Raw genomic sequence first — 57,671 nt, 5'->3', positions numbered from 1 at the left:
CACCGCCAACCACCAGAACGCGGGGACGATCAGAGAATTGTGTATGCGATGCCATGGGCAACATCCTACCCGACTTGTGAAAGTCTTCACTAAGTCGCACACATAGATTTCTTTACCTTGCGGCGCACCTGTGGGCGGGCTTCACGCCCGTGGCCGGAACCGGCCCGTCCGCATGCGGTCAGCGCTGCGGAGCGGTGGCCGCCGGGTGTTCAAGATCATCCTCGCCGGCTCCGTTTCCACTTCCCGGGTCGGGGTCGGAGGACTCCGGCGTTCCGGACTGGGCTGAACGTTTTACCCGCAGCACGGCAATGGCGCCGCCGGCGCCGACGAGGAGGATCAGCCCGCCGAACCCGAGGACCAGTCCGGCCGGGAGCGGATCGCTCTCCGCCCGCGGGTCCGCAGCTTCGGGGACCCGGGGCTCCGGAATATCCGGAAGGCTTACACCGGGCGGCGGGGCGGTGGGTTCCCCTGCGGGCGCCTCGCCGCGGCGGTGGATCCGGATCCATTCTTCAATGGTTCCCAGCGGGTTGCCGGCGACTGCTGGAACATCCGAGTTCAGCGCCGCGGCTGCGTCAATGATGCCGTAGCCGTAAAGCGTGTCCCGGCCGGGGGCTCCGCTGTCCTTGGCCGTGGTGATGATGCGGTTGATCACCTGAGCGGCAGTGAGTTCGGGGTAGGCAGAACGGATCAGGGCCGCGACGCCGGATACCAGCGGCGCGGCTGCGGAGGTGCCGGACCACTCGGCGTAGCGCGAGGGTCCGCCGGGCAGTCCGCCCACGAGGTCCTCCGCCGGGGCTGCCACGCCAATGCTGATGCCCTCCGAAGACGAATCCCAGCTGGCACGTCCTTCGCGGTCCAGTCCGGCAACGGTCAGCACGCCGGGGATCGTTGCCGGCGCGCCCACCTGGGTCATGCCGATGCCGCGGTTTCCGGCGGCCGCCACAATGACGACGTCGTTCTGTTCGGCATAGAGGAAAGCGTCGTCCCAGCTCTCGGGCCACGCCGTGGAGGACGAGCCCAGGGACATGTTGATGACCTTGGCGCCGTTGTCCACGGCCCAGCGGACGGCGTTGGGCAGCTGGTCGTCGATCGAAATGCCGCCCGGGTTGGCACCGCCGATCCAGGCGGACACGGAGAGGATTTCGGCCTTGGGCGCCACGCCCATGATGCCGTCCGGTCCGTTGCCGGGGCCGGTGTATTCCTCGGCGTCCTTGGCGTCCTTGTCCTCTTTGCCGGCGTTGTCTTCTTTGTCCTCGGGGGCGTGCCCCCGTCCGCCCAGGAGCGTTGCCACCAGGGTTCCGTGCTCAGGGTTGACGCCCAGCCCGCGGGCTCCGGCTGGGTCGCCGGCGCCTGAGACGTCCGTGCCCCCGGTGACTGCGCCGGAAAGGTCCGGGTGGCTGGTGTCGATGCCGGTGTCGATGACCGCGACCTTCACGCCCTCGCCCTGCGTCTTTTTCCAGGCCTCGGTAATGCCGTAGTCGGAGAGCCAGTACTGCTTGTCCCGCCATTCATCCGCATGAGCGGCCCCGGGAACGGCCAGCTGGACCAGGATCACGGCGGCGAGGGACCACGCCCCGGCACCAGCCGCACGCTTGAATCCGGCGCCGGCCCCCCGGCGCCGCTCTGCTCCCCCGCTCACCGCAGCGCGCTCAGGGCTATGCCGTCAAGGATGTCGTGCTCGGACGTGATGGCTGAAGCTACGCGTCCGTCCGTCAGCTCTTCCATGCGGTCCACGATGGTCTGCCAGATCAGTGCGCCTGCACCGATCACGTCCACCCGGCCGGGGTGCATGTACGGAAGGGCCGCGCGTTCTGAACGGCTCATGTGGATCAGGGAAGAAGCTGCATGGTCTACTTCTTCGCTGCTCAGCTCGGTGCCGTGGATAGCCTCGGAAGAATATTCCGGCAGCTTCAGTGCGTGTGCCGTGACTGTGGTGATGGTTCCGGCAACACCGATGAGCCGGTCCGCTGTGGAAAGCGGCACGGTGGCCAGGACCTGTGCGATCATGTCGAGGATGTCGCCGCGTGCGAGGGCGATCTCTGCATCGGTGGGCGGATCGGAGACCAGGTGGCGTTCGGTGAACCGGACGCAGCCCATGTCAGTGCTCTTGGCCGCGAGAACCTCGCCGCCGATTCCCAGGACAAACTCGGTGGAGCCGCCGCCAAGATCGACGACGACGGTCCGGGCTCCTGCTTCGCCGGCGAGCACGCTTGAGGCACCGGCGAAGGACAGGGCGGCTTCCTCGTCTCCGGAGATGACCTCCGGTTCCACACCCAGCCGCGCACGGATGCCGTCGGTGAATTCCTTCCGGTTCTCGGCGTCGCGGGTCGCGGAAGTTGCGACGAAGCGGACCTTCTGCACCCCGTGTTCACGGATCAGCCCGGCGTATTCGTCCGTGGCAGCGAAGGTGCGCTCCAGCGCGGCATCGGAAAGCCGTCCGGTCGCGTCTACCCCTTCGCCCAGGCGGACAATGCGCATCAGGCGCACGACGTCGGTGAGCCGGGTGGCGCCGTCCTCAGTGCGGGCATCGGCGATCAGGAGGCGGATCGAGTTGGTGCCGCAGTCCACGGCGGCAACGCGGACAGTGCCCTCCGGTGCGCCTGCTTCGTCTGGCTGTTCCATGCTGCCCTCCTGCTCGCCCGAGTGCCGTTCAGCCTGCCGTTCCGCACGCCGGGCTGCCCGTTTGCGGTCCAGTTCCTGTGCAGAGAGGCCCTGGGTCTTGGTGTGGCGGCTCAGGTCACGCGAGGGTGCAGGGCTGCTGGTGTCCCATGCGCCCACACAATAGCAGCGGTCACGGGTCCACCACTCGGAGATCGCTTCCAGTGCTTCGTCGCCCAGCGGGTTGACGCCGGGGCCGGCGGCCAGCGAGTGGCCTACCAGGACGTGCAGGCACTTCACGCGGGTAGGCATGCCGCCGGCGGAGACACCGTCGATTTCCGGAACCGGGCCGGTCCCGGTGCGTTCGCCGATCTCGTTGCGGACCGTGAGGTAGGCCTCGTGCGCCTGCCGGTAGCGCTCAGCGAGCTCCGGGTCCTGTTCCAGCCGGGCGGTCATTTCGGTCATGAGGCCGGCGGCCTCGAGCCGGGATACCGCTGCGGTGATGACCGGATGCGTCAGGTAATACGTGGTGGGGAAGGGGATGCCGTTGCTGAGCCGCGGGGCGGTGGTAGCCACCAGCGGGTTGCCGCAGACACAGCGGGCCCCGATTTCGACGACGTCGCGCACCGGCCTTCCGAGCTGCCGGCTCAGGGTCTCCAGGTCTTCCTGGGTCGGGGTGAGCTGCTCTGGGGTCATGCCGGAAGGTCCTTCCTGGGGGTCCGCACCGGACCCGAAATGATGATGTTCCAATGCACCAGCCTACTGTGCCCGGCGCGCAGGTTAGGGCGCAGTAGCGGAGCGGACCACTGAATCCCAGAGGGCATCCACCCATTCCAGGTCCTCCGGCGCCTGTGCCGCGGCCTGCTCTTCGACGTCCTCCACGCCGTTTTCGCCCTTCACCAGGTAGCGGGTCTCCCCCGGCATTACCAGGAATATGCGTTCCCGGGCCTGGGCCTTGATGAAAGCCGGGTCCTCCCAGCGGGAAAGCGTCTCTTCGAGTTCCCGCCCTGTCTCCTGCTCGCGGGCAATCTCGGCTTCAAGGGCCGCGATCTCGGAGCGCTGCTGCAGGTAGGTGCGTACCGAGGGTGCGAGCAGCACGGTGATGACAACCATCACGATGCCCAGGGCCAGCAGCCGGCCGGAGAAGGACTTCGCCGGCACGGGCTTAAGCGAGGGCTCGTTTCGGGTTGGAGCAGCCGTATTGTCCGCTGCGGGGACGTCCCGGTGAATTTCCCCGGCGAGTTCCTGGCGGGCTGCGGCGCGTGCCTCTGAGGGGTCAGCCGGCTTGGCTTTGGCCTGCCTGGGCTGTTTCGTCTGTTTGGCCTGCTTCACAGGTTTTGCGGACTTGGGCTGGGCCGGTTGGCGCGCAGCTGCCGAGGCACGGGTATCCGGGGAAGCCGCTGCGCCGGAGCTGGTACCGGGGGCCCGGGTTTCCGCCGCGGGGCCGGGGCGCCGCGGGGCTGCGCCGGGCTGGCCGGCGGGCCTGGGTACCTTCGGGCGTCGGGTGGACATGCTGCTCCTGTCTCTGGCGGGCTCTACCGGTTTCCTGCCGGGCGGCGGCGCCCTCAGTGCCGGGACGGATCAGTGCAGGGAAGGACCATGCAGGACCGAAAACAGCGCCGGTGGGCACCCCCATATTCGAGGGTACCCACCGGAGGCGGAGTTATTAGGCCGTGAAACGCGGGAAAGCGCTGCGTCCTGCGTAGCGTGCGGCGTCGTCGAGCTCTTCTTCGATGCGCAGCAGCTGGTTGTACTTCGCGACGCGCTCGGAGCGGGCCGGGGCACCGGTCTTGATCTGCCCTGCGTTGGTGGCAACGCAGATGTCAGCAATCGTGGTGTCTTCGGTTTCACCGGAGCGGTGCGAGGTAATGGTGGTGTAGCCGGCGCGCTGGGCCATGGTGATGGCATCCAGGGTTTCGGAGAGCGTGCCGATCTGGTTGACCTTTACCAGCAGGGAGTTTGCGGCGTTCTGCTTGATGCCGGTCTCCAGGCGTGCAGGGTTGGTGACGAACAGGTCGTCGCCGACCAGCTGCACCTTGTCCCCCAGGCGGGCGGTCAGCGAGCTCCAGCCTTCCCAGTCGTTCTCGTCCAGCGGATCCTCGATGGAGACCAGCGGGTAGTCGCGCACCAGTTCCTCGTAGTACGCGGACATTTCCTCGGCGCTGCGGTTCTGGCCTTCGAAGACGTACGCGCCGTCCTTGAAGAACTCGGAGGACGCGACGTCCAGTGCCAGTGCAATGTCGCGGCCGGGCTCGTAGCCGGCGCGCTTGATGGCCTCGAGGATCAGGTCCAGGGCTGCACGGTTGGAGGGCAGGTTCGGGGCGAAGCCGCCTTCGTCACCCAGGCCGGTGGACAGGCCCTGTTCCTTCAGCACGGACTTGAGGTTGTGGTAGACCTCAACGCCCCAGCGCAGGCCCTCGGAGTAGGTTTCGGCGCCCAGGGGAACGATCATGAACTCCTGGATGTCCACGTCGGAGTCGGCGTGGGAGCCGCCGTTGAGGATGTTCATCAGCGGCACGGGCAGGATGTGCGCGTTCGGGCCGCCGAGGTAGCGGTAGAGCGGCAGGGCAGCGGATTCAGCGGCAGCGCGGGCGACGGCGAGGGAGACACCCAGGATGGCGTTGGCGCCCAGCCCGGACTTGTTCTCGGTTCCGTCCAGGTCGATCATGGCCTGGTCGATCGCGCGCTGGTCAGCAGCGTCGAAACCCAGCAGTGCGGGCTGGATCTGGTCAATCACGGCTTCGACGGCCTGCAGCACGCCCTTGCCCTGGTAGCGGTCCTTTTCCCCGTCACGGCGCTCGTTGGCCTCAAATGCGCCGGTGGAAGCGCCGGAGGGCACGGCGGCCCGGCCGAACGTGTCGTCGTCGAGCAGTACCTCGACCTCGACGGTCGGATTTCCTCGGGAATCGAGGATCTCGCGGGCGTGGATGGCATCAATGATGGCCATGGGAATGCTCCTGTTCATTGGAACTTGGGTTGGTAACTACAGCCAGGCCTATGACGGGGACCACGCTGTCTGCTCCAAGCCTAGTGGAATCCGGCTTAGGAGTAAGGACTCGGGGCGTCAATCGGCAGCGCCGGGGCCTTGTGCCGTGAAACGGCGGACTGCGCGGCGCAGTGCGGCTTCGGGATCGAGTCCCTGTTCACCGGCCTGGCGGACTGCTTCGAAGAGCAGTGCGCCGAGCTCTTCCTCCCCCTCGAAGTCCGGCAGTCCGGATTCGGCCGGGGGAATAACGAGTCCGGCGCGGCGGGCACGTTCCTGCGTCTTGGCTGCCAGTGCCAGGGCAGGGAGCGCGGCCGGGACGCCTTCGAACGGCGTGCTGCGCTGCGGTTTTTCGGTTTTCTTGGCGGCGTCCCAGGCCCGTTCAATTTCCGCGGTGTCCCCGGTGGTGGAGTCCTGCAGCGAACCGTCCGGGCGGAAGACGTGCGGATTGCGGCGGATCAATTTCTCCGTCAGCCCGGTAACGACGTCGTCGATCGAGAAACTGCCGGATTCCTCCTGGAGGCGGGCGTGCAGCAGCACCTGGAAAAGAAGGTCGCCCAGCTCTCCGCTGAGTTCCCGGGCGTCTTCCGGCCGGGTGTGCCCGGTTTCAACGGCTTCGATGACCTCATAGCTTTCCTCGAGCAGGTACTCGAGGAGGGATTCATGGGTCAGCGCCCGGGTCCAGGGGCAGCGTTCGCGCAGCTGCGCGACGACCTGGGCCAGGCGCGCGAACGCCGGGCCCGGGCCGCCGCTGCCGTTCAGGGAATCAGTCACGGGCGTTGTTGAAGCCTTCGGTGATGTACTCCGCGAGCACTGCCCGTTCTTCCAGGGGAAGGAAGGCTGCGTTGGCAGCGTTCAGGGTCAGTTCCAGCAGGTCGTCCAGGTCGTAGCCGAAGGTGGCCGCGAGCAGTTCGAACTCGTCCGTGAGGCTGACGCCGCTCATGAGCCGGTTGTCGGTGTTGACGGTGACCACGAACCCGGTCTGGAACAGCAGGTCGATCGGGTGGGACTCAATGTCCGGCCCGAAGGATTCAACGGCGCCGGTCTGCAGGTTCGAGGACGGGCAGATTTCCAGTGCGATTCCGCGGTCCCGGACCCAGGCGGCCACGTCACCCAGGGTGACCATGCCCACCGAGGTGTCCTCGCCGGCGTCGGGCGCTTCCTCGTCTTCGAAGTCAACTTCAATGTCCTCGGCGATGCGGACACCGTGGCCCAGCCGGAGGGCGCGCCCGTGCACGAGCGCGTCGCTGATGCTCTCGACGCCGGCGGCTTCGCCTGCGTGGACGGTCACGGGGAACATCTGCTCGGCGAGGTAGGTGAAAGCGTCCTTGAAGCGCGACGGCGGGAACCCGTCCTCGGCACCGGCGATATCGAAGCCGACGGCGCCGCGGTCGCGGTGGCGGACGGCGAGTTCAGCAATTTCCATGCCGCGGTCGCCGTGGCGCATGGCGGTGATCAGCTGGCCCACCTGGATCAGGCGGCCGCTGGCCTCAGCTGCTGCCACGCCGGCTTCCAGGCCTTCCTGCACGGCTTCAACGGCCTCGTCCAGGCTCAGGCCGGCGGCGAGGTGCTGCTCCGGTGCCCAGCGGACTTCGGCGTAGACCACGCCGTCCTCCACCAGGTCCTCAACGAACTCGCGGGCAACGCGGGAGAGGCCCTCGCGGGTCTGCATGACGGCAATGGTGTGGTCGAAGGTTTCAAGGTAGCGGACCAGTGAACCGGAGTTGGCGGATTCGCGGAACCACTCCCCCAGGGCGACGGGATCGGTGGACGGCAGCGTGTGGCCAACGGCTTCGGCAAGCTCCACGATGGTGGCCGGGCGCAGCCCGCCGTCAAGGTGGTCGTGCAGCGAAACCTTGGGCAGGACGCGGATGTCGAAGCTGGAAAGGGCGGCGGGATGTGTAATGGGCTCAGTCACATGCCAACTCTACGTGAGGGCCGAGGGGTGCGCTTAGGGCTCGGAGTTGACGCGCTCTTCGAGCGGTTCGCGGGTGCGGATCGGCGTCGGACCGCGCAGCTTGGCAATGATGCGGTCGATGATCAGCCCAAGGACCAGCGCGGCGGCGATGGCCACCACGACGGCGAGCAGGTGGTTCTCCTTGAACCAGGCTCCGGCGAGGGCGCCGATTGCCACGGAGTACGCGGCCCAGAGGATCGCCGACATGCCGGTCAGGGCCACGAACATGCGGCGGGGGAAGCGGGTGGCGCCCGCGGTCAGGTTGACCACTACGCGGCCCACCGGGATGAACCGGGCAATCAGGATCAGGGACACTGCACGCTTTTCCAGCTCGCGGCCGGCCCAGACGAAGCCGCGCTGCATCCGCGGTCCCCGCATCCAGCGGTACCTGTCAGTGCGCAGTGTCCGGCCCAGGGCGTAGGCGATGTTGTCCCCGACGAAGGCACCCGCTGCAGCGGAGAGGACGATCAGCCAGACGTTCGGTCCGCCGTCCAGGAACACCAGTGCGGAGAGTCCCACTACCAGCGATTCGCTGGGGATGGGCGGGAAGAAACCGTCCAGCAGGCAGCACGCGAAGAGCACCAGGTAAACCCAGGGGGCGCCTGAGTACGTCAGGACGAAGTTGTTGATGTTGTCCATCACGGCGTTGAGAACGTCCAATGGGCGGCACTCCTCGGGTCGGTTTCTGTCATCTACAACGATGCCACTTCCGGATCAGTGCCCGTCACCGGGCATTTCCCTCAGAAGACCCTGAGAGCCCCCTGCCTGAACCCTGAGTCCCCTCGCTCCCCCGCCGCCTTCCCCCTCATCGAGAGAACAGAAAACTGCCCGTATGAGAGCTCATACGGGCAGTTTCTGTCATCTCGTTGATGGGGGCTAGCTGATCCGGTCGATGATCAGCGGCTGCAGCTCGGAGGCCTGAGGTGCAATAACGGCCGCGCCTTCCAGTGCTTCCTTCGCCCGCTCGAACTTCTCCGGGGTGTCCGTCAGCAGCGTCATCAGCGGCTGCCCGGCCTTAACCGTGTCACCGGGCTTGGCATGCAGCCGCACGCCCGCCCCGGCCTGCACGGCGTCTTCCTTCCGCGCCCGTCCGGCGCCGAGGCGCCAGGCGGCAACACCTACGGACAGGGCGTCCAGCTCGGTGAGCACACCGTCAGCGGAGGCCGTGATGGTCTCCGATTCCCGTGCGACGGGCAGCTCGGCGTCCGGGTCTCCGCCCTGGGCGGAGATCATCCGGCGCCACACGTCCATCGCCCGGCCGTCCTTCAGCGCAGCGGCAGGATCGGCGTCGGGCTGTCCCGCCGCGGTGAGCATCTCCTTGGCCAGGGCCACGGTGAGCTCGACGACGTCGGACGGGCCGCCGCCGGCGAGCACGTCCACGGACTCCTGGACCTCGATCGCGTTGCCCGCGGTCAGGCCCAGCGGGGTGGCCATGTTCGTGAGGAACGCCACAGTGTTTACGCCGGCGTCTTTACCGAGTGTGACCATCGTCTGCGCCAGCTCGCGGGCGTCGTCCACGTTCTTCATGAACGCCCCCGAACCAACTTTCACGTCCAGGACCAGCGAGCCGGTTCCCTCTGCGATCTTCTTGCTCATGATGGAAGACGCGATCAGCGGAATGGCTTCCACCGTGGCCGTCACGTCGCGCAGGGCATAGAGCTTCTTGTCCGCCGGGGCCAGGCCCGCGCCGGCAGCGCAGATCACGGCGCCGACGTCGGCAAGCTGGGCCATCATCTCGTCGTTGCTCAGTGCCGCACGCCAGCCGGGAATCGCCTCGAGCTTGTCCAGCGTGCCTCCGGTGTGGCCGAGGCCGCGGCCGGAGAGCTGCGGTACGGCCACCCCGAAGACTGCCACGAGCGGTGCCAGCGGCAGGGTGATCTTGTCCCCCACACCGCCGGTGGAGTGCTTGTCCGAGGTCGGCTTGCCCAGCGAGGAGAAGTCCATGCGCTCACCGGAGGCGATCATGGCAGCGGTCCACCGGGAGATTTCCTCCCGGTCCATGCCGTTGAGCAGGATCGCCATGTTCAGGGCGGCCATCTGCTCGTCGGCGATCACTCCGCGGGTGTACGCATCGATTGTCCAGTCGATCTGCTCGGGGCTGAGGGTCCCGCGGTCCCGCTTCACCCTGATGATGTCTACGGCGTCAAAACGTTCGCTCACTTCTCTGCCTGCCCTTCCAGGTGCTGCGGCCCGAAGGCATCGGGCAGCACTTCATCCATTGTCCGAATTCCGCTCACGGTCAGCAGCTGCATGCCCGGTGCCCGGAATTCGTAGAGCAGCTGGCGGCAGCGCCCGCACGGCATCAGGGTTTCGCCTTCGCCGTCCACGCAGGTGAATGCCACGAGGCGCCCGCCGCCGGTCATGTTCAGCTGGCTGATCATGGAGCACTCGGCGCACAGGGTCAGGCCGTAGCTGGCGTTTTCGATGTTGCAGCCGGAGACAATCCGGCCGTCATCGGTCAGTGCGGCTGCTCCCACGGGGTATCGGGAGTAGGGAACGTAGGCATGGGCCATTGCTTCCCGGGCCGCGTCCTGCAGGGCGTTCCAGTCAATTTCAGGCGCAGGGGTAACTGCGTTCATCTGTATGTCCTTCTGTTCCTGGTTGGAGCGGGGATCAGCTCTTGATGTATGGGATACCGCTGGCCGCAGGCGCCCTGGACTTACCGACTACACCGGCGACGGCGAAGATGGTCACCACGTAGGGCAGCATGGCCAGGAACTGGTTTGGCACCGGAGTGCCGAGGAGGCTGAGCACGGACTGCAGGTTGGAGGCGAAGCCGAACAGCAGCGCTGCGAAGAGCGCACCGATCGGGTTCCAGCGGCCGAGGATCAGCGCGGCAAGGGCAATGTAGCCCTGGCCGGAGGTCATGTCCCGGTTGAAGGAGGACACCGACACGAGGGTGAAGAACGCACCGCCGACGCCGGCAACGGCACCTGCGAGCAGCACGTTCCAGAACCGCATGCGGTTCACGTTGATGCCCACGGTGTCCGCGGCCTTGGGGTGCTCGCCAACGGCACGGGTCCGCAGGCCCCACTTGGTGTGGAACAGTCCGAAGTAGATCGCCGCGACGGCAACGTACATCAGGTAGCCGATCACGGACTGGTCGAACAGGATCGGGCCAAGGATCGGAATATCCGAAAGCAGCGGAATCGGGATCTTGTCCAGGCGAGGTGGCGAGTTCCACTTGGCCGAGTCCGCACTGAGCACGGTGGAGAAGAGGAACCCGGTTAGGCCGGAGACCAGCACGTTCAGCACGACGCCGACGATCACCTGGTTCACGATGTACTTGATGCTGAACACGGCGAGCACCAGAGAAACCAGCACACCGGCGATGGCCGCAGCGAAGAGTCCAACAAAGGCATTTCCGGACAGGGAGCCAGCTACCGCGGCAGCAAAGGCGCCGAACAGCAGCTGACCCTCAATGGCAATGTTGACGACGCCGGAGCGCTCGCACAGCACGCCGGAAAGCGAGCCGAAGATCAGCGGAAACGCCAGCGTGAAGGAGCCGGCCAGCAGGCCGTAGAGGGCCACGCTGGGGCTGCGGGCGCTGCCCACCGCCCAGGTAAGGAACGCGGCAATGAAGAACACCGCGAAGACGGCGATCAGCCATCCCGGGATGTGCTGGTAGCGGTTGACCAGGATAAACGCGTAGGCAGCCGAGGCGAGCAGGACAACCGAGGCAATCCAGCCCAGGACCGGCGCTGAAACCACAATGTTGGGCAGCTGGATGGCTGCGTTGGCGTCTGTCAGGCGGAAGGTGACTTCACTGGCCGGAGATCCCAGGCCAAAGGTGATGAACGCCAGGACCGCCAGGACGCCGAGGATGATCGGAGTCTTCCAGCTGCGGAGAGCCTGCAGGTCTGCCGGCCGCCCCTTGGAGGCGAGAGTTGTTGCGGTGCTCATGCTGCTCCTTGCGCTGCATCGGCTTTTTTGGTCATGCGCTTGCCGGAGGTCTTGAAGGCTCCGGGCGGCGGGATCCTGAACAGGGACCGGACCAGCGGTGGTGCGGCGATGAACAGGACGATCAGCGACTGGACCACCAGGACAATGTCAATGTTGGTTCCGGTGCTGGTCTGCATGGTGACGCCGCCGGCGCGGAAGGCACCAAAGAGCAGGCCTGCCGCGAAGGTTCCCCAGGGTGAAGAGCGGCCCAGCAGGGCAACGGTAATGGCGTCAAAGCCGAAGCTGGCGGCAACACCGGAGGTGAGCACCTTTTCGGTACCCGATACCTGGGCCACACCGGCCAGGCCTGCCAGGGCGCCGGCAATCAGCATGACGATCACGTAGCCCTTGGTGGTGTTGATGCCGGCGTTGCGCGCAGCCGCGGGGTTGGCGCCGACTGCGCGGAGCTCAAAGCCCACGGTGGAGCGGTTCAGCAGCCACCAGATAAAGACCGTGGCAGCAATGGCCATGATGAAGCCCCAGTGCAGGCGGAAGCCGGCACCGAACAGCGGCGGGAACATGGCGCTCTCGTCCAGCTGCGGGCTGATGGGGTTGGTGGACCCGGGGCGCTGGAATCCGGGCGTCGTGAGCAGGAAGAGCACCAGCTGGATCGCGATGTAGTTCAGCATGATGGTCACAATGACCTCGTGTGCTCCGGTCCGGGCCTTCAGCAGGCCGGCAATGCCGCCCCAGAGCGCACCGCCGACGGCTCCGGCAATGATCACGATGAGCAGGTGCAGGCCGACCGGCAGGTGCCAGCTGAAGCCGACCCAGGCGGCAAGGGTGGCGCCGATCAGGATCTGGCCCTGGGCACCAATGTTGAACAGGCCCGCGCGGAAAGCGAGGGCAACACCAAGGCCGGCGCAGATCAGCGGGGTGGCTACCGTCAGGGTCTGGGTCAACGGGTAGATCATCCGGGAGAAGGTATCGGCTTCGAAGTTGAAGACCGATCCCTGGAAAAGCGCCACATACGCTCCCGAAGCTGCCGACCACGCAGCGCCCAGCATGTCGCCGGGGCGGCTGAAGAAGTAACCTGCGGATTCCGCGACCTCTTCGTCAGTAAGAGCGATCAGCAGGCCGCCGACAACCAGTGCCATCAGCACAGACAGAACCGAGACCAGCGCGTTGCCGGTGACGATGCGCCGCAGCACGGACTCACTGCCCGTTTCCGGATGGAGCTCGGTTTCGGCCACGCGTACGGCAGGCGGCGGCAGTGCCCCGCCCGCGGTTTCGGCAGCGGTCAGCAGGCGCGTCTCGTCGGCGGCTGCTTCCTCTTTCCGGGGGGCTGGATCGCCCGGCTGCCTGTTTGCTTCCTCCGGGCTCACTGCGCCCCTCCCTCGATCTCGCTCTGGTGCGAAAGTGCATCTTCGGCGCTCATGCCGGCCATCATCAGGCCCAGCACGTCACGCGACGTGTTGCCCGGAACAATGCCCATGAGCCGGCCGCTGTAAAGCACTGCGATCCGGTCTGCCAGTTCCAGGACCTCATCCAGTTCGGTTGAAACGATCATCACCGGTGTGCCGCCGTCGCGCTCGGCGACGATGCGCTTGTGCAGGAACTCAATGGATCCGACGTCGACGCCGCGGGTGGGCTGGGAGGCAATGAACAGGGACAGGGGCCGGGACAGTTCCCGGGCCATGACAACCTTCTGCTGGTTGCCGCCGGACAGGGTGCCCGCTGCGGCCTCTGCCGACTGCGTGCGGATGTCGAACTCTTCAATCTTCTCTGCCGCGTTCCTGGCCACGACGGCCGGACGCATGGACAGTCCCTTGGCGAACGGCGTTTTGTTGTAGCGGTTCAGGACCAGGTTTTCGGCGACTGTGAACGTTCCCACGAGTCCGTCCACGCTGCGGTCTTCGGGCACAAAACCGACGCCGGCGTCGATGATCTGGGCTACGCGCTTGCCGACGAGTTCTTCGCCGTCGAGTTTGATCGATCCCGTGACGTGGTCCTGCAGGCCCATGATGGCTTCGGTCAGTTCAGTCTGCCCATTGCCCTGGACACCCGCGACGGCGAGGATCTCGCCCTTGGCGATTTCGAAGCTGAGGTGGTCCACTACGGCCTGGCCGGTGTCGGAAAGCACCACCAGGTCGCGGACCTGGAACGTCGCTTCGCCCAGCTTTGCCGGCTCCTTCTGCAGGTTGAGGCTTACCGAACGGCCCACCATCATGGAAGCGAGTTCTGTGGTGGAGGCACTCGGCGGAGCGTCGCCGACCACCTTGCCGCGGCGGATCACGGTAATGACGTCGGAGACGGCCTTTACCTCGCGCAGCTTATGGGAAATGAAGACAACGGACTTGCCGTCCTCGCACAGCTGGCGCATGATCGCCAGCAGCTCGTCAGTCTCCCGCGGAGTCAGCACGGCGGTGGGCTCATCAAGGATCAGGACTTCAGCGTCCCGAATCAGGGCCTTGATGATTTCAACCCGCTGCTGGACGCCAACCGGCAGATCCTCAACGACGGCGTCGGGATCAACGTCGAACCCGTACTGTTCGGAGATCTGGCGGATGCGCGTCCGCGTGGTTTCCAGGTTCAGGGAGCCGCCGGCGCGGGTGGTCTCGTTGCCCAGCGCGACGTTCTCGGCGACGGTGAACACGGGCACCAGCATGAAGTGCTGGTGCACCATTCCGATTCCTGCCGCCATGGCATCTCCGGGACCTGAGAAGACAACGGGTTTGCCGTTGACCAGGATTTCGCCCTCTGTGGGTTCGTAGAGGCCGTACAGGACGTTCATCAGTGTTGACTTGCCTGCCCCGTTCTCACCGAGCAGGCTGTGGACCTGCCCCGGCTCGATCACCAGGTCTATGTGGTCGTTGGCAACCAAGGTGCCGAAGCGCTTGGTAATGCCTTTGAGTTCGAGTTTCACAACCCCAACCAATCTGTTTGTGTCTGAGTGTTTGGGCACCCCCAAATGGAAGATTACCCGGAACAGAACGGACCGCCGCCGTCCGGCTGCAGCGCAGCCGGACGCACAGCGGTCCGTTAGATGCGGCCTGTGCCCTGTTTACTTGGGGCTGGCAGCGGATTCTACGGTGATTTCGCCGGAGATGATCTTTGCCTTGATCTCATCTACAGCAGTCTTGACCTCGGCAGGAACAGCATCTTCCTGGTCGTGGAACGGAGCCAGCGTGACGCCGCCGTTCTCCAGCGTGCCGACGTACGGCTCGGCGTCGAAGTTGCCCTCGACGTCAGTGGTGATGACGTCCTCGACAGCCTGGCCCATCAGCTTCATGACGGAGGTAAGGATGTATTCCTTGCCGTTGCCGGCGGTCTCGAAGCCGTCGGAGTCGACCCAGATCACCTTGTTGGTGCCGCCGCCTGCGTTGGCTTCGACAACAGCGTCCAGTGTTCCGGTACCCACCGGTCCGGCCACCGGCATGATGATGTCGGCGCCTTCGTTGATGAAGTTCTCGGTGGTGGTCTTGCCTGCACCGGTGTCGGTGAAGTTGCCGATGAAGGAGCCGGTCTGGTCAGCCTTGTTCCAGCCCAGGACCTCGACGTCGGCGCCGTTCTGCTCGTTGTAGTACGCAACGCCGTCAGCGAAGCCGTCCATGAAGATGGTCACGGTCGGGATGTTGATGCCGCCGTAGGTGGCGACCTTGCCGGTCTCGGACGTGCCGGCAGCTACGTAGCCGGCCAGGAATGCAGCCTGGGCCGTGTCGTAGATGATCGGCTTGACGTTATCCAGCTCGATGGAGTTGTCATCGATGATGGCGAAGTGGCTCTCCGGGTTGGCGGCAGCAACTTCCTGCGTGGCGTCGGCCAGTAGGAAGCCGACGGTGACCGTGATGTCGCAGCCGTTCTGGACAACCATGGAGTCCAGGTTCGGTCCGAAGTCGGTCTCGGACTGGGACTCAGCCGTCTTGACTTCGATTCCGAGGTCCTTCTCCGCAGCCTTCAGGCCTTCGAAGCCGGACTGGTTGAATGAACGGTCATCGAATCCACCGGAGTCCGAAACCATGCATGCGAGGAAGTCGCCGTTGGCGCTTGCCTCACCGCTGGATGCGGAGTCTTCCTCCGGGGCGGCACCGCAGCCGGCCAGCAGAAGCGCCGATGCGCCCAGCATGGCGGCGGATACACCGGCATTGCGCTTGAAGCCGCGCGGGAAATTCTTCAATGTTCCTCCAGAAAAGAAAAGTTTTCCACCGCCTTGACTGCGGCTCGGCCCGCCGGACGGGAAGGCCTTCGCAGGTGCGTGTGGTGCGCGCTCCTTCCCTCATGGAGCGCAGCAAGACCTAACCATAGTGCATGTGTTGCGAACCACTATGCGCAGAAGTGTCCTGGGGAACATTTGTTTACATGTTGTTATCAATCGGGGCTTTGTGAAGGCTCCGCCGAGGCCGCCGCCGAGGGCCTCGTCCTAGTGCCGGAGACCGCGTGCAGCGCGCACCGCTGCGGCTGCCATGACCGAGACTCCGCAGCTGATCGCGAGTTCGTCCGGGTTGTAGTCACCGCGGTGCAGGTCGAAGGTTTCCCCGCCCGGGGTGCGGGTACCCAGGCGCATCATGGCGCCGGGGATGGCCTGGGTCATCCACGCAAAGTCCTCCCCGCCCATCGACTGCGGGGTCAGGACCACTGAGTCCTCCCCCAGCTCGGCGCGGGCGGAGGCCTCGATCAGCCCGGTCTCGGCTTCGGAGTTAATGACCGGAGGCACGCCGCGGGTATGTTCCAGCGCCACCTCCACGCCGTAAGGCGCGGCAACTTCGCGGACCACGTCGTCGAGCAGTTCGCCCGCGGCATGCCAGGCCTCGGCATCAAGGCAGCGCATGGTGCCCGCCATAAAACCGTGGCCGGGGATGGCATTCGGCGCGGACCCCGCATGGATCTGGCCCCAGACAACGGATACGCCGCTGCGGACGTCGATCCGCCGGGACAGGATGGCGGGAACGCTGACAGCGATCTGGCTCAGCGCGAAAACCAGATCCTGGGTCAGGTGCGGCCGCGAGGTGTGTCCGCCCTGGCCTGAGAGTTCAATCCGGATGGTGTCCGAGGCCGAGGTAATGGCACCGATGCGGGTGCCGACCTGCCCGACGTCGACGCGCGGGTCGCAGTGCAGGGCAAGGATGCGCGGAACGCCGGAAAGCACGCCCTGTTCAATCACGGACAGGGCACCGCCGGGCATGACTTCTTCGGCCGGCTGGAAAACCACCCGGATCCGTCCGCCGAGGGCCCCCTCGACATCAAGCCTGGCAAGTACCCGGGCCGCGCCCAGCATGACGGTCGTGTGGATGTCATGCCCGCAGGCGTGCGCAATTCCGGTGTTAACGGAGGCGTACGGAAGTCCGGTCTCCTCAAGGACAGGCAGTGCGTCGATGTCCGCCCGCAGTGCCAGGCCAATGGGTCCGTCCCCGATGTCCACGTAGGCGCCGGTGTTCTCGAGCCGCTTGGGCTGCAGTCCGGCAGCTTCCAGGGCTTCGACGATCCGGTCCGTGGTCCGGAACTCCTTGTGCGAAAGTTCAGGATGCGAATGCAGGTCCCGCCGGAAATCGATCAGCTCACCCAGGATCGGGGCAACACTTCCCCTGATGGACGGTACCGGTGAGCTGCTAAGTGGGGTTGTCTGCACGTATTCAAGGTTAGCCAACCTGTGCTGGTCTGCGGGAACTGGATGACTTTAAGACTTCCCACAGCCCAATTACGTGAGCTGCAGAACTCCGGATACTGCTTTAACTACAGGACGTCGGTATCGCCGCTGGCCTTGAGGTGTTCCACGGCCTTCTTTACTTCCTGGGCGTGGTCCTTCGTGGTGACCAGAAGGGCGTCCGGGGTGTCGACAATCACTACATCCTCGATGCCGATCAGGGCGATGACCCGCTTGGTATCCGAAACGACAATTCCCGAGGCGTCTTCCGAGTACACCCGGGCGCCCTCGCCCATAACGGTCAGCTCGCTGTTCTCGGCCGCCGGGTTCAGCCGGCCGATCGCGGCGAAGTCGCCTACGTCGTCCCAGCTGAAGATTCCGGGGATCATCGCGACGTCCCCGGCCGCGGCGGCCGGTTCTGCCACCGCGTAGTCAATGGCGGTCTTGGGCAGCGTGGGCCAGACCCGAAGCACCACTTCGCGGCGGTTCTCCGTGTCCCAGGCTTCGGCTATTTCCATCAGGCCCGCATGCAGCTCCGGCTCGTTGGCCAGCAGGTGCTTGAGCATCAGGGCCACCGGTGCCACGAACATGCCGGCGTTCCAGCTGTAGTTGCCGCTGCGAAGGTAGCCGCGGGCGGTGTCCTCCGAGGGTTTTTCGACGAATTCAACCACTGAGTGGGCGCTCGGGGCGCCGTCGATCTCCAGCGCTTCACCGGCCTTGATGTAGCCGAAGCCGGTGGACGGGTGGGTGGGATGAATGCCGATGGTGACGATGTAACCCTGTGCGGCGGTGTGGATGGCCTCGCGGACCGTCTCCTGGAACACCTCCACGGGGGTGATCACCTGGTCTGCGGCGAACGAACCCATGATGATCGACGGGTCCCGCTGGTACAGGATCGCCGCTGCCAGTCCGATCGCTGCCGCGGAGTCCTTGGGCTCGCTCTCGAGCACCAGGTTCTCCTGCTGGATCTCCGGCAGCTGGGCGAGGACGGCGGAACGGTGGAGCTGCCCGGTGACAACCATCACGCGGTCTTCGCTGAGCGGAGCCAGGCGGTCATAAGTGGCCCGGATCAGGGTGGAGCCGGAGCCGGTGAGGTCGTGAAGGAACTTCGGTGCGGCAGCACGGGAGAGCGGCCAGAGGCGTGTCCCCACTCCCCCTGCCGGAATCACGCCGTAAAAGCGGTCGAAGACGTCGGCGCCGGCCGATTCCGGGTTCACATTTGTCATTTCAGTACTCATCAGTGCCAAGGTTAGCTGAGAGTCCCCTCGGCCACGGCGCGGACACGGGTCCGTGCTGCCCCGGGCGCACTGCGGAGTGTAAGCCAGGTCACACTGTAGGGGAACCTAAATTGATCCCGCTCCGAGCGGGACCTAGATTATGCTTGAGCTTATAAGTGCTCTCGTGCCGGCGTCATCACTGCGTGGAAGACGCGCTAGCGCCGCTGCGATGCAGGGAGGAATATTCAGTGTCGAAGTTACCAGCAGGCACGCTTTACCGCGGCCGCGAAGGCCAGTGGTCATGGGTGGCCCATCGAATTACTGGCGTGGTGATCTTCTTCTTCCTTTTGGTCCATGTTCTGGATACCTCGCTGGTGCGCGTGTCGCCCGAGGCCTACAACGTGGTCATCGGAGCGTACAAGAACCCCATCATGGGTCTCGGTGAGCTCGGCCTCGTCGCCGCCATCGTGTTCCACGCCTTCAACGGCCTTCGGGTGATTCTTATCGACTTCTGGAAGAAGGGCCCCAAGTACCAGCGCCAGATGCTGTGGGGCGTTGTCGGCCTTTGGGTCGTGACCATGATCGGCTTCTCCATCCGCCACCTTCCCATCGTTTTCGGGGGTCACTAAGCCATGAGCACTCCTTCAATTGAGGCCCCCCGGGCCGGACGAATTTCGCCGAAGTACACCCGCAACGGGTCCGGCAAGGGCAACTTCGAGATGATCGCATGGCTGTTCATGCGTATCTCCGGTGCGCTGCTGGTCATCCTGATCTTCACCCACCTCTTTATGAACCTGATGCTGGGCGACGGCATCAAGGCGATTGACTTCGGTTTCGTTGCCGGCAAGTGGGCTTCCCCGCTCTGGCAGATCTGGGACCTGGTCATGCTCTGGCTGGCCATGCTCCACGGAACCAACGGCGTCCGCACGATCATCAACGACTACGCCGAGAAGAACTCCACCCGCATGTGGCTCAAGACGGTGCTGTACTCCGCAACCGTCGTCATCATCGTGCTTGGCACCCTCGTGATCTTCACCTTTGATCCGTGCCCTGCCAACGCGACCCTGGACCAGCTGCCGTCCTTCTGCCCCGCACCCTAGCCCGGCAGGCACCGCAGCAACTCCCTTAGAGCTACACACAGTTTCAACAGAAAGAGCATCTGGTATGCAGGTCCATAAGTACGACGTCGTCATTGTCGGCGCCGGCGGCGCCGGTATGCGTGCCGCCATCGAATCCGGACAGCGCGCTCGGACGGCGGTACTGACCAAGCTGTACCCCACGCGTTCCCACACGGGAGCAGCGCAGGGCGGCATGTGCGCAGCATTGGCCAACGTAGAAGAAGACAACTGGGAATGGCACACCTTCGACACCGTCAAGGGCGGCGACTACCTGGTGGACCAGGATGCCGCCGAGGTCATGGCCAAGGAAGCCATCGACGCCGTGCTGGACCTGGAAAAGATGGGCCTGCCCTTCAACCGCACGCCTGAAGGCCGGATCGACCAGCGCCGCTTCGGCGGCCACACCCGCGACCACGGCAAGGCTCCCGTACGCCGCGCCTGCTACGCCGCGGACCGCACGGGCCACATGATCCTGCAGACGCTGTACCAAAACTGCGTCAAGCACAACGTTGAGTTCTACAACGAGTACTACGTCCTGGACCTGCTGACCGTCGAGGACAGCTTCGGACAGAAGCGCGTTGCCGGCGTCGTCTCCTACGACCTCGCCACCGGCGAGCTGCACGTCTTCCAGGCCAAGTCCGTGGTCTTCGCCTCCGGCGGTGCGGGCAAGGTCTTCAAGACCACCTCCAACGCCCACACCCTCACCGGTGACGGCATGGGCATTGCCTTCCGCAAGGGCATCCCGCTGGAGGACATGGAGTTCATCCAGTTCCACCCGACCGGCCTCGCCGGCCTGGGGATCCTGCTCTCCGAAGCCGCCCGCGGCGAAGGCGCGATCCTGCGCAACTCCGAGGGTGAGCGCTTCATGGAGCGCTACGCGCCTACCATCAAGGACCTCGCTCCGCGTGACATCGTGGCCCGTTCTATGGCCAACGAAGTCCGCGAAGGCCGCGGCTGCGGCCCGAACAAGGACTACGTCCTGCTGGACCTGACGCACCTGGAGCCGGCTCACATCGACGCCAAGCTCCCGGACATCACGGAGTTCGCCCGCACCTACCTCGGTGTTGAGCCCTACACCGAGCCGGTCCCCGTCTTCCCGACGGCGCACTACGTCATGGGCGGCATCCCCACCAACATCAAGGCCGAGGTCCTCCAGGACAACGACACCGTGATCCCGGGACTCTATGCAGCCGGTGAGGTTGCCTGCGTCTCCGTCCACGGTTCAAACCGCCTGGGCACCAACTCCCTGCTGGACATCAACGTCTTCGGCAAGCGCGCCGGCATCTACGCTGCCGAGTACGCACTGCAGGCCGACTTCGTCGACCTGCCCGAGGATCCGGAAGCGGACACGATCGCCCTGCTGGACGTTGTACGCAACTCCGAAGGCACCGAGCGCGTTTCCGAAATCCGCCGCGACCTGCAGAACACCATGGATGCCAACATGCAGGTGTTCCGTACGGCCGAGACGATCCAGAAGACGCTCTCCGACATCGCTGATCTGGAAGAGCGTTACAAGAAGATCAACGTCCAGGACAAGGGCAAGCGCTTCAACCTTGACCTGCTGGAAGCCGTTGAGCTTGGTTTCCTCCTGGAACTGGCCAAGGTCATGTCGGTGGCGGCCCTGCACCGCGAGGAATCGCGCGGCGGCCACTTCCGCGAAGACTTCCCGGAGCGCGATGACGAGAAGTTCATGCTGCACTCCATGGCCTACAAGGTCGATGAGGCCGACAACGCCGAGCACACGGCCGGCATCCGGCTCGATACCAAGCCGGTTATTTTCACGCGCTACGAGCCGATGGTGAGGAAGTACTAATGACAACGGAAGTCGCTGAGCCGGCCTCAAAGATTGACCTGGCCGAATCAACTGCCGGTGAAATCCCCTCCTTCGACATCACGCTGAAGGTGCGCCGCTACAACCCGGAAATCTCTGACGAGGCCCACTGGGACGAGTGGACGCTGACCATGTACGGCACGGACCGTGTGCTGGATGCCCTGCACAAGGTCAAGTGGGAGCACGACGGCACCGTTTCCTTCCGCCGTTCCTGCGCCCACGGCGTCTGCGGTTCTGATGCCATGCGCATCAACGGCCGCAACCGCCTTGCCTGCAAGACCCTGCTGAAGGACCTGGACACGTCCAAGCCCATCCTCGTCGAGCCCATCAAGGGCCTGCCGGTGGAAAAGGACCTGATCGTGGACATGGAACCGTTCTTCCAGTCCTACCGCGAGATCATGCCGTTCCTGGTGTCCAAGGGCCACGAGCCCACCAAGGAGCGCCTGCAGTCCGCTGAGGACCGCGAGCGTTTCGACGACACCACCAAGTGCATCCTCTGCGCTGCCTGCACGTCTTCGTGCCCGGTCTTCTGGACCGACGGACAGTACTTCGGCCCGGCTGCGATCGTGAACGCGCACCGCTTCATCTTCGACTCCCGTGACGACGCCGGAGACATGCGCCTCGAAATCCTGAACGACAAGGAAGGCGTGTGGCGCTGCCGCACCACCTTCAACTGCTCGGAAGCATGCCCCCGCGGCATCCAGGTCACCAAGGCCATCTCCGAGGTCAAGCAGGCCATCCTGAACCGCTCCATCTAGTTCAGGGGCGAGTCCGCTTTTCAAAGGGCGGAGGAACCGGATTCAGTTCCGGCTCCTCCGCCCTTTGCATGTCCGGAACAGGATTCGGCAGCCGATAGGGTTGGGACCATGCCAGAGTTTGAATCTGTTTCATTTACCGGCGTCAACGGCACCACCCTGGCCGGCACCCTGGACGTCCCGGACGGGGACGCGCTTGGCTGGGCGGTTTTCTGCCACGGGTTCGCGCTGGGCAAGAACAGCGCCGCGGCCTCACGCATCTCCAAGGCGCTGGCAGAACGCGGCATCGGGGTGCTCCGGTACGACGCGGCCGGGCTGGGCCGTTCCACCGGGTCCTGGGAAGACGGATCCTTCTCCACCAAAGTGTCCGACCTGCACAACGCCATGGATTTCCTGCGCTCCTCCGGCCGCCCGCCAACCCTGCTGATCGGCCACTCGCTCGGCGGAGCGGCGGCTCTCGCAGCCGCGGCCGGAGAAGACTCCCTGGCCGCCCTGGTGACCATTGGGGCCCCTTTCCGGCCCTCCCACGTGGCCCACCTGTTCGAGGACGAGCTGGACACCATTGCCGCGGAGGGGACGGCCGACGTCGAGCTGGGCGGCCGGATGCTGACCATCCGGCGGGAACTGGTCAAGGACCTCCACAGCCACGACCTGCGCGAATGCATCGAGTCCCTGGACCTGCCGCTGCTGGTGATGCACTCCCCCACCGATGAGACGGTGGGAATCGACAACGCCTCGGAGATCTTCAACGCTGCACGCCATCCGCGCAGCTTCGTCTCGCTGGAGGGCGCCAGCCATCTGATGCCGGACAGGGAACAGACAACCAGGGCAGCAGAGATTATCGCTGCCTGGGCCGGAATCTACCTTCGGCAGGCCCGGGAGGAGGGGGTCTAGCCTCTTCTTTGGCCTCGCAGGACCATTTCCTCGCGCAGGACCCACAGTCCGTGCGGGTCATGTTCAAACACGCCGATCCGGTCCACGGTGAAGCTCGCGCTGTAGTCACGCAGCGTCTCCACGGCGTTGTCCATGCTGGCCTCGGAAACGTCGTGCGCCACCGTGACGTGCGGGTGGTACGGGTAGGTGTTTTCATGGTCCAGCGGCCCCGACTGCAGCTCCTTGTGGAGCTGTGAGCACTCGGAGAACCCGTCTTCGACCTGTACGTAGACCACGGGCGTCACCGGCCGGAAGGAGGCCGCCCCGCGCAGGGTGACCGTGAAGGGCGCCTGGGCGGAAGTCACAGCACGCACGTGCTCAAGGACCGATTCCCAGTCCGGTGCCGGCGTGGTGGTTACCAGGGTGATGTGGGCCGGAATCACCGAAGCCATGGGGTCCCCGAACGAGGCCCGGGCACGCCGCAGCTCCGATGCCATGGGCTCGGGAACCGGGATCACAATCCCCACCCAGCAAGGGCTTTCGGGCATCCTTTCGCCGCCGCCGCGGGCTGCGCCGGATGAGGTCTGGACGGTGGAGTTCGTGTAGCCCATGAGCGCTTAGCGGGCGGTTGAACCCAGTGGGAGGAAACCGATCTTCTCGTACACATCGGCAAGTGTAGCCGACGCCGTTTCCCGGGCTTTCATCGCGCCCTTGGCCAGGAGCCGGTCCAGTTCCGCCGGGTCGTCCAGCAGCTCCAGTGCCCGCTCCCGGATGGGACGGATGTGATCGGTTACGGTCTCTGCCAGGTCCACCTTCAGGTGTCCGTACATCTTTCCTTCGTACTCCTTGACCAGGGTGTCGATGCTCCGGCCGGTGATCAGCGAGTAGATGGAGAGCAGGTTGGAGACGCCGGGCTTGGCTTCCCGGTCGAACCGGATCTCCGTCCCGTCGTCCGTCACGGCCGATTTGATCCGCTTGGCAATTACCTTGTCCGGGTCCAGCAGGTTAATCAGGCCCGCCTGGGACTCGGCCGACTTGGACATCTTCGCTGCCGGGTTCTGCAGGTCGTAGATCTTGGCGGATTCCTTCTGGATGAAGGCTTCCGGAACGGTGAACGTGTCTCCGTAGCGGGTGTTGAAACGCTTCGCGAGATCCCGGCTGAGTTCCACGTGCTGGCGCTGGTCCTCGCCCACCGGCACGCCGTGGGGGTGGTACAGCAGGATGTCAGCCACCTGCAGGATGGGGTAGGTGAACAGGCCGACGCTGGCGGCGTCCGCACCGAAGCGCTGCTGCTTGTCCTTGAACTGCGTCATCCTGGACGCCTCGCCGAATCCGGTCAGGCAGTTCAGCACCCACGCCAGCTGGGCGTGTTCGGGCACCTGGGACTGGACGAACAGGGTGGCCTTGTCCACGTCCACCCCGCCGGCGATGTACTGCGCTGCGGTTACACGGGTGCGCTGGCGAAGGTCGGCCGGGTCCTGCGGCACGGTGATCGCGTGCAGGTCCGGAATGAAGAAGTACGCGTCGTACTGCTCCTGCAGGCGCACCCAGTTCACCAGGGCACCGAGGTAATTGCCCAGGTGAAGGGAATCCGCGGAGGGCTGCATCCCGGAGAGGATGCGCTGGCGGGCGGGGGTCTGCGTCATGTTTTTGTGCCTCAGAACTTGTAGTCGACGACCACGGGGGCGTGGTCGGAGAAACGGGCGTCGTACGTGGCTGCGCGGTCAACGACGGCGCTGACGGCACGCTCGGCGAGGGCGGGAGTGGCCATGTGGTAATCGATGCGCCAGCCGGCGTCGTTGTCGAAGGCCTGGCCGCGCCAGGACCACCAGGTGTACGGTCCGGGCACTTCCCCGGCAAGCTTGCGGGCCACGTCCACGTAGCCGATCTCGTCGCTGAAGAAACGGTCGAAGTAGGCGCGCTCTTCGGGCAGGAATCCTGCCCGCTTGACGTTGCCCTTCCAGTTCTTGATGTCCAGCGTTGTGTGGCCGACGTTCAGGTCGCCCACGATCAGCGCGTAGTCGCTGGTGGCGGCGAGCACCGGAAGACGTGCCGCCATGACGTCCAGGAAGCGGTACTTGTCATCCTGCTTGGGGGTGCCTGCCTCGCCGGAATGAACGTAGGCGCTGACCACGGTGAGGAGCTTCTCCTCGCCGTCGACCGGGATCTTGAAGTCGGCTTCAACCCAGCGGCCGGAGAGGGCGAAGTAGTCTTCGCCGATGTGCTCGCGGACGGCCACGGGCTCGGCGCGGGACACGATCGCCACGCCGGCACGGCCTTTGGCCTCCGCCTCGGCGTGCAGGATGTGCCAGTCGCTGCCCAGCAGGTCCCGGACAATGGCGTCGGGAGCACGGACTTCCTGGAGGCAGAGGATGTCGATGCCGCGTTCGGCCAGCCAGTCGGCCATGCCGCGCTTGTACGCAGCCCGGATGCCGTTCACGTTGACGGTTGCGATCCTCAGCGCCGAGGCTCCGTTTTCAGGGCCGGGGTCCCCGGTCAATTCCATGCTCACGCCAAATACCTTACCCCTCAGTAGCTTTCGTTTCCGGCGGTGCCGCCGCTCGTACGGTGCGGCCTCAGCCTGCGGCTTAGTCGACTACGGTGCCCTCGACCGGGCCGCCGTCATCCTTCTTCATCATTCCGCGGGCGTTGTGCGCTGTGATCTCAATGGTCTCGATGGCTCGGGCAACCTGGTCGGCGTCGGTGCCGAGGTTGTCACGGATCACCTTGGACTGGACCTGGATGATCTTGAAACTGTGATCAAGTTTCTGGTCGCGGATGAGGGTCGCCTCGTCCATGACCTCGACCGAAGGAGCGGCGCCGGCGGCACGGTTCAGTGAATCCTGTGCCTCGGCGAGCTTGGCGCTGGCTTTGCGTGCCGCGCCGCGGATGCTGAAGACAACAAAGGCGAACAGCAGCAGCCAGCCCAGGGAGATGATCACCACCAGCCAGCCAACGACGTCGTTCTCATTGGCGGCGAAAAGCACGGCAACAATGAACACGAAGACCATGACAGTGGTCCCGATCGTGGCCATCTGGCGGCTGATACCCCGGCCGGGATTGCTTGCTGACGGCATCTTGCCGTTACGGATGGACTGCATGACCTTATTCTCTCAAATTTTCGGAGTACCTCTCTCCGACTTACCCCCTCGGCGAAACGAGAGGCCAGTTACGGCTCTTTTGAGGTGCCAAAAGAGCCGTGACTGGCCTCTCGAGGTGGGGATCGGGGCATGGCCGCGGGGTTGCCGGAGCGCGGACGCGGCTGGAAGGCTGTGCCAATGGACATTGAGCTGCTGCAGGGAGACATCACAACGCGCGACGTCGACGCCATAGTCAACGCGGCCAACTCGTCTCTGCTGGGCGGCGGCGGAGTGGACGGCGCCATCCACCGGGCAGCTGGAGGACAGCTGCTCGAGGCCTGCCGTGCCCTGCGGCAAACCGACTATCCGGAAGGGCTGCCGGTGGGGCAGGCCGTTGCCACGGATGCCTTTAATCTTCCGGCCCGCTGGGTGATCCACACCGTGGGACCCAATGCGCTGGCGGGGCAGACGGACCCGGAACTGCTGCGGCAGGCCTTCGCCAACAGCCTGGCCGTGGCAGAGAGGATTGGCGCCGCGACCATAGCCTTCCCCGCGATCAGTGCCGGGGTCTACGGGTGGGATGCAGACGACGTCGCGCGCACTGCGGTGCAGGCCGTGGGCAACCATCCGGGAACGTGCCTTGAACGCGTGGAGTTCGTCCTGTTCAGCGACCGCGTTGCCCGGGCCTTCCAGGCCGCGTTCGAAGAGCTCCGCGGCTAACGCGCGTCACCCGCCGAAGGGATTCCAGGAAGCGTCGGGGAACAGCCCCGCCAGCCCGGCACGAAGCAGCAGGAATCCGACAATGCCCGCTACCCAGAGCACGGCTTCGCCCGCCGCTTTGGACAGCCACGCCCGCAGCCGCTCCAGCGGTCCGTCCAGATGCCGTCCCAGGATCCGCCGCGCGGTCACCAGCACAGCCGCAGGCAGCAGCATCACCACGCAGTACAGCGCCAGGATCCCGGCGGACGCCGTCCAGTCTGTCCCGGATGAGGTCACCAGTCCCACGGCCGCCAGGTAGGGCAGCATGGTGGGAAGTTCCAGGACACCGGCCAGCAGCGCCAGCCCCAGCAGTCCGCCGCGGGTATCCAGGGCCTTGCCAATCCGGTGCTGCCAGCGCCGTTCAGTGTCCTGCGAACGCTGGAGCGCTGCGGTTGCCCGTGTGCTGCCGGCCTGGCCTGCGCCTCCGCCGGGCGGTTCCGGTGCGAAGCCCGGCGCCGTGTGCTGCCCGGCAGCTGCGGCGCCTTGGCCCGGTTTGGCAGCCGCTTGAGTACCGGGTTTCTTGAACGCCGTGTCCCTGAACGACCAGAGAAGCATGCCCGCGCCTGCCGCGATCATCAGTGCCTGCACAGGCGGGAGTTCCAGCAGCGTGCCCATTCCCCCGCCCAGCATCCGCCCCAGCCCGCTGGCGCCGGAGAGCAGCAGCAGGCCCACCAGGAAATAGAACAGTCCGACGGCGCCGAGGTAGGCTGCCACCTTCCCGGTAGTCCTTCCGGCGTCACGCCGCATCAGGAGCCAGACGGGGATCACGAGCGTGCCGATGCTGGTGCTGTCCACCAGGGCGAGGATGCCCAGCTGGGCGAGGGTTTCCAAAGTCATAGCGCTACTCTTCCGCTTCGGCTGCCCGGCGGAATCCGGCCTTCGGCGTAGCCGCAGTCATTCTTTGGTGCCACAGGACCGAAACCTGCTTGGCCGCAGGCTATGCCCACGTCAGGATGGGAGTATGACCTACTCATGGGGCCAGGATCCGGCCGCCCGCCGCATCCGGCGCGACGATGCCCTGCTGGCCCTCGGCTATGCCGCCCTCGCCTGGCTGCTGCATTCGCTGGAGCTGACCGCCACGGGCACCCCGGCTGTCCCGGCGCTGGAGCCATGGTGGCCCGCGCTGACTGCCGTTGGCTGTGCCGCCGTCCTGCTTCGCCGCAGATGGACGGCGGTGATGGTACCGGTATGCCTCGCCGTCGCCGTTCCGCTGGTGCTGGCGAACAGCACGGTTGGCTTGTTCCTGGCTTTCGAAGCCGTGTTTTCGCTGGTGCTGTTCGGAACGGCGCGGGCTGCGCGGGCAGCGGAGCTCGTGGTCCCGGTGCTCTGCGCCGGCTCGGGAGCGGTCGTGTGGGGGCTGACGGGTGACTTGGGCGACGGCGTTACTGTCATTCTGCTGACCGGCATGGTGCTCCTGCTCCCGGCTGAATGGGCGTCCAACCTGCGCAAGGCGGCCCAGCTGGCGGAGAGCGAGAGCGCACGGGCGGCGGCTATCCGGTCCGCGGCCCGGGACCAGGAACGGCTGGCCGCGCGCGAGCATGAACTGGCGCTGGCCGCGGAGCGGCAGGACATGGCCCGGGAACTCCACGACGTCCTTTCCTCCAGGCTTTCCGCGATTGCCCTGCAGTCCGGAGCGGCGCTGCGCAGCCCTCAGGGAAGCTCCCTTCCGTCCGAGGTACTGGCGCATGTCCGCCGGGAAAGCGTGAAAGGACTGGAGGAACTCAACGGCATGATCCGCACCCTCAGCACGGGTGTTCCCCGTCCGCTGGCAGGAAGCATCCAGGACCTTGACGCCGTCGTCGAAGGCCACCGGGCCGCGGGACTGTCCGTCGCCTGGACGAACCGGGTTCCCAACTCCGATGCGCTGCCTTCTCCGGTGCAGGCCGCGGTGTACCGGATCGCAGTGGAGGCGCTGGTGAACGCGGCCCGCCACACGGAGGGCGCGCACGTCTGCATGCTGCTGGAGAGCGTTCCCGGCGCCGTCCGCCTGGTGGTGGAGGACGACGGCGGCAGCTCCCGGTCCACCGGTACGCCTGCTGTGCCCGGCACCGGCACCGGAGTTCCGAGCATGCTGGCGCGTGCCGAGCACCTCGGCGGGCAGGCCTGGGCCGGTCCTGCGGCCGGAGGCGCAGACTGGAGAGTTGAGGCCGTCCTGCCGGCGTCCGGTATTCGGGCGGCGGAGCACGAAGAAACAGCAGCTGGAGGAGCAAAGGTATGAGCGGGGATATTCGGGTTCTCCTGGCTGACGATCACGCTGCGATCAGGCTGGGCATGCGCATGGTTCTGGAGACCGAACCGGGGTTTGAGGTGGTTGGCGAAGCGTCCGACGGCGCTACTGCCGTGCGTATGGCCCGTGCGCTGCGCCCGGATGTTGTGCTGATGGACCTGCGGATGCCGGTGGTTGACGGTGTCCAGGCAACTGAGCAGATTGCCTCTGCGGGGCTGGCGAAGATCGTGGCCCTGACCACCTTCGACCATGACTCCTATCTGTTTGGGGTGCTCTCCGCTGGGGCCGCCGGGTTCCTCCTCAAGACGGCTGAACCGGGTGAAATTACGACGGCGCTGCGCCGGGTCCATGACGGCGGCACCGTGATCGCTCCGGAGGTCGCCGGCCGGCTGGTGGAGGCGTTCGTCTCCGGCAGGGAACGCTCCGTCACTGAGGCTCCGCCTGCCGGGAGCCGCGCCCCCGCGCCCGAGGTTGAGCTGACGGCACGTGAAGAGGAAGTCCTGGACTGTCTTGCCGAAGGGCTCAGCAACGTCCGGATCGCCCGCAAACTGGGCATCTCGGAAACCACCGTCAAGACCCATGTTTCACGGGTGCTGGCCAAGCTCGGGGTTGAATCCCGGCTGCAGGCAGCCCTGGCTGCCCGGGTCCGCACGCCCTGATCCGGCTACGGCACAGCGGCCCCGCGAGCTCGCTATTTCTGGAAAAGCGCTTCGAGCCTGCGGGTGGTCACGATCAGGCCGATGGCGATCATCACCACGAAGTACAGCAGATGCCCGGCGGTGGCCAGGCTGAACGCCCCGGCGCTGATCTGGCGCAGCATCTCCACGCCGTGCCACAGGGGCAGTGCCTGAATGATCCACTGCACGGCCTGCGGGTAGACGCTGAGCGGGTAGAAGGTAGCGGAGAACAGGAACATCGGCAGCATGACGAAGTTGACCCAGTCCAGCTGCTGGAAGGTCTTCATGTAGCTGGTGATCGCCATCCCGAAGGACGCAAAGCCGAAGGCAACCACCACCGCGGCGGGAATCATCAGCAGCGCCGCCGGTGAGGTCACCAGTCCCATGGCAGCCATCACAGCGGTAAAGCCGGTGGCGTACATTGCACCGCGCAGCAGGGCCAGCAGGATCTCCCCCAGTGCCACGTCCAGCGGCCCCAGCGAGGTGGCCAGCATGCCCTCATAGAGCTTGGCGTAGTTGAGCTTGAAGAACACGTTCATGGTGGAGTCGTAGACGGCACCGTTCATGGCGGACACGGCCAGCAGGGCGGGCGCGATGTACGCCGCGTAGCTGATCTGTTCGCCTCCCGGTCCGGTGACGGTGCCGATCAGCGCGCCCAGGCCGATGCCCATGGCAATCAGGTACAGCACCGGTTCCACAAAACCGCTGATCATGATGGACCAGTTGGTGCCCCAGGTCGCCTTCAGCCCGCGGGCAAAGACGGCTCGGATATTCCGGGCATAGAGCGAGCCCAGGACCCGTTTGCCTGCCAGCGCCGGGGATGCGGGCGCCAGGAAGTCCGACGCCGCTCCCCCGGTACGTTGTTCAGCGTTCATTTGCCCAGCCTCCGTGTGAAGGTACGCCGGGCCAGGAGCCAGCCGCCCGCTGCGAGCACCAGCAGGTAGGCCACATGCACGACGGTCAGGAGAACAGGCTCAGCCAGGCCGTAGCTGAACATCCGGCCCAGCTCAGTGGCGTGCCAGAGCGGTGAGATCCAGCCGATCCAGCGGATCACCAGCGGCAGGGTGTCCAGCGGGAAGAAGGTGCCGGAGAACAGGAACAGCGGCATAACGATAAACCGCTGCACCATCGCGAACTGGCCGCGGTCCTCGGTGATGGAGGCGCTGTACGCCATCAGCGGCAGGCCAAAAGCCAGTCCGCCCAGGATGGCCGTGAGAATCATCAGCCAGGCGGTGCCCGGATTGCCGACGGCGCCGAAGAGCAGCAGGAACACGAAGTATGCTCCGCAGGTAATCAGCAGCCGCACGCCCAGTCCCAGGACGTGCCCGTCCACCAGCTGGCCGCTGGACAGGGCCGAGGCGTTGGGCCCGTAGTAGGTCCGCCGCCATTTGAAGCCGGACATCACGGTGTACGTGTTTTCCTCGCTGGAGACCATGATCGCCGCCGTCGCCAGCAGCGCCGGAGCGACGAACATCAGGTAAGAGACCGAGGAGCCGTTGCCGGTTTCGAAGGCCGCGTTGGTACCGGTATCCACCAGCGAAGCCAGCCCGATTCCCATCCCGAAGAGGTAGACCAGCGGGGTTCCGACGGCGGTGACCAGCACGGTGATCCCGTAACCGCGCATCCGGCGCAGCCAGTGCTCGGCGTAGTAGACCGCTCCGAAGCGCCGTGCCCTGCGGGCGGTCTCTTCCGGCGTCAGCGGGGACCGCAGCCCCAGGACTGCGTGGGTGCGCTGCTCAGTCAACGAGGCTCCTGCCGGTCAGGCGGAGGAAGACGTCCTCCAGCGAAGAGCGCCGAACCAGGGAAGTAATGGGGCGCAGTCCACGGGAGCTGACAGCTTCAAGGGCCGCTTCGCCGTCGTTCGCGTAGATGAGGACACGATCCGGAAGGGTCTCGATGCGCTCCCCAATTCCGTCCAGTTCCGCGGCGACCGTGGTGTTGCGTTCGGAGCCGAAGCGCAGCTCGACCACTTCGCGGGAGGAGTGGGTGCGGATCAGGGCTGCCGGAGACCCCTCGGCCATGATCGTGCCCTTGTCCACCACGATCAGCCGGTCGCAGAGCTGTTCGGCCTCGTCCATGTAGTGGGTGGTGAGAATCAGCGTGACGCCGGCTTCCTTGAGCCGGAAGAGGCGGTCCCAGAGGATGTGCCGGGCCTGCGGATCCAGGCCGGTGGTGGGTTCGTCCAGCAGCAGGATCTTCGGATCGTTGATCAGTGAGCGGGCGATGGTCAGACGGCGCTTCATGCCGCCCGAAAGGTCGTCCACCCGCGCCTTGGCTTTGTCCGTCAGCTGCGCGAACTCCAGCAGTTCGTCCGCCTTGGGCTGCAGGTAGCTTTTGGGCAGGCCGAAATAGCGCCCGTAGGCAAGCAGGTTGTCCCGGACACGGAGTTCCTCGTCCAGGTTGTCCTGCTGCGGCACCACACCGAGGTGTGCCCGGACTTCCGGTCCGTTGGTGTTCGGGTCCAGGCCCATAATGGCCAGCTCGCCGGACGTCCGTCGGGAAACTCCGCCGATCATCTTCATGGTGGTGGATTTTCCGGCGCCGTTGGGACCGAGCAGTCCGAAGGACTCCCCTGCCGGTACTTCGAAGCTGATGCCGTCAACGGCGGTGAAGTCCCCGTAGGACTTCGTCAGGTTTGAGGCGGTAATTACCGGTCCCTGGAAGCCGCTCACGGCGGGAGTTTTGGAGGTTGTGATCTGCGGCACCCGGCAATCATAGTGCAGGGCGCTGCCGGACGCGCGCAGGCCCGCCCTCCTGCGTGGAGGACGGGCCTGCGGCAGCGTCTGGTGACCTACGCGCCGGGAAGGATCCCGACGCTGCGCTCAGCGGCTTCCACCACGTTGGCGAGGAGCATTGCGCGCGTCATCGGTCCCACGCCGCCGGGGTTCGGAGACATCCAGGACGCAACGGAGGCGGCATCCTTCTCGACGTCGCCGCTCAGGGTGGTCTTGCCGGTCTCCGGGTCGGTGACCCGGGTGACGCCCACGTCCAGCACAATTGCACCGGGCTTGAGTTCGGCAGCCTTGATCATGCCCGGGAACCCGGCGGCGGCCACAACGACGTCGGCCTCCGCCAGCAGCTCGGGCAGGTTGACCGTGCCGGTGTGCGCCAGGGTGACCGTGGCGTTGATCTGGCGGCGGGTCAGGAGAAGTCCCAGCGGACGGCCGACGGTAACGCCGCGGCCGATTACGAGGACGTTCTTGCCGGTCAGGACCAGTCCGTTGCGGACCAGGAGCTGCACAATGCCGTGCGGTGTGCACGGAAGCGGCGAGGTCATCGGGTCCGAAACGTTGAGCACCAGCCGGCCCAGGTTCACGGGGTGCAGCCCGTCGGCGTCCTTCTCCGGCGCGATCCGCTCCAGGATGGCGTTGGTGTCCAGGTGTTTGGGCAGCGGGAGCTGGACGATGTAGCCGGTGACGGCCGGATCCCCGTTCAGTTCATCGATGACCTTTTCCAGGTCTTCCTGGCTGATGTCGGCGGGAAGGTCCCGGCGGATCGAGTTGATGCCCACCTGGGCGCAGTCCTTGTGCTTGCCGCCTACGTAGGAGTGGCTGGCCGGGTCGTCTCCGACCAGCACAGTGGCCAGTCCCGGAGTGATGCCGTGCTCGTCCTTGAGGACCTGGATGCGTTCGGTGAGCTCAGCCTTGATCTCCTTGGCCGCCTTGATGCCGTCCAGGACCTGTGCGGTTGCCGGGGCGGTTTCCTCAGCGGTCTCCACGGCGCCTTCCATGTTGGTTGACTGCTCCATGCTTACCATTCCTCCTGGCCCGGGTAGAGGGGGAAATCTTCGGCGAGTGCGGTGACCCGGCTGCGCAGGGCTTCCACGTCCGGGGAAGGCTTCAGCGCTGCGGCAATGATTTCTGCGACCTCGGTGAATTCCTTCGCGCCGAAGCCGCGGGTGGCCAGCGCCGGGGTACCGATGCGCAGTCCGGAGGTGACCATCGGCGGGCGGGGGTCGAACGGAATGGAGTTCCGGTTCACGGTGATGCCCACCGAGTGCAGCAGGTCTTCGGCCTGCTTGCCGTCCAGCACGGAGTTGCGCAGGTCCACCAGGATCAGGTGGACGTCGGTGCCGCCGGTCAGCACGGAGACGCCGTGCTCAGCGACGTCCGCGGCGGTCAGGCGGTCGGCGATGATCCGGGCGCCCTCGAGCACGCGTTCCTGCCGCTCGCGGAATTCCTCGGAACCGGCCACCTTGAAGGCCACGGCCTTCGCGGCGATGACGTGCATCAGCGGGCCGCCCTGCTGGCCCGGGAAGACGCTGGAGTTGATCTTCTTGCCGAATTCTTCCTTGGCCAGGATCATGCCCGAACGCGGACCGGCGAGGGTCTTGTGCACGGTGGAGGTAACGACGTCGGAGTGCGGCACCGGGCTCGGGTGCAGTCCCGCTGCGACCAGGCCTGCGAAGTGGGCCATGTCCGTCCAGAGGTAGGCGCCCACCTCGTCGGCGATCGAACGGAACGCCTCGAAGTCCAGCTGCCGGGGGTACGCGGACCAGCCGGCAATGATGACCTGCGGCTTTTCGGCGAGCGCCTGCTCGCGGACCTTATCCATGTCCACGCGGTAGGTGTGCTCGTCCACACCGTAGGCGGCAACTTCGTAGAGCTTGCCGGAGAAGTTCAGCTTCATGCCGTGGGTCAGGTGGCCGCCGTGCGCCAGGTTCAGGCCCATGATCTTGTCGCCGGGCTTGATCAGCGCGGACAGCGCGGCGGCGTTTGCCTGGGCACCGGAGTGCGGCTGCACGTTGGCGAACTCGGCGCCGAAGAGGGCCTTGACGCGCTCGATCGCGAGGTTCTCGGCGACGTCAACCTGCTCGCAGCCGCCGTAGTAGCGGCGTCCGGGGTAACCCTCTGCGTACTTGTTGGTCAGGACGGAGCCCTGCGCTTCCAGCACGGCACGCGGCGCGAAGTTCTCTGAAGCGATCATTTCCAGCGTGTTCCGCTGGCGGGCCAGTTCCCCGTCAAGGACGGCGGCAATCTCCGGGTCAACCTCGGAGAGAGGGGCATTGGTGACGGGCTGGGTGGATAGTCTCACGTGGATCTCCTGGGGAAGGGTGTTCTATAGGTCAGGCTACCTGCCGGGCACCCCCGGGGTCCGGGCATGACAAACAGATGACAACTTGACCGAAGGCCCAGGCGTGCGATCCGCGGTATGTTCTGCACTGTGCCGCTTCCTGGTGGTTACCCACCCAACGCCAGTCGCGACGCTTACAGCTTACCGTGCAGCCAGGTCTTCCCATTCGAAGCCGGTAACGGTTCCCGCTTCCCAGTCAGAGCGCAGCCGTCCGTACACCAGTTCAGCCAGGCGCCGGCCGTTGGGCAGCGGCCATTCCTGGCGCAGGTGCGCTTCCTTGACGAAGCCCGAGCGCAGCAGGGTCTTGCGCATGGCAATGTTGTCCTCCCGCATCCGTCCCGCGAAGCGCCGCAGGTGCGGGTAGTCCGTGAAGACCTTGTCGGAGAGCGCCTGCATCACGGGGACGCCTTTGCCCTCTCCCCGGTGCTCTTCGACCAGGCGCAGGTCGAAGTATGCGCACTCCTCACCGAGATCCTCCAGGATCACCAGGCCAAGCCGGTGGTTGCCGCCGAAGACCCAGAAGGTGCAGACGCCGTCGGATTCAAACCGCCCCTCCAGCAGCAGCCTGCGGACCAGCTCTTCGGACGGCGCCGTGATCCGGTGGAACGGAAAACTGTTGGTGGTCAGGAATTTGACCAGTTCCTCTTCGTCCTTGTCCACAAGCGGGGCGAAAGTAACGTCCATTCACCCAGCCTAGGCGGTGCGGGCCCTGGCGGTAACCTTGGGAAGGTGAGAGAAGATGCCTCCGCCGGGCTGCCGGCGTCCCCCGTTTCCCTGACCCCCAATACCGGTGCAGCTGCTGATCCCGGCGCCTACACCCTGACACTCTCCTGTGCCGACCGGCCGGGGATCGTCCATGCCGTCTCCGGCGCACTGGCAGGAGCGGGCGGGAACATCACCGAGTCACAGCAGTACGGCAGTCCTGATTCCGGCAGCTTCTTCATGCGCGTGGACTTCACCGCCCCCGGCACCTACGACGGCGTCCGCTCCCTCATTGCCCCGGTGGCCGGACAGTTCGGCATGGACTGGGAACTGCACCGCGCCGGCGTACCGGTGCGCACGCTGATCATGGCTTCCAAGGACGGACACTGCCTGAATGACCTGCTCTTCCAGCAGCGGGCCGGCAACCTGCCGATCGAGATTCCGGCGATTGTCTCCAACCACCGGGACCTGGCCGGCCTGGCCGAGTTCTACGGCATTCCCTTCCACCACATCCCGGTCACCGCGGACACCAAGCAGGAAGCGGAGGACCAGCTGCGGGCCCTCATGGCAGAACTGGACATCGAGCTGGTGGTGCTGGCCCGGTACATGCAGATCCTCAGCAACGAACTCTGCCAGGAGCTTTCCGGCCGGGCGATCAACATCCACCATTCCTTCCTGCCCTCCTTCAAGGGCGCACGCCCGTACCACCAGGCCCATGCCCGCGGCGTGAAACTCATTGGCGCCACGGCACACTACGTGACCTCGGACCTGGATGAGGGACCGATCATCGAGCAGGAAGTCATCCGGGTAGACCATTCGCGCACCGCCCAGCGGCTCGCTGCCCTGGGCGCCGGCGTTGAAGGGCGCACCCTGTCCAAGGCAGTGCAGTGGCACGCTGAACACCGCGTGCTGCTCGACGGACGCCGCACCATCGTCTTCAACTGACCGCCGTCCGCCGGAGGGCCCCTGTAGCGGGCCCGGACTCAGCCTGGCCCGCTACAGTTGTCGCATGGCTCACATCGTTACCCTCCGCGGCAAGACTCCCGTCATTGATCCGTCCGTTTTCCTGGCGCCTACGGCGTCGCTGATCGGCGACGTCGAACTGGGGCCGGGTGCCAGCGCCTTCTACGGCGTCTGTGTGCGCGGGGACTCCAGCTCGATCCGAGTCGGAGCGGGCACCAATCTGCAGGACAACGTGGTGCTGCACGCCGATCCCGGCTTCCCCACCACGGTTGGCGAGCGGGTCAGCGTGGGGCACAACGCCGTCGTGCACGGCTGCACGGTGGAGGACGACTGCCTGGTGGGCATGAGTGCCACCATCATGAACGGAGCGGTCATTGGTTCCGGTTCCCTCGTGGCCGCCGGGGCCCTGGTGCTCGAAGGCACCCAGGTTCCGCCGCGGTCCCTGGTTGCCGGGGTTCCTGCCAAGGTGCGCCGCACCCTGACGGATGAAGAGTTCGCCTCCGTGCAGCGCAACGCCGCCCACTACCTGGAGATAGCGGCCGAGCACCGCGAGGCCCTGACAGAAGGCTAGGCTCTTCCCGCTCCCTCTTTCCCGCCGCCCCGCGGCTCCCCCTGCAGGCCCGGCACCCTTCCTACCGGGCAAAACACGTTGCCTTCAATTCTTGACGACAAGCCACCTGTATAGGACGCTGAACTTTATGTCTGCCGAATCACCCTCAACGATGAGGGCCCTTCCAGCCGCCGGCCGGCGAACCAAACCCGGTTCCCAAACCGCGCTTCGCGCCCGGAACCAGCAGCGGATCCAGGAGGCCCTGCTGGCCGCCGGACCCCAGACCCAGGCCGAGCTCTCGCGGTCAACCGGGCTTTCCAGCGCCACGGTTTCCAACATCGTGCGGCAAATGTCTGAATCCGGCCTCGTCAAGACCGAGCCGACCACCAGCTCGGGACGCCGCGCCCTGTCTGTGAGGCTGAATGACACCGGCGCCGTGGCAGCCGGAATCGATATCGGCCGCCGCCACGTCCGGGTAGTGCTGGCCACACTGGGCTACAGCATCATCGGCGAGGACTCGATCTCGCTGCCTGCCGGCCACAGCGCGGACGAAGGCATGGATGCCGCTGCTGAACTTTTTGAATCCGTCCTTTCCGCAGCGGACGTGGACCGGAACCGCGTGCTGGGCGCCGGCGTCGGCATCCCCGGTCCCATCGACCGGCGCAGCGGCACCGTGGTGCGCGGCGCCATCCTCCCCGAATGGGTGGGCATCAACATGCGCGAGGACCTGGCCGTCCGGCTCCGCGTCCCGGTGCACATCGACAACGATGCCAACCTCGGTGCGCTGGCACAGGTGACCTGGGGTCCGCACGGCGGCTGCGAGAACCTCATCTTCGTCAAGGTAGCCACCGGCATCGGTGCCGGACTGGTGATCAACGGATCGCTCTTCTACGGCCACGTCGGCATCACCGGCGAAATAGGCCATGCCACCATTTCCGACCAGGGCCTGATCTGCCGCTGCGGTAACCGCGGGTGCCTGGAAACCGTGGCATCCACGGCGACCATGATCGACCTGCTCAGCCGTGCCGCGTCCGAGCCGGTCACCACCACGGACATCATCCGGCAGGCATCCGCGGGAGATCCCGCGACGCTGCGCGTGGTCGACGACGCCGGTATGGCCGTGGGAAGGGCGGTGGCAGGCATTGCCAATGCGCTCAACCCGGAGGTGATCGTCGTCGGCGGGTCCCTGACCGGCCTGGGCGAAGCCTTCCTGAACCCCATCGAACGCGGACTGCTGCGCCATGCGGTGCCGCTGATCGGGGAAACCACCACGGTCACCATGTCATCCCTGGGCGACCGCGCAGAGGCACTGGGTGCCGCCGCCCTGGTCCTTGCGCAGGCGGATGCCGTCCTCTGACCTGCCCTTTCTGGCGGAAGCAGCATTTATTTAGAATCTATGTTTTTTCATCCTATTTCCGCCTTGTGTTCAAGACTTGACGACAAGCAAGGAATAAGAGTTTACTTCTCTATCGACCCTCTCTTTAGGGGGCCGCAGCAAGACAAAGAAGTCACAACGGGAGGCACTTATGCGAGCAGCAGTTGCAGCTCGGGCAACTGGAGCGCTCAGCGCCCGGGGCCCCTACGGCGGGGAACACGCAGATGCCGCATAACCACACGATTCTGGAAATGCGTTCCATCACCAAGGAATTTCCCGGCGTCAAGGCTCTGTCGGACGTCTCCATCACGGTAAAAGCCGGTGAGATCCACGCCATTTGCGGCGAAAACGGAGCCGGAAAGTCGACCCTCATGAAGGTCCTCTCCGGGGTTTACCCGCACGGGACCTACACCGGCGAAATCGTCTTCCAGGGCCAGGAAGTCCAGTTCAAGGACATCCGCTCCTCCGAAGCCGCCGGAATCGTCATCATCCACCAGGAACTGGCACTGATCCCGGAGCTCTCCATTGCGGAGAACATCTTCCTGGGCAACGAGCCCCGGCGCTTCGGCGTCATCGACTGGGACCGCGCCAACCTTGAAGCCTCCGAGCTCATGGCCCGGGTGGGGCTCGAGGAGGATCCCACCACCCCGATCAAGGACATCGGCGTCGGCAAGCAGCAGCTGGTGGAAATCGCCAAGGCCCTGAGCAAGCGCGTGAAGCTGCTCATCCTGGACGAACCCACCGCCGCCCTGAACGAGACCGATTCCCAGCACCTCCTGGACCTGATGGCCGGACTCCGGTCCAAGGGCATCAGCTGCATCATGATCTCCCACAAGCTCAACGAGATCGAGCAGATCGCGGACTCGATCACGATCATCCGCGACGGCAAGTCCATTGAAACCATCGACGTCGCCGGCGAGGGCGCGAACGAAGACCGCATCATCAAGGGCATGGTCGGCCGCTCGCTTGAATCCCGCTTCCCCGACCACACCCCCAAGATCGGCGAAGTCTTCTTCGAAGTCCGCGGCTGGACCGTCGGCCACCCCACGGTGCCGGACCGTCTGGTCTGCAAGGGATCGAACTTTCACGTCCGCCGCGGCGAGATTGTCGGTTTCGCAGGCCTCATGGGTGCCGGCCGCACTGAATTGGCCCGGTCCCTCTTCGGCCGCTCCTACGGCAACTTCATCAGCGGCCAGATCATCAAGGACGGCGAGGAAGTCGTCCTCAAGACCGTGCCGCAGGCCATCAGCCACGGACTCGCGTACGTCACCGAGGACCGCAAGTCCCTCGGCCTGAACCTGCTTGATGACATCAAGGCCACCACCGTGGCCTCGAACCTGCGGAAGATCACCAAGGGCCTCGTCGTCGACAAGGACGAAGAGTACCGCTACGCCGAGGAATACCGCAGGAGCCTGCGGACCAAGGCACCCACCGTTGACGAAGGTGTCTCCAAGCTCTCCGGCGGAAACCAGCAGAAGGTTGTCCTGGCGAAGTGGATGTTCACCGACCCGGACCTGCTGATCCTTGATGAACCCACCCGCGGCATCGACGTCGGTGCCAAGTACGAGATCTACGGGATCATCCAGCAGCTGGCCAACCAGGGCAAGGGCGTGATCGTGATCTCCTCGGAGCTTCCCGAACTCCTTGGCCTCTCCGACCGCATCTACACCATCTTCGAAGGCGCGATCACCGGCGAAGTTTCGAAGGCTGAAGCCAGCCAGGAAAACCTCATGAGGCTCATGACCTCAGCCGGCAAGCACACCTCCGACCTCGCCACTCAAGGACCCCTCTCATGAAAGCCCTGAAACAGCTCCTGAGCGGCAACGGCCGCCAGTTCGGCATGATCTTTGCCCTCGTCGTCCTGATCGGCCTCTTCCAGTGGCTGACCGGCGGCAAGACCCTGACGCCCACGAACATGATCAACCTGTTCAACGGCAACTCCTACATCCTGATCCTGGCCGTCGGCATGGTCTTCGTGATCATCGCCGGGCACATTGACCTCTCCGTGGGCTCCGTGGCCGCCTTTACCGGAATCCTGGTGGCGCTGGCCATGCGAGACTGGGGCATCCCCTGGTACGCCGGCATCCTGCTGGGCCTGCTCATCGGTGCCGCCATCGGCGCCTGGCAGGGCTTCTGGGTGGCGTATGTCGGGATCCCGGCCTTTATCGTGACGCTGGCCGGCATGCTGATCTTCCGCGGTGCCAACCAGTGGGTCGGCAAGTCCAACACCGTTCCCGTTCCGCAGGAATTCCAGTTCATCGGCGCCGGCTACCTTCCCGAGGTGGGCCCGGACACCGGCTTCAACAACCTCACCCTGCTCCTGGGCCTGCTGCTGGCAGCGTTCGTTGTCCTCGGCGAGTTCCGCCGCCGTGCCAAGACCGTGAAGATCGGCTCCGTGAATTCCCCGGCCTGGGTCGCAGTGACCAAGACCGGCCTGCTGGTAGCTGCCATCCTGTACGCCACGTACCTCTTCTCCACCGGCCGCCCGGGTACCTCTTTCCCGGTCTCCGGAATCATCCTGGCCGTCCTGGTGATCCTGTACGTGTTCATCTCCACCAAGACCGTGATCGGCCGCCACGTCTACGCAGTGGGCGGCAACCTGCACGCTGCTGAGCTCTCCGGCGTGCAGAGCAAGAAGGTCAACTTCCTGGTCATGATGAACATGTCCATCCTGGCTGCCCTGGCAGGCATGATCTTCGTGGCCCGCTCCACTGCTTCGGGCCCCTTTGACGGCACCGGCTGGGAGCTGGACGCAATCGCGGCCGTCTTCATCGGCGGTGCGGCTGTCTCCGGCGGCGTCGGCACCGTGGTGGGCTCGATCGTCGGCGGCCTGGTCATGGCCGTCCTGAACAACGGCCTGCAGCTGCTCGGCATCGGAGCCGACCTCACCTCCATCATCAAGGGCCTGGTCCTGCTGATCGCCGTGGCACTGGATGTCTACAACAAGAGCCAGGGCAAGCCCTCCATCATCGGCCTGATGATGAAGAACTTCGGGTCCAAGGACAAGCTCACCGTCCCGGCTCCCGTGAACCCCAAGCCTGAAATGCCTACCGGCACCAAGTCCACCATCGGAACGGATGCCTAAGCCCCACCGGGCCTTTCAATCCGCAACAAACCACCGCTCCACCAATCAAGAGAAGGAACACCATGCGTAAGATCGCAAAGTCATTTGCCGTAGTCGCCACGGTGGCAGCACTGTCGCTGTCTGCCTGCGGCCGTGCCGACGAGTCCTCCACCGGCGAAGCTGCCGGCTTCGAAGAGGGATCGGCAATCGGCGTAGCGCTGCCCCAGAAGACCTCGGAAAACTGGGTCCTCGCAGAAGGCCTGTTCAACGACGGCCTCGAAGAAGCCGGCTACGAGCCGCAGGTCCAGTTCGCCAACGGCGGCGTCTCCGAGCAGCAGAACCAGATCAGCTCCATGATCACCAACGGTGTCAAGGTCCTGGTTGTCGGTGCCATCGACGGCGCCCAGCTCGGCTCGCAGCTGCAGGAAGCCAAGGATGCCGGCATCACCGTCATCGCCTACGACCGCCTCCTGACCAACACCGAGAACGTCGACTACTACGTCGCGTACGACAACTTCCAGGTCGGCCAGCTCCAGGGCCAGGCCCTGCTGGACGGAATGAAGGCCAACAAGCCTGAAGGCCCCTGGAACATCGAGCTGTTCGCCGGCTCCCCCGATGATGCCAACGCACAGGTCTTCTTCGACGGCGCCATGGACATCCTGAAGCCGGAGATCGAAGCCGGCAACCTGAATGTTGTTTCCGGCCAGACCGAATTCAACCAGGCTGTCACCCAGGGCTGGAAGGCCGAGAACGCCCAGAAGCGCATGGACACCCTGCTCTCGGGTTCCTACGGTGCTGAGGAACTGGACGGCGTCCTGTCCCCCAACGACACCCTGGCCCGCGCCATCCTGACCTCCGTCGCAGCCGCCGGCAAGCCGGTTCCGGTTGTGACCGGCCAGGACTCCGAGGTTGAGTCCGTGAAGTCCATCATGGAAGGCGTCCAGTACTCCACCATCAACAAGGACACCCGTGCCCTGGTAAACCACACCATCGAGATGGTGAAGGGCCTCGGCGCCGGCGAAGAGCTGGAAATCAACGACGACGAGTCCTACGACAACGGCGTGAAGGTTGTTCCGGCTTACCTGCTGGAACCGCAGATCGTCACCAAGGACAACGCAGCCGAGGCCTACGCCAACGATCCGACGCTGGCCGAGCTGGTCAAGTAATTCCACAGCGCTGACGCGTAACGCCCGGGCCGCTTTCCGTTTGGAAGGCGGCCCGGGCTCTTGCATCTGCCCTCCCGGAACGGCGGCACGCGGGACACCGCCGCGTCAAACCATCCAGGACTGACCCGCAGGACTGGGCAGCCGGGGGCATGGACAATAAGGTAGTTCTAACGCCGAGACACTAGCCGGCCAAGCCACTAACCGAGAGCCGAGGAATATGAGCGCCCCGCAGTTTATCCGCACACCGCCGTGCGTCCTTCAGGGGGCACCCAGCCCGGTACAGTCCACGGGCCGCACCCTGAGGTGGGGCGTCGTAGCCACCGGTCGTATTGCCGCCCGTGTCACCGAGGACATTGCCCGGCTCGAAGATGCAGTCCTGCAGGCTGTCAGCTCCCGTTCAGAGGAAACGGGGGTCGAGTTTGCCGGCCGCTTCGGTTTCGCCTCCAGCTATTACGACGACGATGTCCGCGGCAAGGGGTACCGGCAGCTTTTCGCGGACCCCGAGGTCGACGTCGTCTACATCGCCTCCCCGCATGCCCAGCACTACGAGCTTGCCCGGGAAGCACTTGAAGCCGGCAAGCATGTGCTCTGCGAAAAGTCGATCACCATCAATGCCGCGGAACTGGCAGACCTGATCGAGGTGGCTTCCCGCCGCGGGGTCTTCCTGATGGAAGCCGTGTGGACGCGGTTCCTGCCCTGTATCAACCGGCTGTGGGAAATCATCTCCAGCGGCGAGCTCGGAGAGATCCAGTGGGTCCAGGCCGATCTTGGCTTCCCCGCCCCGTACGACCCCGCCAGCAGGCTCTGGGACCCGGCTGCCGGCGGCGGAGCGCTGCTGGACCTCACTGTCTACCCGCTGACCCTGGCAGTAGGGTCGCTCGGCTTCCCGCAGCGTGTCCAGGCCTCCGGCACTCTGAACGCCGACGGCGTCGATACCCAGAATGCGCTGAACCTCGGTTATGACTCGGGTGCGCAGGCCCAGCTGACCTCCTCCCTGCTGGCCTCGGGCCCCCGAACCGCCACCATCTGCGGCAGTGAAGGCTGGATCCGAACCGGTGCTCCGCTGCACAATCCGGTGGAGCTGCACATTCACCAGCACATGGGCCCCTCCCGCACGGAGCGCTTCCAGCAGGTCGGCAACGGCTACACCTATGAGCTGAGGGAAGTTACCCGCTGCATCCAGGAAGGGCTGACGGAAAGCCCGACCATGCCCTGGGCGGACTCGCTGCAGACCATGCAGCTCTTTGACGAAGTGCGGGCCCAAATCGGTGTCCGCTACCCCAACGACGGCCGCTCACTCACCTCGCTGCAGCCGGCCAGCAAGCTCGAATAGCGGCTGGCTGCAGCTTGCCGTCCGTGGCCCAAAATCGAGGGCCGCCGGGACGCTATACATCGCCACCCCGGCGTGGTTATCTTCATCCATGGGAACAGAGGTCAACGCCAGGTCGTTCACCCGCGAAGAGCGGACCCGCTACCGCCGCAGGCTGCTGGAGAACCTTGACCGGTTCGCCGGGTACCTGGGCACCGCGCAGTTCGCGGACACTGCCAGCATCGGCGTCGAACTTGAACTGAACCTGACCAACGACGACTTCACGCCGGCTCTGCGGAACTCGTCCGTGCTGGAGGAAATCGCCGATCCGTCCTTCCAGACGGAGATGGGCGCCTTCAACATCGAAATGAACCATCCCGCGATGTCCATCCGCGGGCAGGGCCTGCTGGAACTCGAGGAGAGCCTGCGCAGCCAGCTCAACCGGGCTGACGAGCTCGCCGCCAAGGCGGAGGCGAACATCCTGATGGTGGGCATCCTCCCCACGCTCACCAATGACGTGCTCGACGGCGATGCCTGGATCAGTTCGGGGGCCCGCTACGCTGCCCTGAACACCTCCGTGCTCCAGGCCCGCGGGGAGGACGTGCACCTGTCGCTGAACGGTTCCGAGTCCCTCACGCAGTACGCCAAGAACATCGCGCCGGAAGCTGCCTGCACGTCCCTGCAGCTGCACCTCGAGGTGAGTCCGGCGGACTTCGCTCCGGCCTGGAACGCTGCCCAGCTGATCGCGGGCCCGCAGGTGGCACTTGCGGCCAATTCCCCGATCTTCCTGGAGCACGTGCTGTGGCAGGAAACCCGGATCGAACTCTTCAAGCAGGCCATCGATACCCGTCCGCCGGAAATGCGCAACCAGGGCGTGCGGCCCCGGGTCTGGTTCGGGGAACGCTGGATCACGTCCATCTTCGACCTCTTTGAGGAGAACGTCAGGTACTTCCCGGCGCTGCTCCCGGAGCTTTCGTCTTCCAGCTCCGGTTCGACGGATGCCGGTGCTCCCCTGCTGCCGGAGCTGCGCCTCCACAACGGAACCGTGTACCGCTGGAACCGGCCGATCTACGACCCGGGAACGCATACTCCCAACCTGCGCCTAGAGAACCGCGTGCTGCCGGCCGGGCCTACCGTCCTGGATGTGAGTGCCAATGCCGCGTTCTTCTACGGGCTGGTCCAGAAGCTGCGGACCGCGGACCGTCCGCTCTGGACCCGTACTGCCTTCAAGACGGCAGCTGACAACTTCCTGGCCTGCTCCCGTCTGGGGCTGGATGCTTCGGTGTACTGGCCCGGCATCGGGGACATTCCTGTTGCGGAGCTGGTGGTGCGCCATCTGGTTCCAATGGCCGCAGACGGGCTGCAGGAGCTCGGTGTGGATGATGACCTCATTGAGCGCTACCTGACAGTGATCCGGGAACGGGCCCGGACAGAACAGAACGGTGCAGCCTGGCAGGTCTCCGTCCTGGCGGATCTTGAGCGCGAGGGGTATGACCGCACCTCGGCCCTGACCGAAATGACCCGCCGCTACTGGCACCACATGCACAGCAATGAACCAGTGCATCTGTGGCCGCTGAATTGATCATTCCGAGCCGGATTTTGCTATTGGTCTCTGGCACTCGGTTATGGCGAGTGCTAGCCTGAATCTATTCTTGAGTGAACATGACTCAACGTAAGCAGTCACCGCTCAAGCAGTCGACCCTTCGTTATTCCTGTCAGTGAAGAACACATCCACCCGTCTGAACGGGACGGGTGAAAAGGAGTTGATGAGAATGGCCATGAAATTCGATCCTTTCCGCGAACTGGACCGCATGGCAGGTGCCCTTCTGGATCCCCGGCAGCGGCTGCGGCTGATGCCGATTGATCTGTACCGCGAGGGCGACCACTACATCTTGAACGCAGACCTGCCCGGCATAGATCCGGGATCGGTCGATGTGGATGTTGACGGCCAGCTGCTGACGATCCGGGCAGAACGCACCATCCATGTGCCGGAGGGAGCCACCTGGCTCAACCGTGAGCGTGAATCCGGCACTTTCCTGCGCCAGCTGAACCTGGGCCAGGGAATCAACATCGAGGGCATCTCAGCCAAGTACGAGAACGGTGTCCTGAGCGTCTTCATCCCGGTCAGCGAGCGGGCGAAACCCCGCAAGATCGAGGTTTCGTCGTCCTACAGCGGCAGCGGCGGTGACGTGATCAGCGGCGAATCCAGCTCCGAACCCCTGATCTCTTCCGTCTCCGGCTCCTCCGGCTCGAGCGGATCTTCCGGTTCAAGCTCCTCCGGCTCCTCAGGCGGCATGGGCTCCGGCTCCGGCGGGTCAGGCTCCGGCATGGGTTCCAGCGGTTCCGGTTCCGGCGGCATGGGTTCAAGTGGCTCAGGCGGTTCAGGCTCCGGCATGGGTTCCGGCGGATCCGGTTCCGGCGGCATGGACTCAGGCTCCAGCTCAGACTCTTCCGGCTCCTAGCGCCCAGCAGGCTCGGACTGTGCCCCAACGAGCCCGCCGGACGGGCCGGGTTAGGCGGCTTTAATACTCCGAGCGAGCTCTGCGAGCGAAAGAGTTTCGTTGCCGCCGTTCCGGCCCGCCCGGCGGGCGGGCGGGCGGGCCGGCAGTCCAGTACGGGACCCGGCAGACCGGTGAGCACCATAAAACACAGCCAGCCCCGATCCTTCCGGACCGGGGCTGGCTGTTTACTGCTGAGAAGCTTGGGTATTAGCCCAGGCGCACCTTGAGGTTCTCGTCCAGTGCGGCGAGGAACTCTTCGGTGGTCAGGTACGGCTGGTCGGGTCCGACCAGCAGCGCCAGGTCCTTGGTCATCTTGCCGGATTCGACCGTCTTGACGACTACGTCTTCAAGGGTCTCGGCGAAGTTGATGACCTCGGGGGTGTTGTCCAGCTTGCCGCGGTGCATCAGGCCACGGGTCCACGCGAAGATCGAAGCGATCGGGTTGGTGGAGGTGGGCTTGCCCTGCTGGTGCTGGCGGTAGTGACGGGTCACGGTGCCGTGTGCGGCTTCAGCCTCAACGGTCTTTCCATCCGGGGTCATGAGCACGGAGGTCATGAGGCCCAGCGAGCCGAAGCCCTGGGCAACCGTGTCCGACTGGACGTCGCCGTCGTAGTTCTTGCAGGCCCAGACGTAGCCGCCTTCCCACTTCATTGCGGAGGCAACCATGTCATCGATCAGGCGGTGCTCGTAGGTGAGGCCGGCTGCTTCGAACTGGTCCTTGAACTCGGCGTCGAAGACTTCCTGGAACAGGTCCTTGAACTGGCCGTCGTAGGCCTTCAGGATTGTGTTCTTGGTGGAGAGGTACACCGGGTAGTTGCGCTGCAGGCCGTAGGCGAAGGAGGCCCGTGCGAAGTCCTTGATGGACTCGTTGAAGTTGTACATGCCCATGGCCACGCCGCCCTCTTCGGGGTACGTAACAACGGTCTGCTTGATTTCTTCGCCGCCGTCAGCCGGGGTGTAGGTCAGGGTCAGGGTGCCGGCACCCGGAACCTTGAAGTTGGTGGCCTTGTACTGGTCGCCGTGTGCGTGGCGGCCAATAATGATCGGCTTGTTCCAGCCCGGGACGAGGCGCGGGATGTTGGAGATGATGATCGGTTCGCGGAAGACGACGCCGCCGAGGATGTTGCGGATGGTCCCGTTCGGGGAGACCCACATCTTCTTCAGGCCGAATTCTTCAACGCGTGCCTCATCGGGGGTGATAGTTGCGCACTTGACGCCCACGCCGTGTTCCTTGATGGCGTTGGCAGCGTCGATGGTGACCTGGTCGTCCGTGGCGTCACGGTTCTGGATCGAGAGGTCGTAGTACTTCAGGTCTACGTCCAGGTACGGGTTGATCAGGCGGTCCTTGATGAACTGCCAGATGATCCGCGTCATCTCGTCGCCGTCGAGCTCTACGACAGAGCCCACAACCTTGATTTTGTCAGCCACACGGTCTCCTTGTGGAATGGGGGTCCGGACATGGCTTTAGACATGCGGGGACCCGGCTTTTGGGTCTGGTTTCTGTGTCCAACTATGCCACAGCGCAGATGCGCTCCCTAAACTGCGGGCCGCACGCGGATGTCATGCGTGCGGCCCGCAGCGGGGCGTGGCTGGGCGGTTTCTAGTGGAAGAAGTGGCGTGCGCCGGTGAAGTACATCGGGACGCCTGCCGCATTCGCCGCGGCGATGACCTCTTCGTCGCGCACGGATCCGCCGGGCTGGACCACGGCGCGGACGCCGGCGTTCAGCAGGATCTCGAGTCCGTCGGCAAACGGGAAGAACGCGTCCGACGCCGCAACGGAACCGCGGGCACGCTCGTCGTCTTGGCCGGCCAGGGTGTTAGCGCGTTCCACGGCGAGCTTGCAGGAATCAACCCGGTTTACCTGTCCCATGCCCACACCGACCGAGGCGCCGTCGCGGGCCAGGAGGATGGCGTTCGACTTGGCGGCGCGGACGGCACGCCAGGCGAAGGCAAGGTCGGCCAGGGTCTTCTCATCGGCGGCTTCACCGGTGACCAGGGTCCAGTTGGCCGGGTCGTCGCCTTCTGCTTCAACCGTGTCCGGCTGCTGCATCAGCACGCCGCCGGAGACCTGGCGGAACTCCACCGGGTTGCGGCCGTAGCCGTCCGGCAGCGTGAGCAGGCGGATGTTCTTCTTGCGGGAGAGGATCTCCACGGCTTCCGGTTCGAAGTCCGGAGCGATGACAACCTCGGTGAAGATATCCTTCACGGTCTCTGCCATGCCGGCCGTGACCGTGCGGTTCGCGGCAATCACCCCGCCGTAGGCGGACACCGGGTCGCAGGCGTGGGCCTTCAGATGGGCGTTGGCGATCGGATCAGCGGCACCCGGAGAGGCCACGGCAACACCGCAGGGGTTGGCATGCTTGACGACGGCGACAGCCGGCTCTTCGAAGTCGAAGGCGGCACGCAGGGCGGCGTCGGCGTCTACGTAGTTGTTGTAGGACATCGCCTTGCCGTGCAGCTGGTCTGCCTGCGCCACGCCGGGCATTGAGTCCTGGTCTGCGTACAGCGCCGCTGCCTGGTGCGGGTTCTCGCCGTAGCGCAGCACCTCGGACCGCTCCAGCGCCATGCCTGCGTAGGCGGGCCAGGTGGCTCCGGCATCCGTCCCGTCGCCGAACTGTGCGGCGGTCCACTTGGCAACAGCCGTGTCGTAGGCAGCGGTGTGGGCGAACGCTTCGGCGGCCAGGCGGCGTCGTTCATTAAGGTCAAAGCCGCCTTCAGCGGCAGCTGCGGTCACGGCGGCGTACTTGGACGGATCCACGACGACGGCGACGGAGGGGTGGTTCTTCGCTGCGGCACGGACCATGGAGGGTCCGCCAATGTCGATCTGCTCGACCACGTCGTCCTGCGCTGCGCCGGACTTCACGGTCTCGACGAACGGGTACAGGTTCACGACCACCAGGTCGAAGGCCTCGATGCCGAGTTCCTCGAGCTGGTCCCGGTGGTCCTGGCGGCGGCGGTCGGCAAGGATGCCTGCGTGCACCCGCGGGTGGAGCGTCTTGACGCGGCCGTCCAGGCATTCGGAGAAGCCGGTGACCTCGGCAACCTCGGTCACTTCGACGCCTGCCGCGGCGATCTGCTTCGCGGTGGAGCCGGTGGAGACAATGCTGACGCCGGCTGCGGAGAGGCCCTGGGCCAGTTCCGTCAGGCCGGTCTTGTCATAGACCGAGATGAGGGCCCGGCGGATGGGTACACGGTCGAGGGGGGTGTTGCTCACGGAAGTCACTCCAACTGGGTATCGGCGAACGATGCACGCGGGCCATCGGCGGGCCCAAGGTTGAGTTTATGCCTTGGGCCCTTCGGGGACAGGTCCGCGGGTAATACTCACCGGCGTGGCCGTCACCCTTTTGACGCGGGCGCTGCCGGCGCGTATCCGGCACGTTACATGATGCGAAGATTACGGGCCCTGCGCGCCGGCAGGGGCAGTGCGTTGTAGAGTTTCCCCCAGTTAGTGCATTTATGACTATAAGTGTCGGCGGAAGGCCCACCCCCAGATGACAACGACCCACACCCTGCCTGCTGGCGACGAAGTGGTCCAGAACCTGCCCTGGCGCTGGCGGGTACAGGGCAAGATCTTCCTGATCGGCGGACTGGGCTTTATGTTCGACGCCTGGGATGTCACGCTCAACGGCGTCCTCATCCCCCTGTTGTCGCAGGAATGGAACCTCGTGCCGGCGCAGGCAGCGTGGATCGGCACCGCGAACCTGCTGGGAATGGCCATCGGTGCGTTCCTATGGGGATCCATCGCCGACGCCATCGGCCGGAAGCAGGCCTTCACCGCCACGCTGCTGATCTTCTCGATCTTCACCGTGGCCGGTGCCTTCGCTCCGGACATCGCCTGGTTCTGCGTGTTCAGGTTCCTGGCCGGTGTGGGACTTGGCGGCTGCGTACCCGTGGACTATGCCCTGGTTGGCGAGTTCACGCCGCGCAAGCAGCGCGGCCGGGTACTGACTGCCATGGACGGCTGGTGGCCCGTGGGTGCAGCGCTTTGCGGAGTCACCTCCGCCGTCATCATGGCAACCGTCGCGGACTGGCGCTGGACCATGCTCATCATGGTCATCCCGGCACTGCTGGTCTTCTGGGTCCGCCGTTCAGTGCCCGAGTCCCCGCTGTTCCTGGTTCGCAAGGGCCGCACCGAGGAAGCCCGCGCAGTCATCAACGACCTCATTCGCCGTACCGGGGGAACCCAGACCGAGTGGCGGCTGCCGGAGCCTGAACCGGCGCACAAGTTCTCGCTGAAAACCACCGGCAGCCAGCTCACCGAACTGTGGAGGACCAATCCGAAGTCCACGGTGACTGCGTGGTCGCTGTTCGTGACCGTGCTGCTGGTCTATTACCTGGCCCTGCAGTGGATGCCGAAGATCCTGGTTGACGCCGGCTACGCCGAGTACAAGGCGTTCCTCACGACGTCGGGCATGGCTGCGGTTGGCCTTCTGGGCGTTATTGCTGCTGCCCTGCTGGTAGAGCGTGTAGGCCGCAAATGGCTTCTGGGAATCACCGGTCCGGCCGCAGCTGCATCCCTGGTGGTCGTGGCCCTGGTGGTTGATGTTCCGGCCGCTGCGACTGCCTGGCTGCTGGTCTACGGTTTTGTGGTGCAGGTGGCCATACCGGTGCTCTACACCTACGTTTCGGAGCTCTACCCCACCCGGCTGCGGGCCAGCGGGTTTGGCTGGGCGTCCACGGCGTCCCGAGTCGGTGCCGGTTTTGGCCCGCTGCTCTTCGTCTCGGTGCTGTGGCCGTATCTCGGACTGCCGCTGTCCTTTGCCGTGGCCGGCCTGCTGGTGCTCGCCGCCGTACTGTGGATGGCAAAGTTCTCCCCCGAGACCAGGGGTGCTGCGCTGGATTAGTTCCAGCGCGTTGGCCGCCTTGGGTGTTCGTGTCCGGATTCCCGGCAGGCTCCCCGGGCTAGAGGGCCGGGACGCCCTCTTTGCTGATCCTGGCGAGCGTCTCGATCAGCAGCCGGCGTTCCTGCACCTTGATGCGCTCGTGCAGGGTCTCCTCGGTATCGCCGTCGAGCACTTCCACTGCCGCCTGGGCCAGGATGGGACCGGTGTCCACGCCGGCGTCGGCAATATGCACCGTGCAGCCGGTGACCTTGACGCCGTACGCGAGTGCATCGCGGACACCGTGCGCGCCGGGGAACGAGGGCAGCAGTGCGGGGTGAGTGTTGACGTAGCGGCCGTCGAAGGTATTGATGAAGTGCTCGTCCACAATGCGCATGAATCCGGAGGAGAGGACGATGTCGGGCTCGTAGGACGCAACTTTCTCCGTCAGCGCGCGGTTCCAGTCCGCCCGGACGGGGTAGTCCTTGAAGTTCACGACGAACGTTTCATACCCGGCTGCGGCTGCCCGCTCAATGCCGTAGGTTCCGGTCCTGTCGGCGCCTACCGCCGCGATTTCGACGTCGAGCTCTCCCGCTGCAACGGCGTCGAGGACGGCCTGGAGGTTGGAGCCGGTGCCGGATACCAGAGCAACAATTCGCATGTGTCAACCTTAAGTCCAAGCGTCGCCTAGGCTTAATCCATGACTAACGACGGCCCTGAAGTACGCCCGCGACCGCCGTTTCCGCCGGCAACCCGCAAACCGGAGCCCACGCCGGAGCAGTCGAAGGAAGCCAGGTCCTACCTGTGGGTGTTCATCGCCCTGCTTCTGGGAATGCTGATCAGCTCCGAACTGGCGCTGCCCTGGAAGCTGCTTCCGCTGGCCCTGGGCATCGCCGCTCTGGTCGTTGGCATCATGGCATTGGTGAAGGTCATCCGTTACGGACTGCACGCCGTTCTTCGCGTGATTATTTCGATGGGTCTTGCCGCTACGGCGTTCATGACTCTGGGGCTTGCAGCAATGGTTGCCCTGTGGCCGCTCACTGCCAAGTACGAGACCTGCATGCAGTCAGCGCTGACTGTCCAGGCCACGGAAACGTGCACCAAGGACTATCTGACTTTTGGCGGAATGCTCCCCCAGCCGTAACGGTCCGGGGCTACCTGCCTGCCGTGCTCAGGGTCTTTTCGGGACGCCGTGACCGTTCGCGTTCCAGCCACGGGCCTGCCGCGTAACCAATGACGACGCCGACGGCGACTTCCGCGGCAATCCAGATTCCGGTCCACAGCGGGTCGGGTCCTATGGCCACGAAGCGTCCGATGCCGAGCGAGCCGCGCGCAACGAGTGCTGCTGCGGCTGCCAGCAGTCCGGAAACAATTCCGATGACGGCGCCGAGGCAGACGGTTGAAACCGATGCCGTAAACCATCTGGCGCTGACCTTGATGGACAGCCATTCGTCGAAGTGGTTTTCCCCTTCGCGCAGGAACCACCAGCCGGCCAGCACTCCTGCCACTACCGGGATCAGCAGGGCTGCATAGGCGTATTCGGGCTGGCCGCTGGGCAGTGCTGCGAGTACCGGGACTGCCGGAAGCGGTCCAACTGTTGTTTCCAGCGGGCTGATCACGCTTCCGGTTCCGATGCTGAAGCCTGCTCCCGAGGCCCAGGCCAGCGTCCACACCACGAGGTTCGGCAGCAGTCCCAGCTGCGCGACGGTGAGGACGATTCCGCCGATGATTCCGGCGTCGAGCTTCTGGTACACCGTTGCTATCTCTGCCCAGCTCACTGCCAGCGCCACTACCAGCAGCACTGCTGCGAGTCCGATCGCCGCAGTGATTCCAACGATTCCCGCCCGGATTGCTGCCCACAGATAGGATCCTGCCCAGCGTGAGTGCTGGCTGGTTCGTGCGATCCAGTCCGTGAGGTCTACTCCGATGAGCCGTACCCAGGATCCTGCTTCCATCCTGGTTCCGATGATCACTCCGAGCCCTGCTGCAATAAGCGGTATGAGTGCTCCTGCAACGAGTGAGATGCTCACGTCTTCGTTTGCGGAGAAGTATGCCGCTGCCGTTCCGAGGAGTGCATAGGTTCCCAGCGCTCCGAGCAGTGCCTGCCAGAGCTGGTCTGTGTAGCAGGCGCGGGCGAGTCTGCGTCCTGCCCTCCAGCAGAGGAAGAACGGTATGAGTGTCAGTCCCAGCGGAATGAGTGAGAGGAGCCCGCTTGTTTCTTCCGGTCCGGCTGTTCCTGCCGGGAAGGTCAGCGACAGCGGCACTCCGTGCAGCAGCAGCCAGGCTTGTCCGCTGAGGCGTGCCAGCGATGCGTAGTCGCGGTCTGAGAACCCGTTTGCAGCCCACACACCTGTGAGCGGCAGGATCACGACCAGGGCTGACAGCACTGCTGCCTGGCCGAGTTCGAACATTCCCTGCAGCCAGAGCGGCATGGGCAGCACACCCGGTTTCTTCGGGCGCTTAAAGAGTTTCATCGCTTTCTATCGTGCCATTCTGAACGGTCCCAGCAGTTGAGGGTGTGGGTGTGAGTCGAGGTTTGGGCTGTGGCTCCGGGAGCGTTGTCCTGCGGGCCAGTCGTGCGGTTCGGGTTGTGGCTCTGGCTGTCTTGGCTGTATCGCTCCGCCGTGATTCCCTGTGTGCTCCGTTCCCCTTGCGCACTGCAGTTTCACTTAAGCGGGTTGCCGTCTTTGTCTCTCCACTGGTTCCGGTACCGGAAGACGGTTGCTAGCAGCACTAAACCGACGGCCAGCACGATGGGGGCTTCGGGCAACCAAGCGTTGCCGGAAATCGGCAAAACGAGTCCCCTGACAACCAGCAGCCCTCCGAGGATAGTCACACCGAACCAAATCCGAGTCCGAACCGGCACCCTCCAGACGGCACGCCACCTTCTTCTGGGCATGAGTGCAGGTCCTTTCGGCTGATGGTGCTCAAGGGGCGTTGTTGGGCGAGCCTACTACTGCGGGAGGGGCCGGGCGGGGCCTGGAGACTTCGGGGAGGGGACCCGGGCGGGGCGGGCCGGGAGGCTCCGGGGAGGGGACCCTTGCGGGGCGGGAGCGGGCGGGGCGGGGCGGCCGGGAGGGCGGAGCGGGGAGGGCGGAGCGGGGAGGGGGCCCAAGCGAGGTGGAAACGAGTGAATTCGAGGAGGCACCCGCTGAAGCGTTAGCGCGTGGCGGGGTTGGCGCGGCGGCTGCACGGAGCCGCCGCGAAACCGAGTGAAGCTGAGACGGAGTCGTCGCCAAACCGTCACAAAGCTGAGGCGGAGCCGGGACGGACGAGGCACGGAGCCGTCGCACCCAGACGGGCCAGGAACGGGGCCGTCGCACCGGCGCGGCGCCTGCGCGGAGCCTTCGATCCGGAACGAGGCAGAGACTGCACGGACGTCGTGCGAACGAATCTGCGCTGTTCCGGCTCCCTTCCCAAGACGGAACAGCGCAGATTCGTTGGCCTTAGAAGGGCGGCGGGTCGTCGTCCGCCTGCTTTGTTTTCTGGCCGGGGCTCTCTCTGCTCGTTTTTCGTGGGCTGGGCATGAAGGCCAGTTCGGCGTCGGTGGTGTAGGTGCGGCCGGTGGGTGAGTTCCATTCGATGGTTCCGGCCTCTGGCTGGCGGGCTTTCCAGTGTCCGAGGGTTTTGAACCGGTGGTGTTTGGGGCAAAGGTGTTCCAGGTTCGTGTGCTCTGTTGGTCCGCCGTGGGAGTAGGGCGTGGTGTGGTCGATTTCTGCGTGGGTGACGTTTACTGAGCAGCCGGGGAAGCGGCAGGTTCCGTCCCGGGCCTGGAGCCAGCGTTTGAGGCCTGCTGGGATGCGGCGGGTTCGTCCGACGTTCAGGATTTCGCCGGTTGCGGGGTCCTGGATGAGGGGTGTCCAGTGCAGGGCGCCCAGGATCATGGTGCGTGCTGTTTCTGGGCTGATGGGTCCGTAGCCGTTGAGTTCTGCGGGGTTCTCGTCGAGGCCGGCGAGGGTATCGGCGTTGATTAGGACCATGACTTCGGTGCGGACTTTTGACCGGTTCTGGTTCCGTTGCCGTTCGGCCCGGCGGGGACGTCTAGCGTTTCGTCTGGTGTCGTTGTGTGAGTCCGCCGGCTGGTCCGAGCCAGAGCCGGTGCCTGACCCAGAGCTCGTGTCCGAACCGGAGTGGGGACGGGAACTGGAGACCGAGCCGGTGCCAGCTCCAGAGCCAGCGCTAGCGCTAGCGCCGGAGCCCGAGCCCCTGCCAGCGCCAGAGCTAGAGCGCTTGCCTGAGCCGGGGTGGGGGCGGGAGCCGGAGGCGGAGCCCGTGCCTGAGCCCGTCCTCGTTGCCGTGCCCGAGACCGAGGCCGGGTCGGTACCGCCAGAATATGCAGGAGTGGCTGACCGTGCTTCCACTGAGGTGTCGGGCGTGCTTGCTGGAGTGAGAGTGTCGGCGGATAGGGCCGTGGGTTCGGCGTCGAGGAGCAGCTCGGTGAGGGTGTCGGCGCGGAGCTGGTCCATAGTTCGTGGATCTCCGGCCCGTTTGCCGGCTTTCGCGGCACCGGTCAGGGCAGCGAACATGGCCTGGCCCTTCTCCGCAGCGATGATCGCGCTCAGGCAGGACATACCATCGGGCAGGGGCTGGAACATGACCCGGCGTTTGTCCTTGGCCTCCCGGTGGCGGACAGGGATCAGATCCGGGAAGCGGGACTCGCGGAGCCTGCGGGCCCGCCGGCCGAATCCGGCAGCAGTCCTGCCCTCAGCCTCCGCGAGCAGATCCCGTTCAAACGCACCGCGCACACTCAGCGCGACGCTGACTGCCGCAGCGTCGTCGGTCCCGGTTCCTGTTTCTTCGCCGACTGCTTCGTCCGGGGCATCGGGACTGCGCTCAGTGCCCAGCCCGCCGTCCTGCCCAAAGTCCAAGTCCAGCTGGCCCGTATCACCCGTTGATGGATCCGCAGCAGAACTGTCGAGGCCGGCAACCGCCCCCGCTTCCGGAATGTCAGGGATGTCGGCGGGTAGGTTGTGGGTTTCTTCGAGGATGATCCGAGCGTGCTGGAGGCCGATCTTCCCCTCGGCCAGACGGTCAAGAGTGTCCGGCGCCTCAGTACACAGCCGCGTGGATTCGCTGATCAGCTGCATCGCTGTCATGTGCGGAATGTTCAGGACCGTGGAAGCCTCCGCAGCAGCAAGACTCATGGCCAGGGCTGGTTCTTCCCTGCCGGATGCTTCGGCAATGTCCCGGGCGAAAAGCACTTCCAGGCGTGCAGCAACACGTGCCTGCTGCGCCTGCGCCCAAGACACGAGCGTGCCCAGACGCTGCAGGGCGGAGACGGTTTCCTCATAGCCCAGACGGTCGGCGCCCCGGAACGACAACCGCCCGGCAAATCCCTCCGGCAAGGCCAACACCGACGCGTCATCAGCCACCGCCGGATCGGCACAAAACACAGCACCGTCAAGGACAGCAGACCCGGCATTCCGGGGCAGTGAACCGGACCGATCCGGCCCCTCGCCCGTTCCACTTTCCGGAGAACCGGCGAACACAGGTCCGGCACCCGGCACACCACCATCCCGGTCAGCTGACCGGGAGAACGGTGTACCCGAGGAGCGGTTCATACCCCCAACACTGTCAGCTGCCACCGACATTTCAGGGCCTAAATCGGCCCTTTTCAGGACCATCAATTACCGGTGATTTACCCGCTTTTCTGACCGGTTTTGGTCGCGTCTACGGGCGATGAAGAACCCCTAATACGCTCACTTTTCGGAGTCCAGCCGCGCATAGCAGCGCCGCAAGCGCACGCTGCCCATCGCCGTCGGGCACCACCCGCCCCCGGCTAGGCGACCAAGTCGATAATGCCCTTGACCATCGCGGCCCCGGCACCAAGGAAGGCGATCACGATGACTGCGAAGCGGACGTGGTCGTCACGGATGTGCTTCTGCAGCACCTCTCCGGCATAGATGCCGCCGACGATCATGACACCAATCAGGATCCAGGCAACCACACTGAACGGAGGCATCTGCCCCGGATCCATTGAGAGCTTCACGGCGAGAGTGACCGTTGCGATGGTTACGAAGAACGGCTGGAGGGTTGCGGCGAACGGCCGCTGCGGCCACCGTGCCATCACAGCGTAGGCGCTCACCGCCGGACCGCCCACACCGGCCACGGCGTTAGTCACTCCGGAAGCGAAACCGGCTATCGCCTTCGCAGGATTGCCGGTAACCACAACCGAATTGCGGGCCAGAACCAAAGAGGCACCCAGTGCCACGAGCACGATCGCGCCAACGATCACGGCCATCGGCGCGGCCGGCAGGTACACGGCGGCGATCGAGGCAGGAATACTGCCGATCACCGCCGGAATCGCCAGCCACCGGTACATGCTCCAGTCCACGTCCTTCCAGACCCGGAACATGATCAGCAGCGACGACACCAGCCCGCACACATTCACCATCAGCACGCCGGCATGGGCGCCGAGAATGATCACCAGGAACGGCGAAATCAGGAGTGCGAACCCAAGACCGGCGATCCGCTGGGCCAGCGCCCCAACAAAGATCGAAGCCAGCACGACAATTAGCAGTCCCGTAGTCACCCAAACACACTACGCTGG

At 65.2% G+C, this 57,671-nt stretch carries 51 protein-coding genes and 1 pseudogene (1 of these 52 running past the window's edge); 19 read left to right on the top strand and 33 right to left on the bottom strand.

Features of this window, described 5'->3' with window-relative positions:
• The 16 genes from NGB94_RS09915 to NGB94_RS09840 form a co-directional block, all read right to left on the bottom strand.
• Positions 1-55: the 5' portion of an NAD(P)/FAD-dependent oxidoreductase gene (locus tag NGB94_RS09915; protein WP_325790450.1), read on the bottom strand. The gene continues 1,328 nt to the left of window position 1, outside the view; only the first 55 of its 1,383 coding nucleotides appear in the window; the start codon lies at positions 53-55; its stop codon lies beyond the left edge, outside the window.
• A 123-nt stretch (positions 56-178) separates the two neighbouring features.
• Positions 179-1,639: a S8 family serine peptidase gene (locus NGB94_RS09910; RefSeq protein ID WP_418910637.1), complete on the bottom strand. Its 1,461-nt coding sequence runs from the start codon at positions 1,637-1,639 to the stop codon at positions 179-181.
• Positions 1,636-3,294 (bottom strand): DUF501 domain-containing protein, encoded by a 1,659-nt coding sequence (locus tag NGB94_RS09905; RefSeq protein ID WP_325790449.1) that lies wholly within the window; start codon positions 3,292-3,294, stop codon positions 1,636-1,638. Before NGB94_RS09905 ends, NGB94_RS09910 begins: the two co-directional genes overlap by 4 nt.
• Before the next feature lie 84 nt (positions 3,295-3,378).
• Complete coding sequence (locus tag NGB94_RS09900) at positions 3,379-4,110, bottom strand: septum formation initiator family protein (RefSeq protein ID WP_325790448.1); 732 nt, start codon at positions 4,108-4,110, stop codon at positions 3,379-3,381.
• A gap of 154 nt (positions 4,111-4,264) precedes the next feature.
• A complete protein-coding gene (gene eno / locus NGB94_RS09895) occupies positions 4,265-5,545 on the bottom strand; it encodes a phosphopyruvate hydratase (RefSeq protein WP_325790447.1) in 1,281 nt (426 codons plus the stop codon).
• Between the two features lie 117 nt (positions 5,546-5,662).
• Positions 5,663-6,355, bottom strand: coding sequence for a MazG nucleotide pyrophosphohydrolase domain-containing protein (locus NGB94_RS09890; protein ID WP_325790446.1), 693 nt, complete (start codon positions 6,353-6,355; stop codon positions 5,663-5,665).
• Positions 6,348-7,499, bottom strand: a complete 1,152-nt coding sequence (locus NGB94_RS09885) for an adenosine deaminase (protein ID WP_325790445.1) — start codon at positions 7,497-7,499, stop codon at positions 6,348-6,350. The genes NGB94_RS09890 and NGB94_RS09885 overlap by 8 nt, the downstream gene beginning before the upstream one ends.
• 33 nt (positions 7,500-7,532) lie before the next feature.
• Positions 7,533-8,177: a DedA family protein gene (locus NGB94_RS09880; protein WP_325790505.1), complete on the bottom strand. Its 645-nt coding sequence runs from the start codon at positions 8,175-8,177 to the stop codon at positions 7,533-7,535.
• Between the two features lie 237 nt (positions 8,178-8,414).
• The gene (locus NGB94_RS09875; protein WP_325790444.1) at positions 8,415-9,698 is read right to left on the bottom strand and encodes a thymidine phosphorylase; all 1,284 of its coding nucleotides are present in this window, start codon (positions 9,696-9,698) and stop codon (positions 8,415-8,417) included.
• Positions 9,695-10,123, bottom strand: coding sequence for a cytidine deaminase (locus tag NGB94_RS09870; protein WP_418910640.1), 429 nt, complete (start codon positions 10,121-10,123; stop codon positions 9,695-9,697). The genes NGB94_RS09875 and NGB94_RS09870 overlap by 4 nt, the downstream gene beginning before the upstream one ends.
• A gap of 28 nt (positions 10,124-10,151) precedes the next feature.
• On the bottom strand, positions 10,152-11,441 hold the full coding sequence (locus NGB94_RS09865) for an ABC transporter permease (RefSeq protein WP_325790442.1): 1,290 nt from the start codon (positions 11,439-11,441) through the stop codon (positions 10,152-10,154).
• Positions 11,438-12,805, bottom strand: a complete 1,368-nt coding sequence (locus tag NGB94_RS09860) for an ABC transporter permease (RefSeq protein WP_418910636.1) — start codon at positions 12,803-12,805, stop codon at positions 11,438-11,440. Before NGB94_RS09860 ends, NGB94_RS09865 begins: the two co-directional genes overlap by 4 nt.
• Complete coding sequence (locus tag NGB94_RS09855) at positions 12,802-14,346, bottom strand: ABC transporter ATP-binding protein (protein WP_325790441.1); 1,545 nt, start codon at positions 14,344-14,346, stop codon at positions 12,802-12,804. The genes NGB94_RS09860 and NGB94_RS09855 overlap by 4 nt, the downstream gene beginning before the upstream one ends.
• 138 nt (positions 14,347-14,484) lie before the next feature.
• Complete coding sequence (locus NGB94_RS09850; protein ID WP_418910635.1) at positions 14,485-15,597, bottom strand: BMP family lipoprotein; 1,113 nt, start codon at positions 15,595-15,597, stop codon at positions 14,485-14,487.
• Between the two features lie 243 nt (positions 15,598-15,840).
• Positions 15,841-17,046 (bottom strand): amidohydrolase, encoded by a 1,206-nt coding sequence (locus tag NGB94_RS09845; RefSeq protein ID WP_418910634.1) that lies wholly within the window; start codon positions 17,044-17,046, stop codon positions 15,841-15,843.
• A 104-nt stretch (positions 17,047-17,150) separates the two neighbouring features.
• Positions 17,151-18,299: a mannose-1-phosphate guanylyltransferase gene (locus tag NGB94_RS09840; RefSeq protein ID WP_325790440.1), complete on the bottom strand. Its 1,149-nt coding sequence runs from the start codon at positions 18,297-18,299 to the stop codon at positions 17,151-17,153.
• A 227-nt stretch (positions 18,300-18,526) separates the two neighbouring features.
• On the opposite strand from NGB94_RS09840, the gene sdhC reads away from it, so the two are divergent.
• From sdhC to NGB94_RS09815, 5 genes are all read left to right on the top strand, one after another.
• Entirely contained in the window at positions 18,527-18,907 is a 381-nt protein-coding gene (gene sdhC / locus NGB94_RS09835) for a succinate dehydrogenase, cytochrome b556 subunit (protein ID WP_055240212.1), read from the top strand.
• A gap of 3 nt (positions 18,908-18,910) precedes the next feature.
• Positions 18,911-19,378: a succinate dehydrogenase hydrophobic membrane anchor subunit gene (locus NGB94_RS09830; protein WP_325790439.1), complete on the top strand. Its 468-nt coding sequence runs from the start codon at positions 18,911-18,913 to the stop codon at positions 19,376-19,378.
• 64 nt (positions 19,379-19,442) lie between these two features.
• Complete coding sequence (gene sdhA / locus NGB94_RS09825) at positions 19,443-21,209, top strand: succinate dehydrogenase flavoprotein subunit (RefSeq protein WP_152228749.1); 1,767 nt, start codon at positions 19,443-19,445, stop codon at positions 21,207-21,209.
• Positions 21,209-21,985 (top strand): succinate dehydrogenase iron-sulfur subunit, encoded by a 777-nt coding sequence (locus NGB94_RS09820; protein ID WP_152228750.1) that lies wholly within the window; start codon positions 21,209-21,211, stop codon positions 21,983-21,985. Before sdhA ends, NGB94_RS09820 begins: the two co-directional genes overlap by 1 nt.
• Positions 21,986-22,093: 108 nt before the next feature.
• Complete coding sequence (locus tag NGB94_RS09815) at positions 22,094-22,876, top strand: alpha/beta hydrolase (protein ID WP_325790437.1); 783 nt, start codon at positions 22,094-22,096, stop codon at positions 22,874-22,876.
• Here the strand turns inward: NGB94_RS09815 and NGB94_RS09810 are convergent.
• From NGB94_RS09810 to NGB94_RS09795, 4 genes are all read right to left on the bottom strand, one after another.
• The gene (locus NGB94_RS09810; protein WP_325790435.1) at positions 22,873-23,382 is read right to left on the bottom strand and encodes a 2'-5' RNA ligase family protein; all 510 of its coding nucleotides are present in this window, start codon (positions 23,380-23,382) and stop codon (positions 22,873-22,875) included. The two genes, NGB94_RS09815 and NGB94_RS09810, sit on opposite strands and share 4 nt — an antisense overlap.
• Before the next feature lie 90 nt (positions 23,383-23,472).
• Positions 23,473-24,501 carry a tryptophan--tRNA ligase gene (gene trpS, locus NGB94_RS09805; RefSeq protein ID WP_325790434.1) on the bottom strand — a complete coding sequence of 343 codons (1,029 nt, stop codon included), beginning with the start codon at positions 24,499-24,501 and terminating at the stop codon, positions 23,473-23,475.
• An 11-nt stretch (positions 24,502-24,512) separates the two neighbouring features.
• Entirely contained in the window at positions 24,513-25,361 is an 849-nt protein-coding gene (locus tag NGB94_RS09800; protein ID WP_325790501.1) for an exodeoxyribonuclease III, read from the bottom strand.
• 82 nt (positions 25,362-25,443) lie between these two features.
• Positions 25,444-25,956: a hypothetical protein gene (locus NGB94_RS09795; protein ID WP_325790433.1), complete on the bottom strand. Its 513-nt coding sequence runs from the start codon at positions 25,954-25,956 to the stop codon at positions 25,444-25,446.
• A 177-nt stretch (positions 25,957-26,133) separates the two neighbouring features.
• Here NGB94_RS09795 and NGB94_RS09790 point away from each other — a divergent pair, with 177 nt between their 5' ends.
• Entirely contained in the window at positions 26,134-26,655 is a 522-nt protein-coding gene (locus NGB94_RS09790) for an O-acetyl-ADP-ribose deacetylase (RefSeq protein ID WP_325790432.1), read from the top strand.
• A gap of 6 nt (positions 26,656-26,661) precedes the next feature.
• Here NGB94_RS09790 and NGB94_RS09785 read toward each other — a convergent pair whose 3' ends face one another.
• Positions 26,662-27,531: a GAP family protein gene (locus NGB94_RS09785; protein WP_325790431.1), complete on the bottom strand. Its 870-nt coding sequence runs from the start codon at positions 27,529-27,531 to the stop codon at positions 26,662-26,664.
• A gap of 124 nt (positions 27,532-27,655) precedes the next feature.
• Between NGB94_RS09785 and NGB94_RS09780 the strand changes: the two genes are divergently transcribed.
• Positions 27,656-28,912, top strand: coding sequence for a sensor histidine kinase (locus NGB94_RS09780; RefSeq protein WP_325790430.1), 1,257 nt, complete (start codon positions 27,656-27,658; stop codon positions 28,910-28,912).
• Positions 28,909-29,580 carry a response regulator transcription factor gene (locus NGB94_RS09775; protein ID WP_325790429.1) on the top strand — a complete coding sequence of 224 codons (672 nt, stop codon included), beginning with the start codon at positions 28,909-28,911 and terminating at the stop codon, positions 29,578-29,580. Before NGB94_RS09780 ends, NGB94_RS09775 begins: the two co-directional genes overlap by 4 nt.
• A 32-nt stretch (positions 29,581-29,612) precedes the next feature.
• Here the strand turns inward: NGB94_RS09775 and NGB94_RS09770 are convergent, their stop codons facing one another.
• From NGB94_RS09770 to NGB94_RS09745, 6 genes are all read right to left on the bottom strand, one after another.
• Entirely contained in the window at positions 29,613-30,473 is an 861-nt protein-coding gene (locus NGB94_RS09770) for an ABC transporter permease (protein ID WP_325790428.1), read from the bottom strand.
• The gene (locus NGB94_RS09765; RefSeq protein ID WP_325790427.1) at positions 30,470-31,342 is read right to left on the bottom strand and encodes an ABC transporter permease; all 873 of its coding nucleotides are present in this window, start codon (positions 31,340-31,342) and stop codon (positions 30,470-30,472) included. The genes NGB94_RS09770 and NGB94_RS09765 overlap by 4 nt, the downstream gene beginning before the upstream one ends.
• Complete coding sequence (locus NGB94_RS09760; protein ID WP_325790426.1) at positions 31,335-32,270, bottom strand: ABC transporter ATP-binding protein; 936 nt, start codon at positions 32,268-32,270, stop codon at positions 31,335-31,337. The genes NGB94_RS09765 and NGB94_RS09760 overlap by 8 nt, the downstream gene beginning before the upstream one ends.
• Before the next feature lie 119 nt (positions 32,271-32,389).
• Entirely contained in the window at positions 32,390-33,328 is a 939-nt protein-coding gene (locus tag NGB94_RS09755) for a bifunctional methylenetetrahydrofolate dehydrogenase/methenyltetrahydrofolate cyclohydrolase (protein WP_325790500.1), read from the bottom strand.
• Between the two features lie 20 nt (positions 33,329-33,348).
• Entirely contained in the window at positions 33,349-34,632 is a 1,284-nt protein-coding gene (glyA, locus tag NGB94_RS09750; RefSeq protein ID WP_418910633.1) for a serine hydroxymethyltransferase, read from the bottom strand.
• Positions 34,633-34,812: 180 nt separating this feature from the next.
• Positions 34,813-35,355 carry a GNAT family protein gene (locus NGB94_RS09745; RefSeq protein WP_325790425.1) on the bottom strand — a complete coding sequence of 181 codons (543 nt, stop codon included), beginning with the start codon at positions 35,353-35,355 and terminating at the stop codon, positions 34,813-34,815.
• A 90-nt stretch (positions 35,356-35,445) separates the two neighbouring features.
• On the opposite strand from NGB94_RS09745, the gene purU reads away from it, so the two are divergent.
• The 9 genes and pseudogenes from purU to NGB94_RS09700 form a co-directional block, all read left to right on the top strand.
• Complete coding sequence (gene purU / locus NGB94_RS09740; protein WP_325790498.1) at positions 35,446-36,318, top strand: formyltetrahydrofolate deformylase; 873 nt, start codon at positions 35,446-35,448, stop codon at positions 36,316-36,318.
• Positions 36,319-36,382: 64 nt separating this feature from the next.
• Positions 36,383-36,907, top strand: coding sequence for a gamma carbonic anhydrase family protein (locus NGB94_RS09735; RefSeq protein ID WP_325790424.1), 525 nt, complete (start codon positions 36,383-36,385; stop codon positions 36,905-36,907).
• Between the two features lie 127 nt (positions 36,908-37,034).
• Positions 37,035-38,243, top strand: coding sequence for an ROK family transcriptional regulator (locus NGB94_RS09730; protein WP_325790423.1), 1,209 nt, complete (start codon positions 37,035-37,037; stop codon positions 38,241-38,243).
• A gap of 242 nt (positions 38,244-38,485) precedes the next feature.
• The gene (mmsA, locus tag NGB94_RS09725) at positions 38,486-40,057 is read left to right on the top strand and encodes a multiple monosaccharide ABC transporter ATP-binding protein (RefSeq protein WP_325790422.1); all 1,572 of its coding nucleotides are present in this window, start codon (positions 38,486-38,488) and stop codon (positions 40,055-40,057) included.
• The gene (gene mmsB / locus NGB94_RS09720; protein ID WP_325790421.1) at positions 40,054-41,346 is read left to right on the top strand and encodes a multiple monosaccharide ABC transporter permease; all 1,293 of its coding nucleotides are present in this window, start codon (positions 40,054-40,056) and stop codon (positions 41,344-41,346) included. Before mmsA ends, mmsB begins: the two co-directional genes overlap by 4 nt.
• Before the next feature lie 62 nt (positions 41,347-41,408).
• Positions 41,409-42,491 (top strand): sugar-binding protein, encoded by a 1,083-nt coding sequence (locus NGB94_RS09715; protein WP_325790420.1) that lies wholly within the window; start codon positions 41,409-41,411, stop codon positions 42,489-42,491.
• A 217-nt stretch (positions 42,492-42,708) separates the two neighbouring features.
• The gene (locus NGB94_RS09710; RefSeq protein ID WP_325790419.1) at positions 42,709-43,824 is read left to right on the top strand and encodes a Gfo/Idh/MocA family oxidoreductase; all 1,116 of its coding nucleotides are present in this window, start codon (positions 42,709-42,711) and stop codon (positions 43,822-43,824) included.
• Between the two features lie 88 nt (positions 43,825-43,912).
• Positions 43,913-45,382 carry a glutamate--cysteine ligase gene (locus NGB94_RS09705; protein WP_325790418.1) on the top strand — a complete coding sequence of 490 codons (1,470 nt, stop codon included), beginning with the start codon at positions 43,913-43,915 and terminating at the stop codon, positions 45,380-45,382.
• Between the two features lie 190 nt (positions 45,383-45,572).
• A pseudogene (locus tag NGB94_RS09700) lies at positions 45,573-45,989 on the top strand (Hsp20/alpha crystallin family protein); the annotation flags it as partial.
• A 519-nt stretch (positions 45,990-46,508) separates the two neighbouring features.
• Here NGB94_RS09700 and NGB94_RS09695 read toward each other — a convergent pair.
• The gene (locus NGB94_RS09695) at positions 46,509-47,729 is read right to left on the bottom strand and encodes an NADP-dependent isocitrate dehydrogenase (protein WP_325790417.1); all 1,221 of its coding nucleotides are present in this window, start codon (positions 47,727-47,729) and stop codon (positions 46,509-46,511) included.
• Between the two features lie 172 nt (positions 47,730-47,901).
• Positions 47,902-49,515, bottom strand: coding sequence for a bifunctional phosphoribosylaminoimidazolecarboxamide formyltransferase/IMP cyclohydrolase (gene purH / locus NGB94_RS09690; protein WP_325790416.1), 1,614 nt, complete (start codon positions 49,513-49,515; stop codon positions 47,902-47,904).
• A gap of 277 nt (positions 49,516-49,792) precedes the next feature.
• Here purH and NGB94_RS09685 point away from each other — a divergent pair, with 277 nt between their 5' ends.
• Positions 49,793-51,145 (top strand): MFS transporter, encoded by a 1,353-nt coding sequence (locus tag NGB94_RS09685; protein WP_325790415.1) that lies wholly within the window; start codon positions 49,793-49,795, stop codon positions 51,143-51,145.
• Between the two features lie 58 nt (positions 51,146-51,203).
• Here NGB94_RS09685 and purN read toward each other — a convergent pair whose 3' ends face one another.
• On the bottom strand, positions 51,204-51,782 hold the full coding sequence (purN, locus tag NGB94_RS09680; protein WP_325790414.1) for a phosphoribosylglycinamide formyltransferase: 579 nt from the start codon (positions 51,780-51,782) through the stop codon (positions 51,204-51,206).
• 39 nt (positions 51,783-51,821) lie between these two features.
• On the opposite strand from purN, the gene NGB94_RS09675 reads away from it, so the two are divergent.
• Positions 51,822-52,265 carry a hypothetical protein gene (locus NGB94_RS09675; protein WP_325790413.1) on the top strand — a complete coding sequence of 148 codons (444 nt, stop codon included), beginning with the start codon at positions 51,822-51,824 and terminating at the stop codon, positions 52,263-52,265.
• A gap of 10 nt (positions 52,266-52,275) precedes the next feature.
• On the opposite strand, the gene NGB94_RS09670 is transcribed toward NGB94_RS09675, so the two are convergent.
• From NGB94_RS09670 to NGB94_RS09660, 3 genes are all read right to left on the bottom strand, one after another.
• Positions 52,276-53,595: a DUF6350 family protein gene (locus NGB94_RS09670; RefSeq protein ID WP_325790412.1), complete on the bottom strand. Its 1,320-nt coding sequence runs from the start codon at positions 53,593-53,595 to the stop codon at positions 52,276-52,278.
• 972 nt (positions 53,596-54,567) lie between these two features.
• Positions 54,568-56,466, bottom strand: a complete 1,899-nt coding sequence (locus NGB94_RS09665) for an HNH endonuclease (RefSeq protein WP_325790411.1) — start codon at positions 56,464-56,466, stop codon at positions 54,568-54,570.
• A 434-nt stretch (positions 56,467-56,900) separates the two neighbouring features.
• A complete protein-coding gene (locus NGB94_RS09660) occupies positions 56,901-57,653 on the bottom strand; it encodes a sulfite exporter TauE/SafE family protein (protein ID WP_325790410.1) in 753 nt (250 codons plus the stop codon).
• Between the last annotated feature and the right edge of the window lie 18 nt (positions 57,654-57,671).

Source organism: Arthrobacter koreensis, from assembly GCF_035792275.1.
Taxonomy (GTDB): Bacteria; Actinomycetota; Actinomycetes; order Actinomycetales; family Micrococcaceae; genus Arthrobacter_B; species Arthrobacter_B koreensis_A.
The sequence above is the reverse complement of the archived record's forward strand: the minus strand, read 5'-3'. Positions and strand labels throughout refer to the sequence as shown.

Coding starts and splice junctions, on each gene's coding strand:
- NGB94_RS09905 (WP_325790449.1), bottom strand. CDS start 3,294: ATGACCCCAGAGCAGCTCACCCCGACCCAGGAAGACCTGGAGACCCTG.
- NGB94_RS09900 (WP_325790448.1), bottom strand. CDS start 4,110: ATGTCCACCCGACGCCCGAAGGTACCCAGGCCCGCCGGCCAGCCCGGC.
- eno (WP_325790447.1), bottom strand. CDS start 5,545: ATGGCCATCATTGATGCCATCCACGCCCGCGAGATCCTCGATTCCCGA.
- NGB94_RS09880 (WP_325790505.1), bottom strand. CDS start 8,177: ATGGACAACATCAACAACTTCGTCCTGACGTACTCAGGCGCCCCCTGG.
- NGB94_RS09865 (WP_325790442.1), bottom strand. CDS start 11,441: ATGAGCACCGCAACAACTCTCGCCTCCAAGGGGCGGCCGGCAGACCTG.
- NGB94_RS09840 (WP_325790440.1), bottom strand. CDS start 18,299: ATGAGTACTGAAATGACAAATGTGAACCCGGAATCGGCCGGCGCCGAC.
- NGB94_RS09830 (WP_325790439.1), top strand. CDS start 18,911: ATGAGCACTCCTTCAATTGAGGCCCCCCGGGCCGGACGAATTTCGCCG.
- sdhA (WP_152228749.1), top strand. CDS start 19,443: ATGCAGGTCCATAAGTACGACGTCGTCATTGTCGGCGCCGGCGGCGCC.
- NGB94_RS09820 (WP_152228750.1), top strand. CDS start 21,209: ATGACAACGGAAGTCGCTGAGCCGGCCTCAAAGATTGACCTGGCCGAA.
- NGB94_RS09815 (WP_325790437.1), top strand. CDS start 22,094: ATGCCAGAGTTTGAATCTGTTTCATTTACCGGCGTCAACGGCACCACC.
- trpS (WP_325790434.1), bottom strand. CDS start 24,501: ATGACGCAGACCCCCGCCCGCCAGCGCATCCTCTCCGGGATGCAGCCC.
- NGB94_RS09800 (WP_325790501.1), bottom strand. CDS start 25,361: ATGGAATTGACCGGGGACCCCGGCCCTGAAAACGGAGCCTCGGCGCTG.
- NGB94_RS09795 (WP_325790433.1), bottom strand. CDS start 25,956: ATGCAGTCCATCCGTAACGGCAAGATGCCGTCAGCAAGCAATCCCGGC.
- NGB94_RS09790 (WP_325790432.1), top strand. CDS start 26,134: ATGGACATTGAGCTGCTGCAGGGAGACATCACAACGCGCGACGTCGAC.
- NGB94_RS09785 (WP_325790431.1), bottom strand. CDS start 27,531: ATGACTTTGGAAACCCTCGCCCAGCTGGGCATCCTCGCCCTGGTGGAC.
- NGB94_RS09780 (WP_325790430.1), top strand. CDS start 27,656: ATGACCTACTCATGGGGCCAGGATCCGGCCGCCCGCCGCATCCGGCGC.
- NGB94_RS09775 (WP_325790429.1), top strand. CDS start 28,909: ATGAGCGGGGATATTCGGGTTCTCCTGGCTGACGATCACGCTGCGATC.
- NGB94_RS09770 (WP_325790428.1), bottom strand. CDS start 30,473: ATGAACGCTGAACAACGTACCGGGGGAGCGGCGTCGGACTTCCTGGCG.
- NGB94_RS09755 (WP_325790500.1), bottom strand. CDS start 33,328: ATGGAAGGCGCCGTGGAGACCGCTGAGGAAACCGCCCCGGCAACCGCA.
- NGB94_RS09745 (WP_325790425.1), bottom strand. CDS start 35,355: ATGGACGTTACTTTCGCCCCGCTTGTGGACAAGGACGAAGAGGAACTG.
- NGB94_RS09735 (WP_325790424.1), top strand. CDS start 36,383: ATGGCTCACATCGTTACCCTCCGCGGCAAGACTCCCGTCATTGATCCG.
- NGB94_RS09730 (WP_325790423.1), top strand. CDS start 37,035: ATGTCTGCCGAATCACCCTCAACGATGAGGGCCCTTCCAGCCGCCGGC.
- mmsA (WP_325790422.1), top strand. CDS start 38,486: ATGCCGCATAACCACACGATTCTGGAAATGCGTTCCATCACCAAGGAA.
- mmsB (WP_325790421.1), top strand. CDS start 40,054: ATGAAAGCCCTGAAACAGCTCCTGAGCGGCAACGGCCGCCAGTTCGGC.
- NGB94_RS09715 (WP_325790420.1), top strand. CDS start 41,409: ATGCGTAAGATCGCAAAGTCATTTGCCGTAGTCGCCACGGTGGCAGCA.
- NGB94_RS09710 (WP_325790419.1), top strand. CDS start 42,709: ATGAGCGCCCCGCAGTTTATCCGCACACCGCCGTGCGTCCTTCAGGGG.
- NGB94_RS09705 (WP_325790418.1), top strand. CDS start 43,913: ATGGGAACAGAGGTCAACGCCAGGTCGTTCACCCGCGAAGAGCGGACC.
- NGB94_RS09685 (WP_325790415.1), top strand. CDS start 49,793: ATGACAACGACCCACACCCTGCCTGCTGGCGACGAAGTGGTCCAGAAC.
- purN (WP_325790414.1), bottom strand. CDS start 51,782: ATGCGAATTGTTGCTCTGGTATCCGGCACCGGCTCCAACCTCCAGGCC.
- NGB94_RS09675 (WP_325790413.1), top strand. CDS start 51,822: ATGACTAACGACGGCCCTGAAGTACGCCCGCGACCGCCGTTTCCGCCG.
- NGB94_RS09670 (WP_325790412.1), bottom strand. CDS start 53,595: ATGAAACTCTTTAAGCGCCCGAAGAAACCGGGTGTGCTGCCCATGCCG.